The sequence below is a fragment of the Agrobacterium sp. CCNWLW32 genome (assembly GCF_037083425.1).
GTDB lineage: Bacteria > Pseudomonadota > Alphaproteobacteria > Rhizobiales > Rhizobiaceae > Agrobacterium > Agrobacterium radiobacter.
The window spans coordinates 284,268-341,938 of record NZ_JBAOJM010000005.1 but is presented as its reverse complement, the minus strand read 5'-3'; the positions used below and the strand labels follow the sequence as shown (position 1 = coordinate 341,938).

Sequence of the window (57,671 nt, the reverse complement as noted above, 5' to 3'; positions counted from 1 at the left end):
TGGGCCGGAACTGGCCAGACGTTTCGATATTCCCTACGTCACCGCCGAGGCATCCTATTCGCCCAAGCGCAACGGGATGGGCTGGCAGGTGGTTCAAGACCGGTTGCTGGCCGCATTGAATGTCGCATCGATCAATATCTGCCTCACTGCGCGGGATCGCGAGGGGCTTGTGCGGGCCTCGCCCGCCCTTCGATGGGCCATGTTACCGCCCTTTATCGATGCCGAGGCCTTTCTCAAAAACACACCCAATCCGACCCCGGCAAAGTTGATTGCCGTCGCCATGATGCGGGCGGGTGACAAGCTCGACAGCTATCGCGCCCTTGCCGAAGCGCTCGCCCTTTTGCCGCAGGATATCAACTGGACGCTGGATATCGTCGGCGATGGGCCGGAACGCGCGGCCGTACAAGCCATGTTCAGCGCTTTTCCGGATCAGCGCCTTGTCTGGCACGGGGAAAAAACCGCGTCCGAGATCGCCATGCTTCTTTCGAAAGCGTCACTCTATGTCTGGCCGGGCCATGGCGAGGCCTATGGTCTCGCCTATCTCGAAGCGCAGGCCGCCGGCCTGCCCATCGTGGCCGAAAAGGTGGCGGGTGTTCCCGAAGTGGTAAAATCCGGCACCACAGGATTACTGACACCGGAGAATGATACAGCCGCCTATGCCGACGCGATTAAAACCCTGATCGGTGATGACAACAGGCGTGAAGAACTGGCAAGGGCGGCCCGGCAATTCGTCAGGAACGAACGGTCTTTGGAAAACGTCGCAAAAGAGCTGAACCATATCCTGCTGCAAGCAAAGGCGCGAAGATCATGAGTCTGGAAACACTCGTTGCGGCACTGGACGAATGTGAGCGGCGCGGCATAAAGGCCGATCTCTGGCTCAGGGACGACGATGCGGTGGAGCCGACACCGGCCCTCGACACGCTACTCGATCTTTGCGCCGGCTTTTCCGCTCCGGTCACGCTCGCGGTCATTCCCGAGATGACGACAGATAGGCTCGCACAGCATCTGGATACGTCTGATATCGCCCAGGTCGCCGTCCATGGCTGGTCCCATGCGAATTATGCCGGGGAGAAAGAAAAGAAGCAGGAGCTCGGATCACATCGCGATCCGGCCATCGTTCTCGATGAGTTGCAATCCGGGCTGGATAAACTCCACGACCTGCATGGTGGGCGCTTGGTACCTATGCTCGTGCCGCCATGGAACCGCATAGATGCCGGTATCGTGAAGGAGTTGGCCGGCCTCGGATATCGCGCCTTGTCCGTTTTCGGCCCGGAGAAAAGCACCCTGCCGCCCTGCCTGAACACCCATGTCGACGTGATCGACTGGCACGGCAGCCGCGGTGGCCGTGACGACGATGTTCTTTTCGCCGAGACCGCCGCCCGCATCCTGTACACCGCCGAGAACGGCGGCGCGACCGGCATCCTCACCCATCATCTCGTGCATGATGACAATGTATGGCGCTTCCTGAGACGGCTTTTCGAAGTGACCGCCGAACATCCCGCCGCCCGCTGGCGTTCTTCCAAGGACCTTGTCGACGAAATCTCACCATGATTTCCAGGCGATCAGCAACCCGCCCGCCTCAGTGGAAAGTTTCCGCCTGACCGCTTCCACCTCATCGAAAGCTGCGCGGTTGGGAAGAGACGCGGCGACGAACGACGCCGGCGCGAGGCTGATGCTTCCGGCCCGGGCGATAACGGTGAATATCAAAGGACCGGTCGACCACCAGGCAGGCGCGCGCGGCATGTCTTCGATGATCCCGGGAAAGGCCTCCAGCATCTTGCCAAAGACCGGATGTCCGGCAGGCGCAGCGATGAAGGAATTGGCAAGTAGCATGCTGCCCTGCCCCGTGTCACGCGGCGTTTTTTCGTCAAACACTGTCAGCCCCGCCAAGGGCAGGAATGTATCGAAGCTCACATCGTCCCGCGCCGGATACCAGTCACAATCGAGATAGATGCCGCCAAATCGCTCCAGCAGGATATAACGGGCCACATCCACCGCGCCCGGATAATCGCCTTTGTCCAGCATGGTTTTGAAGATGCCGTTCGAAAACACGCCTTCCCGCTCAAGATCAGCCTCCCGCCAGAGGCGATAGTCGTAACGATGGTTCGAAGCGTGGGCGGCCCATGCCTCAACCGATACCGGCGGGGCTTTTTCCCCGATCCATATCTGGTGGATAAGCCTTGGCACGTCTTCACGGCTTTTGAGACTGATGATGCGACGTTCTTCCGTGGAAAACCGCGCATATTTCTGCAGCACCTGTGGCGGCGGAACCAGCGTATATTGATAGCCGATCCTGGCGACCATATCGCCCTCGGCCTTGGCGAGACGCAGCCGCGCGGCATGCAGTCTGCGCGGCAGACCGAGCACCGTCCGTTCGCCCATCAGATGTCCGTCTTTTGCTGCAACCAGCGATAAGAGAAGCGCGTCGGCTTCCACATATCGGCCGTCATTTTGCAACTGCCGGGCTTTATCGAGCTCAGCGTCATAATATTTCTTGTCGGACATGGATCCTCATTCAAAAGCACCCGTTAACATATCACGAAACAGGAGCTGTCAGGCAAGCCGCCCTATTTCGGAAGCCGGCTTTGAATTTGCTAAACAATTCGATGTTTCAGAGGCATAGACAGACAACAAACCCTGCGATAACGTGGATTTAAGCCCTCCTGAGCAATTGTCACAACGTAACAATAAAGAGACGGCAAGGAACCCTTTGGCATGAGCGCAGGCGCAGATTTGCTCCGTATTGAAAATCTGCGGGTTTCGTTTTCTCTGATGGGCGGCACCATCGATGCCGTCAGGGGTACCAGCCTTCGCATTCTTCCGGGAAAAGTCACTGCTCTCGTTGGCGAGTCCGGCTCGGGAAAGTCCGTCATCGGCCAGACCATCATGGGCATTCATCCCAAGACGGCGCGCGTGAACGGCCGGGTGCTGTTCACCGATCCGGAAAATGCTGCAGCCGGCCCTATCGATCTGCTGCAATTGCCGAAGGACGGGCGGGAAATCCGTTCAATACGCGGAAACCGCATCGGCCTGATTTTTCAGGAGCCTATGACGTCCTTCTCGCCGCTGCATACGATCGGCAACCAGATCGATGAGGCGCTCAGAATCCACAGCATCCTGTCGCCGGCCGAACGTGCGGAAAAAATGTATGAAACGCTCGATCTCGTTGGGTTTTCCAAACCCAAGAAGGTCGTGAACATGTATCCCTTCGAATTGTCGGGCGGCATGCGCCAGCGTGCCATGATCGCCATGGCGCTGATCTGTCGCCCCGCGCTCCTGATCGCCGACGAGCCGACGACGGCGCTTGATGTGACGATACAGGCGCAGATCCTGAAGCTCCTGCGCGATCTCCAGAGCCGGCTGAACATGAGCATGCTGCTCATCACCCACGATCTCGGTGTAGTGGCCAATATCGCCGACGAGGTCGCCGTGATCTATCAGGGCGAGATCATGGAGGCGGGCACGGTCGATGACATTTTCAAGTCGCCAAGCCATCCCTATCTCAAGGGCCTGATGGCCGCCGTGCCGCATTTCGACATGAAGCCCGGCGAAAGGCTGAAGGCGCTGCGTGAAATCAACATTGACCACGAAAGCCTTGTCGGCAAAAAGACCGCCGCGGTCAATAAAACTCCCGGCCCGCTTCTGACCGTGGACAATATCAGCAAGACCTTCACAACCCGCAAATCCAGCTGGTTCCGCAAGGGTGACGCCAACGCCACAAAAGCGGTCAACAGCGTCAGTTTTGAAATCCGCCGCGGAGAATGCCTCGGCCTGGTCGGCGAAAGCGGCAGCGGCAAAACCACCGTCAGCAAAATCCTCATGCGCGCCGTGCGCCCGGATGAAGGCTCGGTGACCTTTCATCGCCCGCAGGGCGATATCGATGTCCTCAATGCGAAGGACGGCGACCTCAAGGAGCTGCGGTCGAAGATACAGATGGTCTTCCAGGACCCGATATCGTCGCTGTCTCCACGTATGACGGTGGGCAATATTCTGAGCGAGCCGCTCGAAATCCACGGACGGGGCGATGCGAAGTACCGCGCGGAGAAAGTCCGCAATCTCGTCAGGGCTATCGGGCTTGGAGAAAGCGCGCTTAATCGTTATCCGCACAGTTTTTCGGGCGGCCAAAGGCAGCGTATCGGTATCGCCAGAGCCCTGGCGCTCGGACCCGAACTGCTGATCTGCGATGAACCCGTTTCCGCCCTCGATGTCTCCGTGCAGGCGCAAATCCTCAATCTGCTCAAGGATTTGCAAAAAGACCTCGGGCTTACCTATCTCTTCATCTCGCACAATCTGGCGGTGGTGGATTACATGGCCGACCGCGTGGCCGTGATGTGCGAGGGCCGCATCGTCGAGCTGGCGCCGCGGGAAATCATGATGCGCTCTCCGGTTCACCCCTATACCAAATCGCTGCTGGCAGCCGTGCCTTTCCCCGATCTCGACCGTCCGCTTGATTTCCGCACCATCGGCAAGATCAGCGCGACGGGCAAATTCGACTGGGGCAAGCAGTTCCGCGATGAGGGTGATGGCGACATGATCTCCGCCGATCTGGGCGACGGCCATTTCGTTCTCGCAAACGGCAATGCCGACATCCGGGAGCTTCGCCCTTGATCACGCGCCGCACCACCCTTGCCCTGTTGGCCTCCGTTTTCCTGCCGGCCTATGCGCGAGCCGCCTATACCGACCCCGCCTATTTCAAGGAAAAACGGGAAAAGGGCGAATTGCCCGACGTAGCCGAACGGCTGCCGAAAAACCCGCGTGTCATCGACATGAAAGCGCTTGGCCGTGAGCCAGGAAAACATGGCGGCTCGGTGCGCATGCTCATTGGCGGCCAGCGTGATATCAGGCTGATGCCGATCAGCAGCTATGCCCGCCTCGTCGGTTATGACGAAAAATTCGAGCTTCATCCGGATATTCTGGAAAGCTACGACGTTCAGGACGAACGCATCTTCACCTTCAAGCTGCGCGAGGGCCACAAATGGTCCGATGGCAGCGACTTCACCTCTGAGGATTTCCGCTATTTCTGGGAGGATGTCGCCCTCAACAAGGAAATCCACAAGGGCGGTCCTCCGATCGAACTTCTGGTCAACAACAAACCACCCCTGATCGAGGTCATTGACCTGCTGACGGTACGTTACAGCTGGGACGGCCCCAACTCGGATTTTCTGGCGAAGCTCGCAGCCGCCTCACCGGCGCGGCTGTTCCTTCCCGCCGCCTACATGAAGCAGTTCCACGTCAAATATCAGACTGCGGAAAATCTCGCCAAACTCATCAAGAAAAACAAGGCGGATGACTGGAGCGGGCTGCATATCAAGATGTCGCGGCAGGTGCGCCCGGAAAATCCTGCTTTGCCGACACTGGATGCCTGGCGCAACACAACCGCGCCGCCAGCCGAACAGTTCGTGTTCGAACGCAACCCCTATTATCATCGCGTCGATGAAAACGGCCTGCAACTGCCCTATCTCGACCGGTTCCTGCTGAACGTCACCTCGTCCGATATCATCTCGGCCAAGACGGCCTCCGGCGACAGCGATCTGCAATATTTTGGCCTCGATTTCGCCGACTACACCTTTTTGAAGGATGCGGAAAAGCGTTTTCCTCTGAAGGTGAACCTCTACAAGCGCTCCCAGGGTTCACGCATCGCGCTTCTGCCCAACCTGAATTGCGCCGATCCGGTCTGGCGCAGCGCTTTTCAGGACGTACGCGTGCGCCGTGCTTTGTCCCTTGCGATCAACCGGCACGAAATCAACATGGTCTGTTTTTACGGGCTGGCGAAGGAGAGCGCCGATACCGTTCTGCCGGAAAGCCCGCTTTACCGGCAGGAATTTGCGGACGCCTGGAGCGCCTTCGACCGCGCAACCGCCAACAGGCTGCTCGATGAAGCCGGTCTCGACAGGCGCGACAGCGCTGGCCTCCGGCTCCTGCCGGATGGGCGTCCGGCCTATATCATCGTCGAGACGACAGGCGAAAGCACGCTCGAAACCGACGTGATGGAGCTAGTGACGGATCACTGGCGGCATATCGGCATTGCTGTTTCCGTGCGCCCCACCCAGCGCGATGTCTTCCGCAAACGCGCCATGGGCGGCGAGGTGCTGATGTCGGTATGGATGGGCATGGACAATGGTGTGCCGACGCCGGACATGCTGCCATCCGGCCTTGCGCCCACCGGTGACGACCAGCTGCAATGGCCAGTCTGGGGCATCCATTATCTTTCCGGCGGCCGCGAGGGCAAGGAACCTGACCTGCCGGAAGCGGCGCACCTGCTCGATCTCCTGAAAAAATGGCGCAGAAGCGTCACCGAGGAAGAACGTCAGGCCATCTGGCTGGAGATGCTCGGGATTTATACGCAGCAGGTGTTTTCCATCGGTATCGTCAACGGCGCGCTGCAACCTGTCGTCCATGTCAAACGCATGCGAAACGTGCCGGACAAAGCGCTCTTCGGTTACGAACCCACATCTTATCTCGGCGTCTACATGCCGGATGCCTTCTGGTATGACGGAGACGCCTGATATGCTGCGGTATATTTTAAAGCGCATCCTCGTCATGATCCCCACGCTGATCCTGATCTCGATGCTGGTCTTCACCATCATCGAACTACCGCCGGGCGATTATTTCGAAAGCTACGTCGCAGAGCTGCGTGCCATGGGCGAAACGGCGAACCTTGCCGAAATCGAGGAGTTGCGCGTCCGCTATGGCTTCGATCAACCGGCACCGATCCGCTATTTCCGCTGGGCGACCGGCATGCTCGTCGGTGATTTCGGTTATTCCTTCGAATATCAGCTGCCGGTCAGCGATGTGGTTGGAGACCGCCTGTGGCTGACGGTTCTGGTGTCCTTCGTCACCATCATCGTCACCTGGATCCTCGCTTTTCCAATCGGCATCTATTCCGCCACGCACAAATACAGCTGGGGTGACTACGGGCTCACCTTCCTCGGCCTGCTCGGCATCGCCATTCCCAATTTCATGCTGGCGTTGATCCTGATGTATTTCGCCAATATCTGGTTCGGCATCTCCATCGGCCACCTGATGGACCGGGAATATCTGAGCCAGGCGATGAGCTGGGCGAAGCTCAAATCGATCCTCGAACATATCTGGATTCCCGTCCTCATCATCGGAACGGCGGGTACGGCCGGCATGATACGCCGCCTGCGCGCCAATCTGCTCGACGAATTGCAGAAGCAGTATGTGGTGACGGCCCGGGCCAAGGGGCTTCATCCCTTCAAGGTGCTGACCAAATATCCGCTGCGCATGGCGCTGAATTTCTTCATCTCGGATATCGGCTCGATCCTGCCTGCGATCATATCAGGCGCGGAAATCACCGCCGTCGTCCTGTCGCTCGAAACCACCGGCCCCATGCTCATCAGGGCGCTGCAGAGCCAGGACATGTATCTGGCCGGTTCGTTCCTGATGTTCCTTGCTTTCCTGACGGTGATCGGCGTTCTGGTGTCGGATATCGCCCTTGCCATACTCGACCCGCGAATCCGCTTCGGAGGTGGTAACGTCAAATGACTTCATCCATTCCGAACCCCGGCGAAGCGCTGCCCCACTATGTCTCGACCGCGCCCTTCGACCCGTCGCTGATCGAACCCAACACATCAGGAATGGCGGCCTTCAGCAAGGCCTCGCAGCTGCGTCTCATGTGGTGGCAGTTCCGTCAGCACAAGATCGCGGTCTGGTCCGGCGCTTTTCTGGTGGTGCTTTACCTTTCGATCCTGATCAGCGAATTCCTCGCGCCCTATAACCTCCATACCCGCAATATCGAGCACATCTACGCGCCACCGCAGGCCATTCACCTGTTCAATGACGGAAAATTTGTCGGCCCCTTCGTTTACGGCCGGGAAATGACGCTCGACATGGACAATCTGAGACGGGTCTATCGGGACGTGCCGACGGATATCCAGCCGCTGCGTTTCTTCTGCAAGGGCGATACCTATCACTTCTGGGGCCTGTTCGAGGGCAGAACCCATCTCGTTTGCCCGGCCGAAGGCGGTGAAATGTTCCTGCTCGGCACGGATCGTCTCGGCCGTGACGTACTCTCCCGTATCATCTATGGCGCCCGTATTTCGCTGACCATCGGCCTTCTCGGCGTCGCCATGAGCTTCGTTCTCGGCATTGTGATCGGTGGTCTCGCGGGTTATCGCGGCGGCACCTTTGATCTGATTGTCCAGCGTGTGATTGAAGTCCTGCAATCCATCCCGAGCATTCCGCTGTGGCTGGCGCTTGCGGCCATCATGCCGGTGACGTGGAGCCCCATCCTCGTCTATCTCGGCATCACCATCATTCTCGGCATGCTGGACTGGACGGGGCTGGCGCGCGCCGTGCGCTCAAAACTGCTGGCGCTTCGCGAAGAAGACTATGTTTTGTCTGCACAATTGATGGGCGCGGGCACGCCGCGCATCATCGGCAGACACCTTATTCCCGGCTTTATGTCACACCTGATCGCCTCTGCCACATTGACAATTCCAGGCATGATCCTGGGCGAGACCGCACTGAGCTTTCTCGGGCTTGGTCTCAGACCACCGATCACAAGTTGGGGAATTCTGCTCACAGAGGCGCGCAGCGTCAGCGTCATTGCGCTATATCCGTGGCTTCTAATACCGACGATCCCGGTCGTTCTCGTCATTCTGGCCTTTAATTTCTTCGGTGACGGACTACGTGATGCTGCGGACCCCTTCAAATAAAATGGAATACGTCTTGATACACTGCCCTTCCGACGCCGCCTTCATCGTGAAAGGCAAAAAGAGGTCTGGCCCATGAGCTCCCGTTTGAACGACGCGCGCATTCTCATGTACAGCCATGATTCCTTCGGCCTCGGCCATCTGCGGCGGTGTCGCACGATTGCGCATGCTCTGGTGGAGGATTATCGCGGCCTCAACGTCCTCATCATTTCAGGTGCGACGATTGCCGGCGCCTTCGATTATCGCGCCCGCGTCGATTTCGTGAAAATCCCGAGCGTCATCAAACTGCGCAACGGTGAATATACCTCGATGGACAGGCATATCGATCTTCAGGAAACGCTGAAGATGCGCCGCTCCATCATCTATCACACCGCTGAAAGCTTCCAGCCGGATATCTTCATCGTCGACAAGGAGCCCATGGGCCTGCGTGGCGAGGTGGAGGAAACGCTCGCCTATCTCAAGGGACAGGGCACCAAGCTCGTCATCGGCCTGCGCGACGTCATGGATGCGCCGCAGCTGCTCGAAGCGGAGTGGAAGCGCAACAATGTCATGACAAAGATCGGCCAGTTCTATGACCACGTCTGGATTTATGGCCCGCCCGATTTCCACGATCCGCTGACGGGGCTCGATGTTCCGCACACCGTTCGAGACAAGATGGATTTCGTCGGTTTCCTGCAAAGGTCCAAGACGCAGGCCGAAACCGTATCGCATCGGCCGGAAGGCGATTACCTTCTCGTCACCACCGGCGGCGGCGGTGATGGCAGCGAATTGATCGATGACGTCATCAACGCCTATCGCCATGACAGCGAACTGACGCATAAGGCGCTGGTGGTGCTCGGCCCCTATATGCCGGCGGATCAGCGCCAGCGCTTCATGAACAGCGTCGCCGATATTCCGCATATCGAGATCATCGAGTTCGACAATCGCATGGAAGATCTCGTCGCCGGCGCGCAGGCCGTTGTTTCGATGGGCGGATACAACACCGTCTGCGAGATATTGTCTTTCGACAAACCCGCCCTCGTCGTGCCGCGCACGGTGCCGCGCGAAGAGCAGCTTATCCGCGCCAGCCGCGCCTCGGAGCTTGGCCTTTTCGACATGCTTCTACCGGAAGATGCCGAGAACCCCGCAAAAATGGCGGCGGCACTGAAAGCGCTGCCAAACCGCGCGCCCCCTTCCGTCAATGCGCGCGGGCTGAAACTGGATGGTCTGGAAAACATATCGCGCCGGATCGCCGAATGGCTGCCGCCCGAGGGCGACAAGGCGCCGATCACGCTAACCGCGTGACCGGTTCCCCGACAAACACCACTTCAAAAGAGACACGCGCAACGTGACCGATACAAAAAAAATCGTGGTGCTCCTCAAGGGCTATCCGCGCCTGTCCGAGACATTCATAGCTCAGGAGCTTCTCGGGCTGGAAAAGGCCGGCCTGAAGCTCGAACTCATGTCGATGCGCCGGCCCACGGACAAGAAGCGCCATCCCGTTCACGATGAAATCCGCGCGCCCGTTACCTATTTGCCGGAGTATCTGCACGAGGAACCGCTGCGCGTTCTGAGGGCGCTATGGGCCTGCCGCAAAAAGCCGGGCTTCACCAAAGCGCTTCGCCGCTTTTTCAGCGACCTGCCGCATGATCTCAGCCGCAACCGCTTCCGCCGTTTCGGGCAGGCCGCGGTGCTCGCGCATGAATGGCCGGAAGATGCCGAATGGCTGCACGTTCACTTCATCCACACGCCCGCCTCGGTCGCCGCCTATACCCATCTGATGACAGGCACGCCCTGGACGATCTCGGCGCACGCGAAGGACATCTGGACCTCGAACGACCGCGACCTTGCCGCCAAGCTGCAAAGCGCCCGCTGGGCCGTGACCTGCACCGCCGGCGGTTTTCAGCATCTGCAGACACTTTCCGGGGCCAAGAAGAATGTGCATCTGAGCTATCATGGCCTCGATCTCACCCGCTTCCCGCATTTCGAGACACCGCGCCCGGTAAGGGACGGATCGGACGCCGATGATCCTGTCAGGATTTTAAGCGTCGGCCGAGCCGTCAAGAAAAAGGGCATCGATATTCTGCTGCGCGCGCTCGCCTCGCTTCCCCAGAATATCCATTGGCGTTTCACCCATATCGGCGGCGGCGATGAACTGGCCGCACTGAAGAAACTTGCCGACGAACTCGGCATTGCCGACAGGATCGTCTGGACCGGCGCCATGGACCAGAAGCAGGTGCTGGAGAATTACCGGGAAGCAGACCTCTTCGCTCTTGCCTGCCGCATCACCAGCGATGGCGACCGCGATGGCCTTCCCAATGTGCTGGTCGAGGCTGCGAGCCAGGCTTTGACCTGCATCTCCACCAACATATCAGGCATTCCGGAGTTCTTCGTCAGTGGTGAAAACGGCCTATTGACGGAACCGGAAAATCCGGCCGCCTTCGCAGAGGCTCTGCGCATGGCCATCACCGATCCGCAATTGCGCCAGCGTCTTGGCAGTGCAGCCGAAAACCGTGTGCGCACCGCCTTCGACCATCGCACCAGCATTGCCGAACTGAAGGCCCTGTTCGAGACCGAGTGGGAAAAAACGCCATGACCGATACGGAAAAACGCCCCTGCGTCTTCTTTTACGTCCAGCACCTTCTCGGCATCGGCCATATCGCCCGCGCCAGCCGCATTGCCAAAGCCCTTCAGGCGGACGGTTTTGATGTGGTTCTGGTGACGGGCGGCACTCCGGTCCCGGGCTTTCCGGGCGAGGGCATCCGCCATGTCGAATTGCCGCCCATCGCCGTTAGCGACGGCAACTTTGCCGGCCTAGTCGACAGTTCCGGCAAACCGGTGGATGACAACTTCAAGAGGCTTAGAACCGATATGCTGATCGGGGCCTATCACGGCGCCAAACCCGATATCGTTATCATCGAGGCTTTCCCTTTCGGTCGCAGGCAGGTGCGATTTGAATTGCTGCCGCTGCTGGACGAGATTGAGGACAGCGAACCGCGCCCCCTCGTCATGGCGTCGCTGCGCGATATTCTTCAGGAAAAAACCAAACCGGGACGGGACGAAGAGACCGTGTCGCTGGTGAAGAAACATTTCGATGCAGTGCTCGTCCATGGCGATCCGGATTTCGCCCGGCTGGAAGACACCTTTCCCCTCACCGGCGAAATCAGCCAGCGCATCGTCTATACCGGGCTCGTCGCCCCCCTTCCGCCGCCGGAACCGGAGGAGAAATTCGACATCGTGGTTTCCGCAGGCGGCGGCGCCGTAGGGGCAACACTCATACGGGCTGCTATCGAGGCCGCCCCTCTGCTTGGTGGCATCAAGAACTGGTGCCTCGTAACCGGTCCAAACATGCCGCAAGCGGATTTCGATGCGATCTCGGCGCAGGCGGCCGAGAATGTGTCCGTCTTCCGTTTCCGCAAGGATTTCGCAAGTTTGCTCGCCGGGGCACGGCTTTCGGTTTCACAGGCCGGTTATAATACCGTCTGCGATATTCTTCAGGCAAAATGCCGCTCGCTTCTGATCCCCTTCGCGGCCGGGGGCGAAACCGAACAGAGCGCCCGTGCCGAACGACTGGCGCGACTGGGGCTGGCGCATGTGCTGGAGGAGAAGGATATTTCGGCGCAACCGATGGCCGATGCCATCAAGGCAGCACTGGCCTTGCCAGCACCCGGCACGATCACGCTCGACCTCGATGGCGCGGCCGGAACGGCTAGAGCGCTGCGCCGCCTTTATGATGAGCGGTGAGGATCGTCTTCAACTCGCGAACCGCCGCCTCATCTGTAACCTTGCGCCCTGCGCCGGTGAAACCGAGCTTCGCCACCCTGCTTTCCGGATCAAAGGATGGAACGGCGGAACAGGATGCGTGGATTTCCGTGATCGGAAAGCGATCCAGCAATGTCTGAACGCTCTGCGGACGCACGCCGGCACCGGGCATGATGACGATCCGGCCTGCGGCCATCTCGGATAGGTGCGCCAGAGCCTCCATCCCCTCAAGCGCCGAACGCGCGCCGCCGGAAGTGAGAATTCTTGGAAACCCCAACGTGATGGCAGCTTCCAGGGCCTCTTCCATATCAGGCACGACATCAAAGGCCCGGTGCAGCGTCACATCCAGCCCGTCCGCGTGACGGCGCAATTCCTCGAGCAGAACGATATCGAGCGAACCATCGTCACGCGAGGCGCCGAGCACCACGCCGGAAAGGCCTGCAGCACGCGCCGCATCGATGTCGCGTTTCATGACATCCGCTTCATCGCGTGTGAACACGAAATCACCGGCGCGCGGCCTGATCATGACGCTCACCGGCAGCCCACAGGACGCCGCGCGTTGCATGAAACCCGCCGATGGCGTCACACCGCCGCCCGACAGCGCCGCACAGAGCTCAATGCGATCGGCCCCACCGCTGACCGCCGCTTCCAGACCGGCGACATCGTCCACACAAATCTCGAGAATCATCGTAACCTCTTTCATTTGGGTGGCCGTTACCTGCGGCGGCCCTTTCCATCAAGCGCGTAAAGCATATAAACGCCGCCGAGCCCCACGATTGCTCCCAATATGGAAGTTCCCGAATAGCTGGAGACCAGGGTTCCAACGGCAAAAATCAGCGCACCCAGACCAGCACCGAGAAAGATATTGACGGCAATCAGCGAGCTTCCGAGCCCCGGCCGATCAGCGATCAGTTCCTGCAGGTAGGTAATGGGAATGCTGATGATCGCGGCGGCACCCAGCGCACTGATAACCGTCTGCGCGTAGATATGCCACGGCGCGGAAGCAAGCCCCTGCAGGATGAGATAGATGGCATAAAGCCCCGCTCCCGCCGCAAGTGTCAGTGTTTGCGGAACCTTCTTCTCGATCCAGCCCCAGAGGAGAATGAAGACGATTTCCAGCGCAGCGACGATACCCGCAACAATACCGATATCCGCCACCGTGCCCTTGGCCTGTCCGGTTATGATGAGCGAGCGCACGGAATCGTTGAGATGCAGCATCGAGCAGATGAGCGCGATGGCGATGATCCGGAGCAGCACCCGCCGTGACCCGATTTCCGCAAGCGAGGCGCGCAGGCCGAACCGCGCTTCGGTATTTGCCGATGCCGGTGTGGCGGCCCGCGGCAGGCAGAAGGCGACAAGCAGAAAACAGACAAGCGCGCAGATGCCCGAAAACAGGAAAGCCATCAGCATATTGCCGGAATTCACCAGAAAAACACCGACAATACCAGGCACCAGCACCCAGGAAAGCGAGATGGTTGCCCGCATGATCGAGTTCACCGCGATCATTTCACCTGTCGAAAGGTTGCGCGCATCCGCACGCACATGCGCGAAGATCAGCGAATTCATCGCCCCGAAAATCGGCAGAAGCACCAGCTTTGCAGCCACGAAGGCAGTGGCGTTGCCGGCCAGATAAACCAGCAGATAACCGCTGACACCGAAGAGCGCGATATAGAGCATTGGCTTGCGATATTCGCCCAGCCTGTCGGCGACGATGCCCATCAACACGCTGGCGCTGACATTGATGACAGCGGCAAACAGCATCAACAGCGAATAGACGCTGTTGCTCAGCCCGATTTCGCGAATGCCGATGACCGCCTGATAGGGGGCGGTCGCCGCATTCGAAAACCCGAAGAACAGGATGGCGAGCGCCCCGATGCGGATCGACGGGTTGTTGATGACGATGGAAAGAGCCGACGGCATGGAGATTCGCCTGAGATGATCCGGCACCGCCGGATCGCTGGGTAAAAGCTACCGGACCGCTGTCATCGCCAGCGGGCCGAAAGGATGGGTTTGGGGGTATAGTCGAAATGCGGCTTCCATGGGTAGAAATCGCCATCCCGGCGGCGATTGGGAAGGTTTTCGATATCCTGATTGATAACCCCTTCCGTCAGCGCCATGAGGTTGGGATTGGCGATCGGTGCAAGTTCCGGCGAAAGATAACCTGACTTGACGACCAGCAGCCGCACGCCCTTTGGATCGAAGCCGAGACGGGTGAAATCGGAAATCATGTGATAAGGCCTGCGCCGCGCCGCCAGAATGACCGTGATGCCACCGATGGCGACCACCGCCTGCCGCTGGTCCGCAGCACCAGAATCGTCCAATTTCAGGACCTCGGCTTCGACAGTGACCGATGGGCTTTGCGGATCGAGACTGCCGCCAATCTTCAGGGAAAGTGTTGCACCTTCGCCGGCCGCAAAACAGGCTTCGACCGCCGGCCTGTCGGTGATGCCGCCCAGCAGCGCACCCTGCCAGTTGCGCGCAATCAGTGCGGCCAGAACATCGGCGCGATCGCCAACCCCACCACCGGTCGGATTGTCTCCCGAGTCGGCCAGGATGATCGGTCGCGTTGCGGTGTTTTCGGCAATATCCACAATGGCCTCAAGCGGCTCGGTCACGGGGCCGAAACGAAAGTCCTGCCGGGCATTCCAGTAGGATTGCGCGATCTCGCTCGCGACCGCCTGTGCAGCCGCTTTGTCCGTTCCCGTCACCACGGCGCAGGCCGTTGCACGGGGTTCGTCCGCCCAGACGTAGCCGATCATGAAATTCGCATCCCAAATGCCGGGCCGCACATCATGATCCGGCAGAACCGCATAAAGGCTTTTGGCAGGCTCATCTTCTGTGGAGGTCTTCTCACCTGGCAGTAGAACCGGAATTTTCGCCCATGCCACGCCGGGCTTTTCGCCGGTCTTCAGGGCCTTCAGCAGCATCGTCCAGGCCCGCACCATCGTCTCGCGCACGTCGATATGCGGCGCCGTTCGGTAGCCGGCAAATATGTCGAGCTGATCGATGATCGTCTGGCTGACATTGCCATGCAGATCATAGCTCGCGGAAACGATCACATCCGGTCCCACCACGGCGCGGGCGCTGGAAATCCAGTCACCTTCCGCATCCTCCATACCCTCGACATTCATCGCTCCATGCATGGCGAGATAAAGCCCGTCGAGCGGCAGCGCGGCCTTCAGGCGCTCGAGGAATTCCCGCTTGAACGCGTCATAGGTCGCGCGCGACACAGGGCCGCCCGGCACCGCCCGCGCATGCAGAAGCGGCAGTACGTCCACCCTGCCCTCACCGAGGAAATTGAAATACTCGGCCTCCAGCAGTTCGACGCCGCGAAAGACGCGAAAATCTTCCTGCCCCATCAGCACCGGCGAATAGGTGCTGCATTCGGTATGAATTCCACCAACGGCAATACGCATGTCGGTTTCCCCTCAATAAACCGGGCTCAAGGGGACGATGGCGGAAAAACGCAACCAGTCCTTCTGCGCTTTTGGTGTCCACGCCGCCTCGGCAATGGCCGGCAGCCTCGGGAAAACCAGATGGTTGAAATAGGCACGGTTGAGGAAGTGTTCTGACCAGATGCAGGCCTGAACGCCCTTCATCCGCTCCTTCAACTCCTCGGGAAATTCGCCGACGGCTTCATAGGCATAGGTATGCGAAGGCGGAACGGTGCCGGCCCAGCTTGCGCCCGGCTCCTGCCAGGCTTCATCCTGCACCATGTCCAGATAATAGGCCTGACCCGGCGTCATCACCACGTCGTAGCCCTGGCGCGCAAGCTCAAGTCCGACTTCCGGCTTCTGCCATGCCATCAGCAACGTTCCGGCCGGATCGACGCCGCCGCCATGGGAAACCTCATCCCAGCCGGCAAGCTGGCGGCCGCGCTCGTGCAACATCCCCTGAATACGTTTCATGAAATAGGACTGGATGCCGAAGGTGCCATCCAGCCCCTCCTTTTCCATCAGCGCCTTGGCAAGAGGCGAGGCGAGCCAAGACCCATCCGCAACCTCGTCGCCGCCAATATGGATCAGCCGCGACGGAAAGAGCTCAACCATCTCGTCGAATATCTTGCCGAGGAATTCATAGGTCGGCTCGATGGCCGGGTTGAGCGCGTTGTTCGGATATCCCTGCACAGAGCGATAGCTGTCCGGTGCCTCCTGCCCATCCGTCAGTTCCGGATAGGCGACAAGAGCCGCCGTGCTGTGGCCGGGAATATCGACTTCCGGCACGATTTCGACATTCAACGCGGCCGCATGCACAACGACCATGCGCACCTCATCCTGCGTGTAATAGCCGGACACCGGTTCGGCCCCGTTACCGAGCTGCGGCAGAAGTGGCGCATCCGGACCGCGTGTCGCGCCGACTGTGGTCAGCAGCGGATAGGCCTTGATTTCAAGACGCCACGCCTCATCATCCGTCAGGTGCCAGTGGAACCGGTTCATGCGCAGCCATGCGAGAATATCGATCAGCCGCACGACATCATCAGTCGGATAGAATTGCCGCGAGACATCCAGATGGCAGCCACGCCAGCTATAACGCGGCGCATCGCTGATGGTGCCGGCAACAGGGAAACGGAACTTGGGATCGATGCGCGCGCCATGCAGCAGCTGCGCCAGAACCGTCAAGCCATATTGCAGACCGGCAGCGGCCGAATATTCCACAACGACCGCGTCTTTCGAAAAGGTGATGCGATAGCCTTCGGCTTCCAGACCGCTATGCTGCTTGAAACGAAGCGGTTTTCCCTCATGAACCGGCGCGAGGCTGAAGGGCACGTGCCCGACGGCAAAAAGCCTGCGGAACAACGAAAGCACGGTTTCCACCGCAAGCACCTCTTCCGCGCCTGCATCTTCCGTGGGGAAGAGCGCGACGGGGAAGCCTTCGCCCGGTTCCGCATCGATTTCGGCAGGCCAGGGCTGGATGGAAAAGGGCAGATCGAGCTTGCCTTCAGGAAGCAGCACCGGTGCCGGCTCGCTGTGACGCCCATCCAGCATCAGGTCACCGACATCGACAGCGCGATGCGTTCCGTCGGCAAGGCTGACATAGGCGGATTTCGCGCCATCCGTGCGATGCCTTGCGGGCCGCAGCAGGCCATCGACGGTGAAGCGCCAGGATTTGCCGGGCTCCAGCACGAAGCCCGCCGGCGGTGCAAATTCATGGAAATTGGCGTTGCGGCGCAGGTAAACGGCATTGCCGCACACCGGCTTGTCCACCGTCCGCGTCAGCGACGTGTAAACGATACGGAAATCCTTCAGCGGTGCGCCGGAAAGATTGACGAGAGTGAAGGTAAAGCCGCCGGATGCGGACTCTGCGAGCGGATGCCAAGAATTTTCAAGACGATATTGTGCGAGCGCCATGATGCTCCCCTTTATTGCGCATTGGAACCGGTGAGACGGTTTTAATCAGTAGTGTTCGGATTGCGAGAAAGTCCGGGCAAGCGGTGCCTGCCCCGCCGTGAGACCACAATCAACCGGCAAGCACACGCCGCTGATGGCGGCGGCCTGCGGGCCGGCCAAGAAAGCAACCGCATTGGCCACATCTTCAGGTCGCACGATCCGCTGCAGCGGATACCAGTGCTTCGCCTCCTCGAAGACCTGAGGATTGACGGCGGCCCGCGCCTCCCATGCCTGCGTGCGCACAGTGCCCGGCGCAACGGCGTTGGAGCGGATGCCGAATTTGCCGTATTCGACGGCGATCAGCTTGGTCAGATGGATCAGCCCGGCCTTTGCCGCGCTATATGCAGGGTGGCCGAATACCGCCATGCCGTTGACGGAGGTGATGTTGACCACCGACCCCTGGGTACGCTTCAACGCCCCCTCGAAAGCCCTGAAGCAGAGAAACGGGGCTTCCAGATTGAGGATATTGTCCTTGCGCCATATGTCGGCGGTCGTGTCATGCAGGCTGACCGCCCTTGCGGCACCCGCATTGTTGACGAGGGTCGCGACATCACCCAGTTCCGCAACCTCGGCGGCCAGCCTCTCAAGGTCCTGCGGATCGGTGACATCGCAGGTTTTCGCAACGAAGCGGGGACCGGAAAGCAGGGATAGCGCGCCCGAAAGAGCGTCGGGATCGATATCGACCAACACTACCTTTGCATGGCTTTCAGCGAGCGCCGCAGCAATTGCCCGACCAATATCACCTGCCGCGCCGGTAACGACGGCGAGCTGGTCTTTCCTGTCCTTCATCTCCTACAACTCCCTTGAAGCTTTACGACCCGCCACAAAGCGAGGTCTCCGGCAAAGCAGCCTGTGTTTTTCGGCATACCGCCCTCAATCACCGAGCAATTGCTTGTCATCCGGGTCACGATGTTCCACGAGCTGCTGCTTGATATGACGCAACGTCACCATCGACCGTTGCCGTTGGTGATAGGCAGCAAGCGTCGCCAGAACATCGACGGCGGCCAGATAGGCGTAGCGCGATGAGGTGGGGCGGAAGATATTGTTTCCCTCGGGTACATTAACGGCCACCACCATATCCGCAGCCGCGGCAACAGGCGTGTCGCTCTGGGTGAGTGCAATGGTGGTAACCCCCATTTCCCGCGCCAGCCTGAAACATTTCACCAGTTCCATGTTGCGGCCGGAAAAGGACGAACCGATGATGACGTCTTCCTTGCGCGCAGCGGCGGTCATCATCAGCTGCATGCTGTGATCGGCGCTGGTCGAAACGCGCAGACCCAGGCGGAACAGCCGGTTCTGGATTTCCGAAGCGATCATCGAGGAATTGCCGCCCGCGCCGAAGGCGTAGATCATGCCGCTATTGGCGATCCTGATCGCGGCCTCATCGGCCAGAGCGGGATCGAGCGTCCTGTGCAGCAGGAAAAGCGCTTCCTGCGCCTTGGCAAGCACCTCCTCCGCGACATCGGAAGGGCCGGTGCTGGAGGGCTCGGAGGTAAGATATCGGATACCCACATAGGCCGTCTTGGCGAGGCTGACCTTGAAATCCGAAAAGCTCTGGCAGCCGAGACGCCGGCAGAACCGCGTCACCGTCGGCGGAGATACTTCGGCGCGGGCCGCAAGCTCGATGATCGAGGCATTGACGGCGAATTCGAAGTCCGAAACCAGAATATCGGCGATCCGCCGTTCCGATTGCGAGAACTGCCCCCTGTCTTCCTGTATCCTTGCGAAAATATCCATGTTCACCGGTCTCCGTTCCGCCAAAACTTAAGCCTTGGCTCCGTTACCGATGCACCCTAATAAAGCGCGCCCGTCAACCGCATAGCCCCCTGAATCGATCCTGTTTCGTCCCATTGACGACACGACGGACACCTCTGATTTGAAAATTATTTTCTCTGTTGATTGATAGATGAGCATATGCCAACAATCTTCACCAGAGAAAACTCCAAATCTTGAAAATAATTTCAAAAACGGACCCAAACCATGCGTGACCCCTTCAAAAACCCCTTTCCCGCAACGGACGTCGCCCGCCATTCTATCTGGGAGATGCTGGTGACGCGGGACATCGACGCATTCCTTACTGCCGACTGGTCGAAGGTCGCGGATGATTTCGTCGAGGACGGCTTTCTCGGCATCAACGCCAACCGGGATGCAAACCCGGACAATTGGCGCCTGTCCTTCCCATCGCTTGAGGCCTATCGCGACGAGTGGTTGCGGCAGGCGCAGGATTTCCAGACACAGCAATTCGCCGAAGACCCGCGGGGTGCGATCTTCACGACCACCACGCTGGAAGAAATCGAAGTGGAAGGCGAGACCGCGCTGGTCCGCAAGAAGTTCGACGGCGGGCTTCGCAAGGCCGATGGCAGCTTCGACGTGATGAAATGGCAGACGCTCTATTATTGCCGGCTGCATGAGGGCCGCTGGAAGATCAGCGGTTTCACCGGCTACATGCCCAATCCTATGCCCTGATCCAACGGACTTGGCAGACAGTTTCGAACGCCGGGCCGAAAGCCCGGCGTTATTTTTTCGTCTGGAAGACGAAGAAGAAAACCGACGAAAATGGATCTCGTCAGAGAAAACCGGGCATGGGGAGACAGATTTCATGGCCCGGTTCCTGCCCTTTATTGTATCAGCTTGAGGACGGAGAGATCGACGCGCCGTTCCAGCGCTGTGCCGCTTTCATCGAACAGATGGCAGTCCGACGCCTTAATGCCGGTGACGATGAGTTCGTCGACAACAACCGGCGCGGAACCGGAAAGAAGCGCGCAATAATTTTCACCCGTGGGCGCGACGCCATAAGCGATCGTATTTACACCCAGCCGCTCGATAACGCTGGGCGCGACCTTGATATTCAGGTCGGCCGTTTCGAGACCGGTATGTTCCGGGCGAATGCCGAGCGTCAGCTGCGTGCCTTCAAGACCGGCGCGCGGCTCCACCGGCACGGTGATTGTCTGGCCCTCATACTCCACGGTCACACCATCGGCGCTGACGGATTTGCAGGTGACCTTCAGGAAATTCATTTTCGGATTGCCAATGAAACCGGCGACGAACAGGTTTGCGGGCTTGTGGTAAAGTTCCAGCGGCGCCCCGACCTGGGAGATTTCGCCCGCATTCAGCACCACGATGCGGTCGGCCATGGTCATGGCTTCCACTTGGTCATGCGTCACGTAGATCATCGTCGCCTTCAGCGTCCGATGCAGATTGGTGAGCTCGATACGCATGTCGGCGCGAAGTGCGGCGTCAAGGTTGGAAAGCGGCTCGTCGAACAGGAATATCTTCGGCTCGCGAACGATGGCGCGGCCGATCGCTACACGCTGGCGCTGGCCGCCGGACAACATGCCGGGGCGCTGCTGCAGGCGCTGGTCAAGTTGCAGGATCTTGGCGACACCCTCGACCTTTTCCTTGATCTTGGCCTCCTCCATCTTTTCGACTCGGAGGGGAAAGGCGATGTTTTCGAAGACCGTCATATGCGGATAGAGCGCATAGGACTGGAAGACCATGGCGATGCCGCGTTTCACCGGCGGCAAGTCATTGACCTTCACACCGTTGATGACGATATCGCCGGCGGAAATATCCTCAAGGCCGGCGATCATACGCAGCAATGTGGATTTGCCACATCCCGAGGGGCCGACAAAAACGACGAACTCGCCATCCCTGATGTCGAGCTGAACGCCCTTGATGACTTCGAAATGTCCATAGTTCTTGCGGACGTTGTTGAGATAAAGCTGACCCAAAACTTGCCTCTCCCGTCACCAGCCGACATCAGGCTGCGTTCAGAGACGTTCCGCAACACGGAAAAATCGCGTCGAACCGGAACGGTTGAAAAACACGAGACGCCCCTTCCGTCATAACGGCAGGCATTCTCGCGGCGGATTATGGGGTTGCGGGCGACCTGCGCCCGCAACCGTATCAATGTGGATTACTTGTACTGCTCGAGAGCTGCAGAGGCCTTCTTTGCGGCATCTTCCGGTGTTGCCTTGCCGGTAACGACAGACTGCACCATCTCGATCATCGTGTCCTGGAAGCCCTTGTAGTCAGTGAAAAGCGGCTCGGGACCGCCATAGGCGATACCGTCGATGAGCGGCTTCCAGAAGGGGTCCTTGGCGATGAATTCATCAACCTTGGGCGACGGACGAAGCGGGGTGAGGCCAGCGCCGCCCTGCAGTTCGTATTCACCCTGCGGGCCGGGCGAGGTGATGAACTTGGCGAATTCGGTCGCCTTTTCTTCGACACCGGTTCCCTTGAAGATCGCGAGGCTGTCGGTGATGAGCAGCGTGCCGGGACCCTTGGCTTCAGGGCCGAGCGGCAGGGTTGCGATACCCCAGTTGATCTTGGTTTCCTGCAGGCGGGTTGCGGCACCCGATCCCGCCTGGATCATGCCGACCTTGCCATCGAGGAAGATGGCGCGGATTTCGTTCTGCTCGTAGGCCGTCGGACCTTCGACGGAGTAAGGCGTGATGTCCTTGTAGGCCTTCAGAGCTGCAAGAACCTGCGGGCTGTCGACGGTGATCTTGTCGCCGTCGATGACCTTGCCGTTATTGGTGTAAACCCAGTGCATGAACTGGTGCATGGTGTTGTCGAAGGTCTTTGCGGGCAGACCATAACCGGCGACGCCGGTCTTTTCCTTGATCTGCTTCGCAAAGGCGATCTCTTCAGCCCAGGTCTTCGGCGGCACTTCCGGATCGAGACCGGCCTGCTTGAAGAGGTCCTTGTTCCAATAGAGCGCCTTGGTCGAGAAGGCGACGGGCACGCCCCACTGCGTATCCTCGAAGGTAACCGTGTCGACGATGTTAGGATAATAGGTCTTCTTTTCGTCTTCGGTCATCGGCACCGGAACGATGAGGTCGTTCTGTGCGAACTGCTTCAGCGTGCGCGAACCGACATAGGCCATGGCGACCGGAGTGCCGGCGGCAGCGAGCGTGGTTGCCTTGTCCTGGCACTGCGCCCAGCCGACGACTTCCGGAACGACCTTCCAGCCGGCATTCTTGCCTTCCCATTCCTTGATGTATTTTTCATGGATGGGGTCCATCTTGTCGCCGCAATAGATCCAGCTGATCTCCTTGTCGGCGGCGTGTGCCGCCACCGTGCCAAGGGCAGTGGAACCGGCAAATGCGAAGGCGCAAAGCGCCAATCCGTAATGTTTCAGTGCCATAGATAGTCTCCCGTTTTCTGGTGGTCGTTCCTATTGTTGATTATTTCACCGCGCCTGCGGTAAGCCCGCTGACGAGATAGCGTTGCATGAAGAAGATGACGACCATGGCCGGCGCAATGCCGACGAAGCTGGCCGCCATCAACTCATTCCAGACGACTTCCTGACGACCGAAATAGGCAAACAGGCCGATGGGCAGCGGCATATATTCGGTCTTGGAATTGAAGGTGAGCGCGAAGATGAACTGCTGCGCATAAGCACCGATGAAGGTGGTGATGGACACGACGGCGATGCCAGGCATCGCAAGCGGCAGGATCACCCGGCGGAAGGTATAGAAATAGCTCGCGCCGTCCACATAGGCCGCCTCTTCCAGTTCGCGCGGAATACGCAGCATGTAGGTTCGCAAAAGCCAGATGGCAGTGGGGATCAAAAAGGCGGCGCCGGGAATGATCATCGCCAGATAGGTGTTCAGGACGCCCATATTGCGCATCAGCCGGTAAAGCGGGATCAAAAGCACCGCACCGGAGAACATGTTGATCGCCAGAAACGCGCCGAGCAATTGCCCGCGACCGCGAAACTGGAACCGCGCGAAAGCATAGGACGCCGGCACCACCAGAAGCAGAACGATGATCGTCGATATCGTCGAGATGAAGAAGGAGTTGAAGACATAGCGGGCAAAGCCGGGAACGCTGACCCACATGGTCCGGTAAGCCTCGAAGGAGCCGTTTTCCGGCCAAAACTTATACGGTGACGAAAAAAGCAGGCTGAGCGGTTTCAGCGAAACCAGAAACCCTTCGACAAACGGCGCCAGCACGAAGGTCAGGAATACGGCGATGCCGCAATAAATCCCGACGATCTCATACCATCTGTAACGGTTGATCATCGCATTTTTGTCGGTCATCGGCTGGTCTCCTGCGAGATACGGCTGGTGATGCGGAAGTAGAAATAGGTGAAGATCGACAGGAAGATGCAGATCAGCACGGCGCGTGCAGCACCCTCACCGTATTTGTAGGAACCGATCGCCGTTTTATAGGTGTCGATGATCATGGTCGTAGTCTGGCCGGTCGGGCCGCCCTGCGTCAGGATCCAGATGATATCGAACGAGTTGAAGGTCGAAATCAGCGATATCATCGACATGGTGATCATGGCAGGCAGCATCAGCGGCAACGTGATGCGGCGGAAGCGATAGGCGCGGCTGGCGCCATCCGTCCAGGCTGCCTCGTAGAGATCCTGCGGAATGGCCTGTATCGCCGCTAGCAGATAAAGCGTCACCATCGGCACGCCGATCCACACATCGGTAATGATCGTCGCCCAGAAAGCCGTGCTGCCATAGGCGAGGAAGGCGACCGGACCGTCCACCAGACCCACGTTCTGAAGGACACCGGAAATCATGCCGAACTGGCCGTTATACATCCAGCCCCACATGAAGATGCCGATAGCCATAGGCACGATCCATGGCGGCATGGTCAAAAGGCGAAACAGCGCCCGGCCGGGAACGGCCGAATTCAGAAGGACTGCACCAAATGTGCCGATGATCATCTTTATCGAGACGGAAAAGAACGTCCAGATAAAGGTCCGCGTGATGACCTCGGCAAAAGTCGCGTTGAAAATCTTCTCGTAGTTGATGAATCCCACCCAGTTCGTCGTTTTTCTAAGCGACGCATCGGTGAAGGACAGGATGAAGGTATCGACGAGCGGATAAGCAACGATAACCGTGATGTATAAAAGCGCCGGCAGAAGAAGAAGCCAGGCGAAGACGACCGCGCTGCGTTTCGCATCCATCGCCGCGCCCCTCAAGCCGATTTCACGGCGGGGGATTTAGGCTGGCCGTGTAGCGCCAGATCATACTCCTCCCACACCGGCTTGAGATCGATCACTTTACGGCCATGGCGCGCTTCATCCATGGCAAGCGCCAGAATTCCGGCCTCTATCGCATCGAGTGCGGAAACCGGCAGCGGCGTACCCTTGACAATATGGGCGATGACGTCCTCCGCCATTTGCTCATCCGCACCATAATGCTGCGAGAGCGTGGTCGCCGCCGAATAGGTCTTGGCAACGGTCTTTTCATTGGTCCGGGCATTGTGCACGTTCAGGAAGCCGCGAACAAAATCACCCTCGGCCATGCCCTTGGCGCCGATCACGCAGAAGCGGCGGAAATCATCGGGAACGTTGAGATTGGTATGGAAGGCCAGCGACGCGCCGTTCTCATATTCGACGATCGCCGTCTGGTAATCGATGATGTCGCCGTCGCTGTCGAAGACCTTGTCGGAGCCCATCCAGCCGCTCGGCTTGCGATGGTAAACCTCCATGTCGTTGATACCGTCATTCTGCGGCGCGTTCGCCGGCGTGAAGCTCTTGCGCCCGCCGAAACTCGATACGAAACGCGGCCGCGCACCGACCACGCCATTATAAAGATCGAGGTCGTGGCAGCATTTTTCCAGCATGAAGGAGCCGGAATAATTCTCGTAACGCCGCCAGTCACGCATGAAGAATGCGCCGTGATAGGGCGGAATATGCTCCGAGGCCTCGATGGAAACGACATCACCCAGCTTGCCTTCGGCCTGCGCGGCGCGCAGATCGCGGTAGAGCGGGGAATAACGCAGGACCAGACCAACGAGCAGCCGCTCGTGACCGTGCTTGTTGAGCAACCGGGCGAGTTCGAGGCTTTCCTCGATGCTGACGACGATGGGTTTTTCAGAGAAGATGGTGCAGCCGGCCTCAAGCCCGATGCGGATATGTTCAAGATGCATATGGTTCGGCGAGCCGATCATCAACAGATCGAATTTTTCGTTTGCGATCAGCGCCTCGGGACTATCGTAAGCCTTGCCGGCCGAAATGCCCTTTTCCTGCAGACCCGGCAGGCCTGCCGGCACCGGATCGACATAACCGACGATCTCGAAATCCTTGTCGATCTCATGAAAAACGTAGCCCAGATAACCGAGACGGAATCCGAGTCCGATAATTCCCACCTTCATGAACTTTGTTCCCTGTTCATTCGTAATTCATTTTCGCAGAAGCGACCATTTCTGTGCTGGCCGTCCAGTTATCTGCGATAATTTTCCGTCACGATGAAATTAATTTTCACGACGGTCAAGTTAAATTCGATTTCACTAACGCTGCCGCCAGCTGGAAACCGATTTTTTCGTCGAGACAGGTGCGAAACAGATCGCCGCCGGCCACCAACGCACAAAACAATACCAAAAAAATGCCAATCGTCCAGAGCATTTCCGTTATCGGGAAATTTTTTTTGGTTAATGCGAAAATATCAAGCACATAGCCTTATTATCAGGCAAAATATCGAAAAAATAACCGATTAATCGTACAAATCCGACAATGGTTTTATTTTGGTATTGCTGATTATGCGGCATATGATATAGCCAGAGCCGGCCATATCGCCGACCACATGGATCGTGACAGAGGTTATGGATGAACGGGGCAGCGCTTAATCTGGATGACCTGCAATCAGGCGGCGGCCCGCTTTACCTGAAACTGCGCCAGACGATTGAAGACGCCATCAATGGCGGCCGCCTGAAGCATGGCGACGCCTTGCCGCCGGAGCGCGATATTGCCGAAAGCGCCTGCGTCAGTCGCGTCACAGTGCGCAAGGCGGTGGATGATCTCGTCCGCGATGGTCTTCTGGTCCGCCGGCACGGTTCGGGCACTTTTGTCGTCAAGCCCATCACCCGCATGCAGCAGCCCCTGACCAAGCTCACCTCGTTTACCGAGGACATGCGCCGGCGCGGAATGACGGCGAGCACACGCTGGCTGGACAGAGGCTTGTTCCACCCGACCGGCGACGAGATGATGGCGCTCGGCCTTTCCCAATCCGCCATGGTGGCGCGGCTCACACGTCTGCGTCTCGCCAACGACCAGCCGATCGCACTCGAAGTCACGAGCCTGCCGGGCGATATTCTGCCCGACCCGCAACTGGTTGAAAACTCGCTTTATCTGGAGCTCGAGAAAAGCGGCATTCGCCCCGTGCGCGCCATTCAGCGCATCTCCGCCCGCAACCTCACCGATGAGGAAACATTGCTGCTTGGGGTCCCGCCAGGCTCGGCAGCCCTTTCCGTTCAGCGAATGGCCTATCTGGAAAGCGGACGCCTCATGGAAATATCCCGCGCACTGTACCGCAGTGACGCCTATGACCTCGTCGCCGAACTGACGATGGGTCCCGAGTGACAAACCTTGATCAAGGACATGAAACGATGACAACCCTGATGCGCCAGGAAATCGATGAGATTCCCGATGCAGTCGCCCGCCTGCTGGACAATGCCAATGCCGACTTCCGGGAAGCCGGCGCTCACCTGAGGGCCCGTGACCCGGCCGTTATCGTCACCATTGCACGCGGTTCCTCCGACCACGCCGCGCATTTCCTGAAATATGCGATCGAATTGCAGACCGGGCTGCCGGTCGCTTCGCTCGGCCCCTCGCTCGCCTCGATCTACCAGACGAAACTGCGGCTGGACCGGGCGGCGGCCTTCGCCGTCTCGCAATCCGGTAAAAGCCCAGATATCGTCGCTCTGGCGGAAAGCGCCCGTAGGGGTGGCGCGCTTACCTTCTCGCTCGTCAACACCCTGCCCTCCGCGCTCGGCGAAGCGGCAAATCACGCCATCAACATCCAGGCCGGTCCTGAAAAAGCGGTGGCGGCAACCAAATCTTTCGTCAACTCCATCGTCGCTGGCCTCGCGATCCTTGCCGAATGGACGGAAGACAGCCTGCTTGCCAAGGCCGTCAGCGCCCTGCCGCAGAATTTCGCCAAGGCCATCGCGCTCGACTGGAGCCAGATCGGCGAAGCAGTCAAGGGCGAGGAATCGCTTTATATGCTAGGCCGCGGTCCGGCTCTCGCCATTGCCGCGGAAGCCGCCCTGAAATGCAAGGAAACCTGCGAACTCCACGCGGAGGCCTATTCTTCGGCGGAAGTCATGCACGGCCCCGTTTCGCTGGTCGCGCCGAAATTTCCCATCATCGCCTTTGCCGCGCGTGACCGCGCGGAAACCTCCGTGACTGACATAGCGGCCGGTCTCGCCGGCAAGGGCGCAAGCGTTTTCGTCACCTCCGCAAAAGGCAGCCCGGCCAAGCCCTTGCCCTTCGTGGAAACCAATCACCCGCTGACCGACGCCCTGTTGCTGATCGCGCCGTTTTACGGCTTCATCGAGCAATTGTCGCGCGCACGCGGCTTCAATCCGGATGCGCCCGTGGCGTTGAAGAAGGTGACGGAAACCCAATGAGCAGCAAGGCATTTGTCGGCGCCCGCATTTTCGATGGCGCCGGGTGGCACGATGGCAAGGTGCTGGTGACCGGTGACGGCCGTGTTGGCGACATAGCCGACCGCATGTCCGTACCCCCAGACGCCGACATTATCGATGCGGAAGGACTGCTCATTGCGCCGGGCTTCATCGACCTCCAGGTCAATGGCGGCGGCGGCGTGATGTTCAACAATGAGCCGGATGTGGAAGGCATTGCCCGCATCTGCTCGGCCCATGCACAATTCGGCACCACGGCGCTGATGGTCACACTCATCACCGACCGGCCGGACATTACCTCCAGAGCCGCCGAAGCCGGCATCGTCGCCCACAAGGCTGGGGTGCCCGGCTTTCTCGGCCTGCATTTCGAAGGGCCGCATCTTTCCGTCGCACGCAAGGGCACCCATGATCCGGCGCTGATCCGAAAGATGGAAACGGCCGATCTTGCGATTCTGACGGGCTGCAAGGCGAAGCTTCCATTCGTGCTGACAACCATCGCCCCGGAAAACGTAACCGAGGAGCAGGTTACGGCGCTGCGCAAGGCCGGCATCGTCGTCAGTCTCGGCCATACCGATGCGGGCCTCAGCGTGGCGACGGCCTATGCCGAGGCCGGTGCATCCATGGTGACACATCTCTTCAACGCCATGAGCCCGCTCGGCCACCGCGAGCCGGGGCTGGTGGGAGCGGCACTTTCTAACGGGAAGCTGGATTGCGGGCTGATCGCCGACGGTTTCCATGTCGATCCCGCCGCGATCAGCATAGCGCTTCGCGCCAAGAATAGTCCTGGCCGCATTTTCCTCGTTACCGACGCCATGTCCACCATCGGCACGGACGATGACGGTTTTGAACTGAATGGCAGGCGCGTCTATCGCAACGGCGGCCGGCTGACGCTTGAAGACGGCACGCTGGCGGGGGCGGATATCGATATGCTCTCCTGCGTCCGCTTCATGCATGAAAAGCTGGACACACCGCTGGAAGAGGCCTTGAGAATGGCTTCTGCCTATCCCGCCGAGGCGGTCGGCGCCTCCGGCAAAGGTAAACTCCTGCCCGGTTTCGATGCGGATTTCGTCATGCTGACACCCGACCTTCAGATGCATTCGACATGGATATCAGGAGAAAAAATCCACGATGCCGCACGTTCCGGAGCCTGAATCATGATCGTTTGTTTCGATATAGGCGGAACGACCATTAAGGGCGCGATTGCCTACGCTCCCGACGATATTCGCCCCGTGCCGCGCATCCCGACGCCCAAGACCAGTTTTGAAGACTTCGCCGCCGGCCTGAAATCCATCATCGATAATAGCGGCGGCACACCCGCCTGCGTGTCGCTGTCGATTGCCGGCGTCATCGACGCCGACACCGGCAAGGCCACTGTCGCCAATATTCAGAGCATCCATGGCAGGGTATTGAAGGACGAGCTGGAAAAGGCGCTGCACCTTCCCGTCATCGTGTCGAACGATGCGGATTGTTTCGTGATCGCCGAATCGGAAATCGGTTCCGGGCGAGGCCATCGCGTGGTCTTCGGCGTCATCCTCGGAACGGGTGTCGGCGGTGGCCTTGTCATCGACGGCAAGCTCATCAACAGCGACGGCGGTTTCGCCGGCGAATGGGGACACGGGCCGGTGGCCGCGACATTGGCCGGAAACCCGCCGGTTTCACTGCCGCGTTTCGAATGCGGTTGCGGCCTTTCCGGCTGCGTCGACGCAATCGGCAGCGCCCGTGGCATGGAAAAACTGCATTCGCATCTTCACCGGCAGGAGATGACCAGCGAGGACATTATTGCGGCCTGGCAGGCGGGCGATGCGAAGGCCGCGAGAACCATCGATGTCCTCATCGATATTCTCGCCTCGCCTCTGGCGATGGTGATCAACGTTACCGGCGCAACCATCGTGCCGGTCGGCGGCGGACTTTCCAATTCGAAGGCGCTTCTCGCGGCTCTGGACGAGGTGGTCAGGAGCCGCATTCTCAGACGCTTCGATCGCCCTCTGGTCGTGCCCGCCATCTGCCGCATTGAGCCGGGGCTGATCGGTTCCGCCGTTATCGGGCTGAAATATGAGAAAGAAGCCGCCGGCACTGCCTGAGCGGCGTCACACCGTCTCGATCTTTTCCCGGCGGAAACCCAGCCCCACCAGCCGGCCGGTGAGATGGGAAAGAAGCGGAAACCGCATGATGGCCAGCACAAAGGCTGGCGGTCCTTTCGGTTTTTCCGCCTCGGCCCGGCCCTTCTTGCCGCCGATACGCATCATCCGCTGCAGAAATTGCGTGGCCTTGGTCGGGAAGGACCGCCGCTTTTCAATTGCGGCAAGATCGTCGTCGGTAACGGCGCGACCGGATACGAGCACCGGCACCAATATATTCGCCGCCGCAACCGCATCCTGAATGGCCAGATTAATGCCGACACCACCGACAGGCGACATGGCATGGGCCGCGTCACCAATGCAGATCAGGCCCGGTTTCCACCAGCGCTTCAGCCGGTCGATACGGACGGTCAGGAGATGCACATCGTCCCAGTTCTTGAGCTCATCCAGCCTTTCGCGTGGGAAAGGGCAGATTTCCGCAACCCTGTCCCTGAAGGCTTCAATTCCCTGCAGCTTTATGTCCGCGAAAAATCCCTTTCGCACCACGTAACCGCATTGCCAGTAATCGCCCCGGTTGATCATGACGAAACCCTGACGCGAGCCGGCATGCCCCATGGTTTCCGTTGGATCACCGGGCTGTTTCGAAAGACGCAACCACAGCACCTCGGTCGGAATGCCGAAACGCTGCACCTCCAGCCCCGCCGCCTCGCGGACGGTGGAGTTACGGCCATCCGCCCCCACCACCAGATCGGCCTCGATCTCGATGATGCCTTCCGGTGTGCTGACCGTGAGACCACCAACATGCCCGCCACGCTCGATCAGGCCGGTCACCGGCGCATTCATCAGCAATCGGAAATTTTCGTATTGTCCCGCCTTGCCGACGATGAAATTGAGAAAATCCCATTGCGGCATAAAGGCGATGAAGCGGTGGCGGACCGGCAGGCGGGAAAAATCCGCTATCGTGACACGCTCGCCGCCGATGACCGCATTCAGCCTTGGCGCACGCGTATGCGGCAGGCTCAGGAACTCATCGACAAAACCGAGTTGCTCCATCAATTCAAGCGTCGAGGGATGGATGGTGTCGCCACGAAAATCGCGGAGAAAATCCCCGTGTTTCTCGACAACGACGACATCGATACCGCTGCGCGCGAGCAGCAGGCCAAGCATCATGCCCGCCGGCCCGCCGCCGGCCACGGCGACGGACGTGCGGATACGCTGAACGGACCTGCCGTCATTTTCCGGAGCGTTTGTCGCCTCTTCCATCACCTTCCCCCTATGTCCCGCTGAAAGTCTCTATCGTGTATCCGCCGCCGGAAGATTTGCATTTTTCGGCTGCGGCCAGCCCTGCGCGTCAAACCGGAACAGCATTTCGGACCGGGCAAAGATAAAGGCGAAGGCCATGGCCGTCCACATGCCGAGCAACAGCCCGGCGGCGACATCGCTTGGATAATGTGCGCCGACAATGACACGCGAAACACCGATGACAAGGGCAAGCAAAAGAAACGCCCAGCGGAAGCGCGGCATCAACATGGCGAAAACGCCGAAAAACGCCCCGGCGGCTGTCGAATGGCCGGAGGGAAAACTTTCATAGAGATTGTCGCCCGTAAATGGAGTGAGGCTATAGGCGCCCATTTCAAGGAGAAGCTCCGGCCTTGCCCGCCCGATCAGGAATTTCAGCGTATGGACGAGAATGCTCGCCGTTCCGATCGTCAGAAAGAAATAAGCCAGAAGCCGCCATGCCGTCCTCAGCCGTCCATTGTAGGTCTGCGCCGTTAAAACCCGTGCCGCGACATAGGCCAATATCGCCAGAAGGCCGGTGGAATAGAGCATCCAGCTGAAGGTTCCGAAATCGGTAATCGCGCGGTTAAAGGAAACCACCCCACCCGGCAGGGCCTGCGCACTTTCGGAAAGACGCGGATCAAAAGGAATGAAGACCAGGACCAGCACAAGGCTTGCCGCAAAAATCCACCCGCTGGAAACCAGGAAACGTCGCATCAATATCCTCTCATTGTTTTTCTTGCATATGGCTTTGCCCTCCGCAAAAACAATAGCCCGGGCTTTGTCCTTGTTATGGCTGGTTTTCGCGAGTAGAGGCTAATGCATGTTGCCCGAAAGTGCGTAACGATTTCGGGAGAATGACAGGCACCAAGAGGTGCGAACCGGAAACGACCGACGGACTGAAAATGACGGATGCCAGTGAAATGCCACGCAAGCTGACAATATTGGGTTCGACAGGTTCGATCGGCACCAGCACGCTGGATGTGGTCCGTCAGCTGGGTGGCCGCGACGCGTTCGAGATCACGGCGTTGACCGGCGCGGGCAACATTGCTCTCCTTGCGGAACAAGCGCGGGAATTCGGCGCGCGGCTGGCAGTCACGGCTGAAGATGACAAATACGAAGCGCTGAAATCGGCCCTTGCCGGCACCGGCATAGAGGTTGCGGCAGGCAAATCCGGCCTCGAAGAAGCGGCATCGATGGATGCCGGCTGGGTGATGGCGGCGATTGCCGGAACCCCCGGTCTCGCGCCGACGCTGACAGCCGCGCGGCGCGGCGCAGATATAGCCCTCGCCAACAAGGAATGCCTGGTTTCGGCTGGTGATGTTTTTCTGCGCACGGTCAAGCAGGGCGGCGGCAGGCTGATCCCCGTCGACAGCGAGCACAGCGCAATCTTCCAGTGCCTGACGGGCGAACATAAACAGGCCGTGGAGCGCATCGTGCTGACGGCCTCCGGCGGGCCGTTCCGCACCTGGTCGCGCGACGAGATGGCCAATGTCACGGCGGATATCGCCCGCGCCCATCCCAACTGGTCGATGGGGCTGAAGGTCTCCATCGGCAGCGCCTCGATGTTCAACAAGGGGCTGGAAATGATCGAGGCGAAATATCTCTTCGATCTCAGGCCCGATCAGGTGGAGGTGATCGTCCACCCGCAGTCGATCATCCATTCGATGGTGGGTTATACCGATGGTTCCTATATCGCCCAACTCGGCTCTCCCGACATGCGCACCGCTATTTCTTATGCCCTCACCTATCCGCAACGCGGCAATCTGAATGTCGAGCGGCTGGATTTCGCAAAACTGGCGCGGCTCGATTTCGAAGCGCCGGATGAAGCCCGTTTCCCGGCGATCCGTCTGGCCCGCACGGCGCTGGAGCGCGGCGGCTTGCAGGGCGCAGCCCTAAATGCCGCCGAAGAGACCGCCTTTCACGCCTTCGTCGCGGGCGGCATCGGTTTTCTCGATATGGCCGAGATCGTCGAAACGGTCATGGACCGCATGCATGACGGCCGATCTGCCGCGACCATCGAAGACGTCTTCGCAGCGGATGAGGAAGCCCGTCGTCACGCCCGTGAATTGATCGCCACAAAAGAAAAGGCCGCGTAAACGCGGCCCGGTCTTCTTTTATCTTAACTGCGGCCTCACGCCACCGCACGCGCCAGTGCACAATGTGACCAGAGCTGGTGCAGCGCGCCGACGAGATGCTCGATGTCGGCATCGCTATGCAGCGGCGTCGGGGTAATGCGCAGGCGCTCGGTCTTGCGCGGCACAGTCGGATAGTTGATCGGCTGCACGTAAACGCCGTGACTGTCGAGCAGGATATCCGAAATCCATTTACACTTGGCGGCATCACCCACCATGACAGGCACGATGTGGCTGGGATTGTCCATATGCGGAATGCCGCGTGCATCGAGAAGACCGCGCAGCTTGCGCACCCGGTCCTGATGGCGGGCGCGCTCGAAGGGGCTTGCCTTCAGATGCTGGATCGAAGCGATCGCGCCGGCGGCAAGCGACGGCGGCAGGGCCGTCGTGAAGATGAAGCCGGAGGCGAAAGAACGGATGAAGTCGCAGACCGCCGTGGACCCGGTAATATAGCCGCCCATAACGCCGAAGGCCTTGCCGAGCGTTCCTTCGATGATCGTCAGGCGATCCATGAGACCTTCGCGCTCGGCAATGCCGCCGCCGCGCGGGCCATACATGCCGACGGCATGAACTTCATCGAGATAGGTCATGGCGCCATAACGGTCGGCCAGATCGCAGATTTCCTTGATCGGCGCGATATCGCCATCCATGGAATAAACGGATTCGAAAGCGATCAGCTTCGGCGCGTTCGGATCGGCAGCCTTGAGCTTGGCTTCGAGATCTTCGAGATCGTTGTGTTTCCAGATCACCCGCTCGCAACGGCCATAACGGATGCCTTCGATCATCGATGCATGGTTGAGCGCATCCGAGAAAATGATCAGGCCCGGAATTTTCTGACCGAGCGTGCCGAGTGTGGCCCAGTTGGACACATAACCCGAGGTGAAGATCAGCGCCGATTCCTTGCCATGGAGGTCGGCAAGTTCCTGTTCAAGCAGGACGTGATAATGGTTGGTACCAGAAATATTCCGGGTGCCTCCCGCACCCGCGCCACAGTGATCGATAGCGGCTTTCATGGCTTCGATGACTTTCGGGTTCTGGCCCATGCCCAGATAGTCGTTGGAGCACCAGACGGTTACGTCCTTGCGTTCGCCATTGGCGTTGTACCGTGTCGCGCGGGGAAAATTGCCCTGCTGGCGTTCGATATCCGCAAAAACGCGATAGCGTCCCTCAGAATGCAGGCTTTGCAGTTCCGTTGTGAAAAATGCCTCGAAGTCCATGCCATGCTCCAGAATTGACCAGATCGTTTTTCTGCCTCGACACCGGGACCGTCAACCCTTGCGAGCTGCTTTAACCACGTCTGCGTCAATTCGCCGTTGTTTTGAACCATTCCAATAAACCGTTTATAGACGCTGATGAAAAGTACAAAATTGATTCACATCAAAAAACCGCGAGATTTGGAACCTTTTTCGCACCGCGCCGTTGTCTGGCACACAATCGATTTACGCTCGCAGGAATGCCTGGAAGATGAGGCTTCCCTAAACGACATCGAATTGTTAGTTATCTGTGGCGGTCGGAGGTAGCAGTCGCCGCAGATAAATATGGGACGCCTACCGAGCCGAAGAGCTCATTGTAACGTTGGAGAGAGTTTCATGAAAAAGGCAATCATATTTGCGCTCGTCGGCCTGTCGCTTGCAAGCTGCACGCAGACGGAAAAGGGCGCTTCGATCGGTGCCGTTTCCGGCGCTGTTATTGGTGGAGCCATCACGGGTAATGTTCGCGGCGCGGCAGTTGGCGCAGCGATCGGCGGTGTCGGCGGTGCTTTGATCGGCAATGCTTCCGAGCCGGGCTATTGCTATTATCGCGACCAGTACGGTCAGCGTTACACGGCACGTTGCCGCTAATCGCTTCGCGAAATACCGTTGCACAGAAGCCCCGGTCATCCGGGGCTTTTTGCGTTATGGCGGGCAAAAGACAGGGCGGAGGGTCCTCAAAGCCGTTTATTTATGATTAAATTGCAATGTTAACGGACAGGAAACGGGTTAGGGCGACAATAAAGGCTCAACCATAAAGCAGCTTATGCGAAGAACACGAACTAACCCGAAGACAGGTATTGCGTATCGGAAAGCCGGCACCGCTCTCGCGGTTGCTGTGACGTTCGCCCTGTATCCGGCGTTTACCCGTGACGCGTTCGCCTTCAAACTGTTCGGCATGCGCCTCTGGGGTTCGGAAGAACCGGAGGTCGAGGTTATCAATCCGGTCAAATACGCCGTCACGCTTGATGCCCAGGACGCCGACAAATCCCTGAAAGACAGCCTGGAAAACAGCTCGCTTCTCCTGGCGGACAAGGAAAAACCGGCCTCAGGCGATCTTGGCCTTCTGATAAAGGCAAGAGACGACAGGGACAGGCTGATTGCGGCGCTTTATGAAAACGCCCGTTATGGCGGCATCGTCAAGGTCACCGTCGCCGGCAAGGATGTGGATAGCCTGCCGCCAAATCCGGTGTTCGATCATTCCGCTCCGGTGCCCGTGGTGATCACGGTAACGCCCGGCCCGGTCTTCAAACTTGGCAATGTCAGGCTTGAAGGCGATGTGACCGGCCGCAACCTTGAGGAATATGGCCTGACGACCGGGGGCGACGCCGGTTCTCTGGCCATCATCCGCGCCAGCAACAAGCTGATCGATGATCTGAAGGCCGAAGGCCGGCCGCTTGCGAAGCTGACGAAACGAGAGGCTGTCGCCAACCACGCGACGAACACGGTCGATATCACCATGGGGGCCGAAGGCGGTCCCGTGGCGCCCCTTGGCACGGTGACGGTAACAGGTGAAAAAACCGTCGATGGCGATTTCATCCGCCGTTATTCGCGCCTCAATGGCGGCGAGCCCTATTCGCCGGAAAAATTGCGCAAGGCCGCCGACCGGCTGCGCCAGCTGGGCGTCTTTTCCAGCCTGACGATCAAGGAAGCGGGAACGCTGGCGCGCGACGGCACCATTCCGCTCACCATCGAGGTTTCTGAAGGCAAACACCGCTATTTCGGCGTCGGCGCACAATACTCCACCACGGAAGGCATCGGCCTTCAGGGTTATTGGGGCCACCGGAACCTGTTCGGACAGGCAGAATCGCTGCGTATCGAAGGTTCTGTCTCGCGCATCGCCGAAGCATCGAGCGTCGAAGGCATGGATTATTCGGCGGGTATTACTTTCACCAAGCCCGGCATGTTCAATCCGCGCACCACCTTCAAGACCAGCCTGATTGCCAAGACCGAACACCCCGATACATACGACGCCAAGACAGTGACGGGCACAGCCGGTTTCGCCTACGAGCTGAACGACACTGACACTGCGGCAGCCGGTCTCGAGGTGCAATGGGCCGATACCGAAGACGCATTCGGCAAGAACGAATACCTCACCACCTCCATACCGCTGGAATTCGTTCGTGATACACGCGACGACAAGCTCAACCCCACCGAAGGCTTCCGCGCATCGCTGGCCGCCAAGCCTAGCTATGAAGCGCTGAACGGCACCTTCTTTTCCTCTTTTGAAGGCTCCATCTCGGGCTACAAAGGGATTGGCGCCGAAGACCGGCTGATCATGGCCGGAAAGCTTTCCGGCGGCGTGCTCGTCGGCGGCAGCGATCTGCAGGACATTCCCACCACAAGGCGCTTTTATGCGGGTGGCGGCGGATCGGTGCGTGGCTATAGCTATCAGGAAATATCGCCGTATAATGCCGCTGGCGACGCAACGGGCGGCCGTTCTTATGTGGTCGGCTCCATCGAAGCCCGCATCAAGGTCACCGATACAATCGGCATCGTGCCCTTCATCGATGCGGGTGTTGTTTCGGATGAAGTGACACCCGATTTTTCCGATATCCGGGCTGGCGCCGGTATCGGCCTGCGTTACGCGACGCCCTTCGGGCCTCTGCGTCTCGATGTCGCCATGCCGCTTGAAAAATACGATGGTGGCAACAGTTTCGGCATTTATGCTGGCATCGGCCAGTCTTTTTAAACGCCGCAGTCGAACACCCTTGCAACAGAGTGTAGATTACCCTTTATGAAAATGTTGATTCGATTGCTGAAATGGCTGGGCTACGCTGCTTTGTTCGGCGTGGTGTTGGTGCTGCTCGCGGTTCTGTTCGTCGGTCTTACGCCGATGGGCGCAAGGATCGCCGCAACGCAGATTTCATCACTCGTTTCCACGCCCGATCAGGTGATCGAGATTTCTCCCCCGAGCGGCCTTTTGACCGGTCGCCTGCGGCTTGACAATGTCACCCTTTCAGACCGGCAGGGCCCCTATGCCCGCGTGAACCAGATCGCCGTCGACTGGTCGCCGCTTTCGTTGCTTGCCGGTACCTTCCACGCCGACCGCGTCTCGGCCGGATCGATCGATGTCGAGCGTAAACCGCTTGCGTCAGAGCAGACGCCGACCAAGAGCTCCAGCAATTCCTCGCTGCCGATCGAAGTCGCCGTCGACAATTTCAGCTTTCCCGATATCAGCCTTGGGCAATCACTTCTCGGCCGCCCTTTCGACCTGACCGCTGAAGGCAGCCTCAAGGCCGCCCGGGACGACATCAGGCTGTCGCTCACGGCCCACCGGCTGAATGCGCCGGATGCGGAGGTTAACGCCGACGTTGCTTTCCTTCCGAATGAGAACGTCCTGAAGCTGAAAGCGGAGATGAAGGAGCCCGAGGGCGGGCTTCTCGCCACGCTGCTTTCGCTTCCCGGCACACCTGCGGTGGCGATAGACCTCAATGGTGAAGGCCCGCTTTCAGACTGGACGGGCACCCTGCGCGGCAATGTCGCCGGTAACCCCGTCGTCAATGTGACCGGTCGCCACCTTCTTGGCGATGATGGCACACGCCGTATCGAAATTACGGGCGGTGGCCAGCCGGACCTGATTCTGCCCCCGGCCTTCCGCCAGCTTTTTGCCGGCGAGACGAAGCTCGATGCAAATGCAACCCTTTCGCCGCAGGGCCGCATCGAAATCGGTAGCAGCACGCTGGAGACCGGCACGTTGCTGCTGACGGCATCAGGCTCCGTCGATCCGAACGGTGAAAATGATCTTGCCGCCAATCTCATCGGCACCGCCGGCCCCGTGGATTTTCGCTGGCCGCTGGAGAATGGCGAGGTTCAGGCTCTCATCAACGGCCTCGATCTTTCCCTCAAGGGTGGAGCGGAGGCCGCGCATCTCAACACGACCGTATCGCTGCGCAGCCTTTCCCTGCCGCAAGGCCGGCTTGACGATGTCAAGCTGACGGCCGAAAGCGCCGATCTCAACGTCGCCAACCGCAGTGGCACGATCGCGACGGTCCTGTCCGTGGCGCAATCGTCCTTCGTCAGCCCGGATATCGACCGGCTGGTGCGTGCGCCACTCACCATCAAGGCCCCGCTCCGCCTCACCTCTTCCGCCATCGGTTTCGACGGCGCGACGCTGGAAAGCGCCAGTGTCGGCGGCACGCTGAACGGCAGTTTCGATCTCGCCGGCAATCGCCTCACCTCCGGCATTCAGCTCTTCGCACTGCCCGCTACCCTTCCACCGGCGCTCGCGGAAAAGTTCGATACGACTATCGCCCTCCAGGGCGATATCGACCTGACGATCGGTGGACGCACCAGCGTTGAAAACCTTATCGTCAAATCGGGAACGATCGAAGCCACGGGCAATGTCAGCCTCGAAAACGAGGCATTGAGCGCCAGCTTGACGGGTAAATTTCCGGCGCTCGAGAAACTGACGCCGCAGGCAAAGGGCGTCGCCGATTTTGCAATCGAGGCCAGCGGCGCGCTTGCCGCACCGGATTTCAACGTCACCCTGAGTTCCGAAAGCGCCATCCTTGCCGGGCGAACGCTGGAAGCGCTGAAGGTCAATGCAACAGGCAAGGCCGACCCGGCTGCGCCTCAGGCAAAAATCACCGCCAGCGGCAGTCTCGACCGGCAGAAGATCGACGCCAATGCCGATGTAGTGCAGACCGAAAACGGCACGGCGATGCCCGAGCTGCACGTGGCGGTGGGCCGGAATATCCTGAATGGGCAGCTGCAATTCTCGCAGCAGTTCCTGCCATCGGGCAGTCTTTCCTTCAATTTCCCCGACCTTGCGCTGCTCGCCGCACTCGCCGCGCAGCAGGCGGATGGCGATATCGCCGGCGACATCGCCCTGAGCAACGCCAATGGCCGGATCGCCGCGACGATAAAGGCCAATGGCGGCAGCATCCGCCAGGGCACAACAACGATCTCCAAGCTCGCCGCCGATATTTCCATCGATGACCTTCAGGCTCTCGCCATCAATGGCAAGGTCAGCGCCGATAGCGTCAATGCCGGCGCCGCCGCGATATCAGGCCTGAATGCCACCATCGGACATTCCGGCACAACGACGCAGTTTGACGTCAACGGCCGTTACGACAACGCGCCGCTGGTGGTAAAGGGCAGCGCTGAGACCGGCGGATCGCCGATGACGGTGCGCGTCGATGCTTTTTCCGCCGCCCCCAAGGGCATTGCAGTACGACTTGAAAAACCAAGCACCATCGCCATCCAGAACGGCACGGCCCGCATCTCAGATCTGACCATCATCACGGGTGAAGGGCGCGTTGAGGTCAACGGCAGCGCCGGGTCGACGCTCGACATCAATGCCGATATCCGTTCGCTGCCCGCCAGTCTCGCAAATGCCTTCGCCACCGGGCTGGATGCGGCAGGCAGTATCTCCGGCACGGTGAGCGCCAAGGGTGCTGCGTCGAATCCGGCAGTCGATTACAATCTGAACTGGACAAATGCCGAGATTGCGCAGACACGCGTGGCGGGGCTCGCCGCCCTCGGCATCAAGGCGAATGGCCGTTTTGCCGGCGGCACCTTGCAGATCGACACCAATGTGTCCGGCCAGGGCGGCATGTCGCTTTCCGGCGGCGGCTCGCTCGGCATCGCCGGCAATCGTCCGCTTTCCATGGCATTTTCCGGCAGGCTGCCCTTCTCCGCCGTCGCGGCGCAAACCGCAGCGCAGGGTCTCGATGTGGATGGCACCGCCGCCATCGATGTGAAGATTTCCGGCAGCGCTTCCGCGCCTATCGTGACCGGCAGCATCACCACATATGGTACGCGCCTGACCGACGTGCGCAGGAACCTGACCATCAACGATCTCGGCGCCACCATCACCTTCGACCGCGACCGCGCCGTCATTTCCCGATTGATGGGCAAGCTGGCGGGCGGTGGAACGATCTCGGGAACCGGCAGCGTCGGCATATCAGGCGGTTCGGGTTTCCCCGCCGATATATCGATCACGCTTAATCGCGCCGGTTATAATGACGGCACGCTGGTGACGACGGTGGTAAGCGGCACGCTGACGCTGAAAGGCCCGCTGCTGAATTCCCCCGTGCTGGGTGGCAATCTGACGCTGGACAGAAGCGCCATCACCATTCCGGAAAAGCTTCCGGCCTCGCTGACGGAGATCGATGTCAAGCACAAGAACGCCCCACCAAAGGTGCGCGCGCAGGCCAAAGCGCTCGGGGCTGACCAAGGCGGAAGCGGCAGCTCGTCCACCATCAATCTCGATCTGCAGGTGAATGCACCAAGCGGTATCTTCGTGCGCGGCCGCGGCATCGATGCGGAACTCACGGGTAATCTGACGATCCGTGGCACGGCAGCCGTTCCCGTCATTTCCGGTGGCTTTGAAATGCGCCGTGGCCGGCTCGAAATCCTCACTCGCCGCCTCGATTTCACGACAGGCAATATCAGTTTTGGTGGCGGCCTCGTTCCGGTCCTCGATATGAAGGCGGACTCGACGGTCGGCTCAACGACTATCACCGTGTCCGTTTCCGGCACTGCCAACGATCCGACCTTTGCTTTCTCCTCGGCGCCCGCCCTGCCGCAGGACGAGGTGATGGCACAGTTGATCTTCGGCCAGTCCATGTCGAAACTCTCGGCTCTGCAGATCGCGAGGCTCGCCGATGCCGCCGCCCAGCTGGCAGGCGGACGCTCCACCTCGCTGTTCGACAAGCTCAGAAGCAATCTCGGCGTCGACGATCTCGATATTTCGACCGACTCCGAGGGGCAGGCCCGCGTTTCCGCCGGTAAATATCTGAACGAAAGAACCTATCTCGAACTGCAGCAAAGCGGCGAGTCCGGCGCAAAAGCCATCATCAACCTCGATGTCGGGCGGGGCGTGAAATTGCGCGGGGAAGCGGGCGGCGATGGCGAAGGCGCAGCCGGCATATTTTACGAGAAGGAATATTAGTATTTCCAGTAAAAGTGCGTAGCGGTTTTACGTCCGGACAATGCGTAAAATCAAAGAGAGTATTTTCGCAATTCGAAGAAAAGCGAAAACACTCCAGAGCCGCTTCGCATTTAGGTTTGCGAAACCATCTCATGCTACGAATCTTCCATTGAAGACGGAAATATTGTTTTCCGGCTGTTCAGGCACCAGGCAGAACGCCAAATCCGCATATGCAAGTGTCGGTGCACTTGCGCCGGCCTCCACAGCGAGCATTGGGAAGAATTCTGATGGCAATGATTAACTCTACCAATTTTGGCGGTGAGACGCTCGAAATCATCGCGTTCCGCCTGCATGATCAGGAATTCTGCGTGAAGACGACGACCATCCGCGAAATTCGCGGCTGGGCGCCTTCGACGCCTATTCCCCACGCGCCGAAAGACGTTATCGGCGTCATGAACCTGCGCGGCTCTGTCATCCCGATCATCGATCTGGCCCACAAGCTCGGCATGAAAAGCACCGTCGCCAATGAGAGAAGCGCCATCGTGGTGGCGGAAGTGCACAACATGGTCATCGGCATGCTGGTCGATCGCGTTTCTGACATTCTGACGATCCCGGCAAACCAGGTTCAGCCGGTTCCGGAGATCTCGGCCTCCTTCGACAAGTCGTATTCGGAAGGCATCATTGCCAACGAACACGGCATGATCTGCTTCCTGAACCTCGCAAAAATGTTCAAGGGAACCGAAGCGGAAGACCTCGCCGCCTAATCAGGCCTTTTCCGCTGGCCTTGCCAGACGAAAACTATCAATCAATCCAGACCGCCGGAGCACCCGCCCGGCGGTTTTGTTTTTCCTTTTCGCTGTTTTATTAAATAAGAACATTTTAATATTATAGATATCTAATATTAAAAGCCATAGATCATTATCGCGCCGGCACGACTATCACGCGGGCCGATACCTGACCAAGGCGAAGAGACAAAAGTGCCTGCATTGCTGCCTTCGGCGGCAAAACCTGTTCGTTATTCAACATGATACGACGTGGACCGCATGTCCTGTGCGGCTCGCCGCGCCGTGGGCTGATTTTGGGGGACGTGGAATGCTGGGGTTAGGAAAAAGCGCAGATAACAAAAATATGCTCGACGCCATATCGAGATCACAGGCGGTCATAGAATTCGATCTCAAAGGTAACATTCTCACTGCAAATAAGAATTTCTGCGCGGCGCTGGGTTATGATCTCGCCGAGATCGTCGGCAAGCATCATCGCATCTTCTGCGACGGCGAACTCGCCGCATCGCGGGCCTATCAGGAATTCTGGGCCTCTCTCGCCCGTGGCGAGTTCCAGGCCAAGGAATATCGCCGTATCCGCAAGGACGGCTCCGTTATCTGGATCGAGGCCTCTTACAACCCGGTTTTCCGTTCGGGCAAACCCTATAAGGTCGTGAAGATCGCCACCGACATCACCGCCAAGAAGATCAAGGCTGTAGACGATGCCGGCAAGCTGGAGGCGCTCTCCCGTTCCCAGGCAACCATCGAGTTTTTGCCCGATGGCACCATCATCACCGCCAATCCGAATTTCTGCGCCACGGTGAATTACGACGTCAAGGAAATCGAGGGCAGGCACCACCGTATGTTCTGCGATCCGGCCTATGCCGCCTCGCCTGCCTATGGCAATTTCTGGCCGCGACTGGCGGCGGGGGAATTCATCTCGGATGAATTTGTTCGCTATGGAAAGAACGGCAAGGAAATATGGATCCAGGCCGCCTATAATCCGGTGCTGGACGAAGCCGGCAAGGTGGTGAAAGTGGTGAAATTCGCCACGGACGTCACGCCGCGCATGAGCGCCATCAGCGTGCTTGCCGATGCCCTGCGGGCACTGGCCGAGGGTGATCTTGTGCAGCGCCTCGACAACAGCTTCGTGCCCAGCATGGAAAAGCTGCGTGCGGACTTCAACGAGGTCGTCGCCAAGCTGCAGACCACCATGCAGACCATTGCCCACAATGCCTCGACAATCGCCTCCGGCTCAGGCGAAATCCGCATAGCCGCCGATCAACTCTCGCAACGCACCGAACAGCAGGCGGCCTCGCTGGAAGAAACCGCAGCCGCACTGGAGGAAATCACCACCACCGTGTCCGATGCCAGCCAGCGCGCCGGCGAGGCCGGCAAACTGGTGCTGCGAACGAGAGAACATGCCGAACATTCCGGCGACATCGTCCAGCAGGCAATTTCCGCCATGGACGCGATTTCTCGGTCCTCGGGTGAAATCACCAACATCATCGGCGTCATTGACGACATTGCTTTCCAGACCAATCTTCTGGCCCTGAATGCGGGCGTCGAAGCTGCCCGGGCCGGGGAAGCGGGCAAGGGTTTCGCCGTTGTGGCACAGGAGGTCCGGGAACTCGCCCAACGGTCCGCCGTTGCGGCCAAGGAAATCAAATCCCTCATCAACACCTCTCGCGAGCAGGTCGCCAATGGCGTGGATCTGGTTGGCAGAACCGGCGGCGCCCTGCGGGATATCCAGTCACAGATGAGCGAGATCGACACCAATGTCTCGGCCATCGTTGAAGCTTCGCGCGAACAGGCGAATGGTCTGCGGGAAATCAATCAGGCCGTCAACGTCATGGATCAGGCCACCCAGAAAAACGCCGCCATGGTGGAGGAAACCACTGCCGCCAGCCACGGCCTCGCCACCGAGGCGGAAAATCTGCACGAGTTGCTGCGGCAGTTCAGAATATCACACGAAGCATCAGCATCACCCGCCCGCCCGGCGGACAAAAAGCCTGCCGTCGTCACCAGACTTCCCGCGCCGCAGCCTCGATATGCCGCCGCGCCAAGGTCTCACGGAAACGCAGCAGCGGAATGGGCGGAATTCTAGGCCCGTTCAGAAGCCGGAAGGTCGCCGGGAAACGGCGGCCTCAACGTTATAGAATGATACGATCCGCCCGGGTGAAGATTTCAAAATCCTCACCCCGCACCAGCGCCACAAGCGTGATACCCGAGCTCTCAGCCGTTTCAATGGCGAGCGCGGTGGGCGCGGAGATCGCTGCCAGAATGGGGCAGCCAAGGATGGCCGTCTTCTGGACCATTTCCACCGACAGGCGGCTCGTGACCACCACAATGCCCGCATCGGGAGATAGGTTCGCGTTGATAACCGCACCTGCGAGCTTGTCGAGTGCATTATGGCGGCCGACATCTTCTCGGGCGGCAAGCAGCCCTCCTTGAGGATTGTAAAAACCCGCGCCGTGCACTGCCCTCGTTTCGCGGTTGAGGCTTTGCGCCCCGTTCAGCGCTTTCACCGCCGCAACGATGTCATTGCCATCAACGGAGACTTCCGCGCCGCTCAGATCCGGTACCACGCGGACTGCCTGTTCAATGGATTCGATGCCACAAAGACCGCATCCGACCGGGCCCGCCATATGCCGTCGTCTTGCCCTCAGCGCATCGGCGTTGGCATCCTGCAAATCCACCTGAACATCGAAACCCTGCCCGGCCTCAATCACTTCAATGGAACGGATTTCCGCCCTGGTGGATATGATGCCCTCCGTGAGACTGAAACCGATTGCGAAATCGACAAGATCGGCGGGGCTGGCCATCATCACGGCATGGGTGCTGCCGCCATAAGAAAAGGCAACCGGCACCTCCTCGGGCACCGCCCGCTCGCCCTCGACTATGGCCCCTTCCCGCAGAGCGGTTCTTGCGACCCTTCGGTAACTTGCCTCTGCCGACACGCTGATCACTCCTCCATGACGAAAATCTGCCTCGTCTCGCTAAGGATCCCAAAGCAGCACTTCTTCCGGCCACCACATTTAACCTATAGCCACGAAAATCGGAATCGGTTTCCGAGTGCATCTATTGAAGGCGCTTTACTATCCCTGCTTTACCCATTGTCTGCCCGTGAATCGCCGGCGTAATTCGCTAGCAACATTCCGAAGCCCGAGCCGAGCTGACGGACGGGCTCATGCGCGGAAACGGGAATTTTTCGCTTGGATAAAGTGGCAGACACTAGCCCAAAACAAAAAAGCGACCGAAACGGCCGCTTTCTGTTTTGAATTTTTTGTGGGCAGTCATTCTTTCGAACCCGCCCGGTGCTTTCAAGCAGCGACGAGAACCTCATGCAGGTTCGTCAGTTCGTAAAGGTGCTTTTCAAGCTTGGTCAGATGCTCGTGGTGATGATTGCCCTCTTCGATTTCGGCCTTGGCCGCATCGATACGCTTCTGCAGCGTGTCGGGAGACATGTCATCGGCCGAAACTGCGGATTCGGCGAGAAGCGTGCAGCCGGTCGGCAGAATATCGGCAAAACCACCGAAAACCACGTATTTATGGGTCTCACCGGAAGCGAACTTCACCGTTACCAGACCCGGCTTGATCGTGGTCATCGTCGGCGCGTGATTGGCCAGAACGGTCATTTCACCCAGCGTAGCCGGGATGACGACTTCCGTAACCGTTTCGGAAACGAGCAGACGCTCCGGGGAAACGAGATCGAATTTGAAACTGTCAGCCATGGCTATTCACTTCTTTTCAATTACGCGGGCGTCACGGACTTGTCTTTTCCAACGTAGGCAAAGCCGTTCCGGTTTCGCCACCATTGTCGGCAAGGCGCGCGGTAGAACCACGCGCCCGCCAATTCATGATCAGGCAGCCTCGGCAGCCAGCTTCTTCGCCTTTTCGATGGCTTCTTCCATCGAACCGACCATGTAGAAGGCAGCTTCCGGCAGGTTGTCGTATTCGCCGTTGACCAGGCCCTTGAAGCCCTTGATCGTGTCTTCGAGCGCGACGAGCTTGCCCGGCGAGCCGGTGAAGACTTCAGCGACGAAGAACGGCTGCGACAGGAAGCGCTCGATCTTGCGGGCGCGGGCAACCGTCAGCTTGTCTTCTTCCGAAAGTTCGTCCATGCCGAGGATGGCGATGATATCCTGAAGAGACTTGTAGCGCTGCAGGGTCGACTGAACCTTACGGGCAACCTCGTAGTGTTCTTCACCGACAATCATCGGGTCGAGCATACGCGAGGTGGAGTCGAGCGGGTCAACAGCCGGGTAAATACCCTTTTCAGCGATCGAACGCGACAGAACCGTCGTTGCGTCAAGGTGCGCGAACGAGGTGGCCGGAGCCGGGTCGGTCAAGTCGTCGGCGGGAACGTAAATCGCCTGAACCGAGGTGATCGAACCCTTGTTCGTGGTGGTGATGCGTTCCTGCATCTGGCCCATGTCCGTGGCGAGCGTCGGCTGATAGCCCACGGCCGAAGGAATACGGCCGAGCAGAGCCGACACTTCCGAACCAGCCTGCGTGAAGCGGAAGATGTTGTCCACGAAGAACAGAACGTCCTGGCCTTCGTCACGGAAGTTTTCAGCGATCGTCAGACCGGTCAGAGCGACGCGGGCGCGGGCACCCGGCGGTTCGTTCATCTGGCCGTAAACGAGCGCAGCCTTGGAACCTTCACCGCCGCCAAGCTTGTTGACGTTGGACTCGATCATTTCGTGGTAGAGGTCGTTACCTTCGCGGGTACGCTCACCCACGCCGGCGAATACCGAGTAACCGCCGTGCGCCTTGGCGACGTTGTTGATCAGTTCCATGATGAGAACCGTCTTGCCAACGCCGGCGCCGCCGAACAGGCCGATCTTGCCGCCCTTGGCGTAAGGAGCCAGAAGGTCGACGACCTTGATGCCGGTGACGAGGATCTGTGCTTCGGTCGACTGCTCGACGTAAGACGGCGCATCCTGGTGGATGGCGCGCTTCTTGGCCGTAACGATCGGGCCTGCTTCGTCAACCGGCTCGCCGATGACGTTCATGATGCGGCCGAGCGTTTCCGGACCGACCGGAACCTCGATCGGAGCGCCCGTGTTGCTGACCGGCTGACCGCGGACGAGACCTTCGGTCGAGTCCATGGCGATCGTGCGGACGACGTTTTCGCCGAGATGCTGCGCGACTTCCAGAACGAGGCGGTTGCCGTTGTTCTCGGTTTCGAGCGCGTTCAGGATCGGAGGCAGTTCGCCTTCGAACGCCACGTCGACAACAGCGCCGATAACCTGGGTAACCTTGCCCGCGCCGTTCACCGCTGCGGTTTTCTTGGGGGTAGCTGCCTTAGCCATTATCCTTACCCTCTTTCCTTACCTCAGAGCGCTTCCGCGCCCGAAATGATTTCAATGAGTTCCTTGGTGATCTGAGCCTGACGCTGACGGTTGTAGGAAAGCGTCAGCTTGTTGATCATCTCACCGGCATTGCGCGTTGCATTGTCCATCGCGCTCATCTTGGCGCCCATTTCACCGGCAACGTTTTCGAGCAGAGCCCGGAAAACCTGAACCGAAATGTTGCGCGGAATAAGGTCTTCCAGAATAGAAGCCGCATCCGGCTCATATTCGTAGACGGCGCTCTGCGTCGCGGCATCCTCTTCCACAACAGGCGTTGCGGCGGGAATAAGCTGCAGGCCGGTCGGGATCTGGCTGATGACGGACTTGAATTCCGAATAGATCAGCGTGCAGACATCGAACTCACCCGCGTTGAAGAGCGAGATCACCTTCTTGGCGATCTGGTCGGCGTTTTCAAAACCGACCTTCTTCACTTCGCGCAGTTCGATGCGCTCGATGATGTTGGCTGCAAATTCGCGGCGAAGGCTGTCGTAACCCTTCTTGCCGACCGTGATGATCTTGACCGTCTTGCCTTCCGAAATCAGCTTGCGGGCGTGATCGCGGGCAAAACGGGCGATTTGCGAGTTGAAACCGCCGCAAAGACCACGTTCAGCCGTGCAGACGACGAGCAGGTGCACGTCGTCCTTGCCGGTGCCGGTCATCAGCGCCGGAGCAACGTCCGCCTCGACCGCCTTGGCGATGTTGGCAAGAACGGCGCTCATGCGCTGAGAATAAGGCCGGGCGGCCTCCGCAGCTTCCTGGGCGCGCCGAAGCTTCGCCGCGGCGACCATTTTCATCGCCTTGGTAATCTTCTGCGTCGCCTTTACGGAGGCAATGCGGTTTTTCAGATCCTTTAGTGAAGGCATCCGTTATCCGTCCGAGTAAAAGAGCCCTGATTACGAGAAAGACTTGGCGAAGCTATCAAGAGCGCCCTTAAGCTTGCCCTTGGTATCGTCGCTGATAGCCTTTTCCGTGCGGATGGTGTCGAGGATCGCCTTGCCTTCCGACCGGAGGTAGGAGAGCAGACCCTGCTCGAACTTGCCGACCTGCGCGACCGGAACCTTGTCGAGGTAACCGTTGACGCCGGCGAAGATCACCGCAACCTGTTCTTCCGTCTTGAGCGGAGAGAACTGCGGCTGCTTCAGAAGCTCGGTCAGGCGGGCGCCGCGGTTGAGCAGGCGCTGCGTGGAAGCGTCGAGGTCCGAACCGAACTGGGCGAAGGCGGCCATTTCGCGATACTGGGCAAGTTCACCCTTGATCGAGCCGGCAACCTGCTTCATCGCCTTGATCTGGGCGGCGGAGCCAACGCGCGAAACCGACAGACCGACGTTAACGGCCGGACGAATGCCCTGATAGAACAGGTCGGTTTCAAGGAAGATCTGGCCGTCGGTGATCGAGATCACGTTGGTCGGAATGAAGGCCGAAACGTCGTTACCCTGGGTTTCGATAACAGGCAGAGCCGTCAGCGAACCTGCGCCCATTTCGTCGGAGAGCTTTGCAGCGCGCTCGAGAAGACGGGAGTGAAGGTAGAAAACGTCGCCCGGATAAGCTTCGCGGCCCGGAGGACGACGCAGCAGAAGCGACATCTGACGATAGGCAACAGCCTGCTTGGAAAGGTCGTCGTAACCGATGAGAGCGTGCTTGCCGTTGTCACGGAAGTACTCGCCCATGGCGCAACCGGCAAACGGAGCAAGGTACTGCATCGGAGCCGGATCGGAAGCGGTCGCAGCAACGATGATCGAATACTGCAGTGCGCCGCGCTCTTCCAGAACCTTCACGAACTGGGCAACAGTCGAACGCTTCTGACCGATAGCAACGTAGACGCAATAAAGCTTGTCGCCGTCAGGACCATTGTCGTGAATGGCCTTCTGGTTCAGGATCGTGTCGAGAATGATCGCAGTCTTGCCGGTCTGGCGGTCGCCGATGACGAGCTCGCGCTGGCCGCGGCCAACCGGGATGAGCGCGTCGATAGCCTTGAGGCCGGTCGACATCGGCTCATGGACCGACTTGCGCGGAATGATGCCGGGAGCCTTGACGTCCACGCGCGAACGCTTGGCGGCATTGATCGGGCCCTTGCCGTCGATCGGGTTACCGAGCGCGTCAACGACGCGGCCGAGCAGTTCCGGGCCGACGGGAACGTCAACGATAGCGCCAGTCCGCTTTACGGTGTCGCCTTCCTTGATGTCACGGTCCGAACCGAAGATAACCACACCGACATTGTCGGCTTCGAGGTTGAGCGCCATGCCGCGAATGCCGCCGGGAAACTCGACCATTTCGCCGGCCTGAACATTGTCGAGGCCATAGACGCGGGCGATACCGTCACCGACGGACAGCACCTGACCGACTTCGGAGACTTCCGCCTCGTTGCCGAAATTTTTGATTTGATCTTTCAGAATTGCGGAAATTTCCGCGGCGCGGATATCCATCAGCCAACCTCTTTCAGTGCAAGCTTAAGGGTGGAAAGTTTGGTGCGAAGAGACGTATCGATCTGGCGAGAGCCGACCTTGACGATCAGGCCGCCGAGGATCGACGGGTCGACGGTAACGGAAATCGTCACATCCTTGCCGGTAACGCTCTTCAGCGCCGCTTTCAGTTCAGTTTCCTGCGCCTCGTCGAGCGCATGTGCCGAGGTAACCTCGGCGGTGATTTCGCCGCGGTGGGCGGCAGCGATGGTGCGGTAGGCGCGGATCATGCCGGGAACGGCAAAGAGACGGCGGTTATTCGCAACAACCTTGAGGAAATTCAGAGCGAGACCGGAGATACCGGCCTTTTCGCAGATCGCGGTGATTGCCTTGAACTGATCCTCGGCGGAAAACACCGGGCTCGCAACCAGACGCTTCAAATCGTCGCTTTCGTCGAGAAGTGCGCCAAACTTGTCCAGTTCGGCCTGAACCGCTTCGACCGCACCCGCTTCCAAAGCAAGCTCGAAAAGCGACGACGCATACCTTTCCGCTACACCGGATGTTCCCTGGGAGGTCTCTGCCACGGGCACTTTTTCCCTGCTAATCGTCCAAGACCATCAGCGATGGGGCTCCACCGCATCAAATTCTTGAAATCGTTTCAATTTCCCCGAAAAAGACCGGAATTCCCCCCTGCCTTTTCCCAATTTCGCGGTCCGTCTAGCATAGGACGCCGGGACTCGCAACACGCGTAATAGCGGAAAGCGCCGTTTGGGCAAGGGGGAATGCGTTTAAATTTTCCGATTTCGCTCAGGATGCGGCTCTGGTGCGGCACAAAAGCCAAAAAGCCCGCCTCAGACCAGCCCGAAGACGTAGCTCAACGCGAGTGCGGACAGCAGAAAGTGTACAACCAGAAGTAAGAAATTCCGCATGGTTGCGCCACCATCTGACAGTATGGAGAGAATGCCGCCGAACACGCTGAGGCCGAATGCCGCACCAAAGGCGAGATAGACCATGGGCTGCGCCAGAAGCAGGGCGGCGGCACCCAGACCGAGATAGAACCCCGCGAGCGACGAACGCACGAGCGCATAACCGTCCCTGCGCTCACCGGCCGGCTGCAGACCGAAGGCACGCAGCGTAATGCCCGGCGCAAACATGAAAAAAAGGCCCATCACGGCCGATACTACCGCCGCGCCAAAGGCCAGCTGCTCGCCGAACTCGGCGGGAAAATAAAACTCCATCTCGTTCCCCAAATCATTTTGATTGCCTGCTGCGTTATGACACGGTCATGACAGCGGGAAAACGCCTCGTCGGCGAAGTTCAAAGGAAACTTTGCGGATCGATATCGAGCTGCACATGCACGCTGCCCCGCTCCTTCGGACCATTGGCCAGCAATGTACGAAGAAAAGACTGCATGTCGGAATTGCGCCGCCCGTGCACCAGGAGGCGGAAACGGTGGCGGCCGCGGATGAGCGCGAGCGGCGCTTCCGCCGGGCCGAGCAGCATGATGCCGGTAACCTGGGGGGCCGCGGCCCTCAAGCCACGTGCATGGGTTTCCGCTTCCCCGCGCGTATCGGCGGAAACGATGATCGAGGCAAGGCGCCCGAACGGCGGCAGAACAGCCTTTTCCCGCTCCACGATCTCCCGTTCGTAGAAGGCCGAGGCATCGCCAGAAACGATGGCCTGCATGACGGGATGCTGCGGTTGATAGGTCTGCAACAGGCCGTGGCTTTTCAAACCCGTACGTCCGGCGCGGCCGGTGACCTGTGAAAGCAGCTGGAAGGTTCGCTCCGCCGCACGCGGATCGCCATTGGCAAGGCCAAGATCGGCGTCGACAATGCCGACGAGCGTCATAAGGGGAAAGTTGTGCCCCTTGGCGACGAGCTGCGTGCCGATGACAATATCCGCCTCGCCCTTGACGATGGCCTCCAGCTCCAGACGCAACCTCTTGACGCCCATGAGATCGGACGAGAGCACGATTGTGCGAGCCTCGGGGAAATGTTTCTCCACCTCCTCGGCAATGCGCTCCACGCCGGGACCGCAGGCCACCAGATGATCGAAGGTGCCGCATTCCGGGCAATGATCGGGCGTCGGCTCGCTATGGCCGCACTGGTGGCACTGCAATTGATTGCGGAAGCGGTGCTCCACCAGCCAGCTGGAACATTGCGGGCACTGGAAACGGTGGCCGCAGACGCGGCAGAGCGTCAGCGGCGCATAACCACGGCGATTGAGGAACAGCAACGCCTGCTCGCCCTTTTCGATCGTCTTGCCGATACCACGCAGCAGGACGGGTGAGAGAAACCCTCCCCTTTCCGGCGGATGGCGGCGCATATCGACAAGATGCAGGTCCGGCATCGCCGCATCGCCGAAACGCGTATGCAGGTGAATGGTGTTATAACGTCCCGAACTGCCGTTGACCTGACTTTCCACCGAAGGCGTGGCCGAGACCAGCACGACCGGGAACTCGGCGATCCGCGCCCTGACGACGGCCATATCGCGTGCATTATAAAAGACGCGGTCTTCCTGCTTGTAGGCCGGGTCGTGCTCTTCATCGACAATGATGAGACCGAGATTGTCGAAAGGCAGGAAAAGCGCCGAACGCGCACCGGCCACCACCTTCACTTCACCAGTGACGGCCTGCCGCCAGACCTTTTCACGCATGCGCGGTGACAGGTCCGAATGCCATTCCGCCGGTTTTGCGCCGAAGCGGTCCTGAAAACGCTCGAGAAAGGCTGCCGTCAGAGCAATTTCCGGCAACAGGATAAGAACCTGCTTGCCTTGCTTCAGCGTCTCGGCCACCGCCTCGAAATAGACCTCGGTCTTGCCTGAACCGGTCACGCCATCGATGAGCGAGACGTGAAAACCACCCTTGCGCACATCTTCAAGTATCTCCGAAGCGGCCTGTTTCTGCGGGCCTTCCAGGCGCGGCTCCACATAATCAGGGTCGGGCTCGGCGACGACAGGCGGCGCCGGCAGAAAAACCGTCTCGAACACGCCCTGTTTCACAAGACCATCGATGACACTGGTCGAGACGCCGGCGGCATGGGCAAGCCCGCTCTTCGTCCATCCGTGCCCTTCGGCTGCCAGCTCCATCGCCCGCTCGCGGGCGGGGGTAAGGCGCTCCGGCCTGCCTTCGGTCAGCCGCAGCCCCTCGATCATCGGTTCGGGATCGAAAGCGGCGGGCGCACGCAGCGCCATACGTGCCACAAGACCGGGCGGAGAAAGCGTGTAGGCGGCAACCCAATCGATGAAGCGGCGCATCTCCGCCTTCAGCGGCGGGCATTCAAAACTCTTGGTGATGGGCCGCAGCTTCTTCGGATCGACACCCTTTTCGCCGGCATCGTCCCACACCACACCGAAGACTTGCCGGGGACCAAGCGGCACCTGAACGACGGAACCGGTTTCCACCACCATATCTTCAGGCACGGCGTAGCTGTAGGGCCCGGGCGCCGGCATGGGCACAAGAACGGGCACCGTGCGCGTGGGCGACGGCGGGTCGAACAGAGCCCCAAACAGATCGGACGAATCTTTTGCCATGATGTGGCGACCATGCCCCGGCGACAGGAAAAAGGAAACCGCCCGGATGTAGTGGGCACGCCTTGCAAAGTCCACCTCTTAACCAAATGCTGATCATAAGCGCATAGTTTCGGGACATGGAATGGAGCGCCACGTGACCGAAATCCTGACATTTGCTGAACCTGATCTCCTGAACGAGCGTCAGTCCTGGCTCACCGCCCTTGCCGGCGAACGACGGCTTTCGGACAATACCGTCGAAGCCTATGAGCGCGACACCCGCCAGTTCCTGACTTTCCTCACCGGTTACATCGGCAAGCCCGCGGCTATAAGCGACATAGCCGATCTGCGTCCGGTGGACCTTCGCGCCTTTCTGGCCAACAGGCGCAAGGAGGGTGCGGGCGCGCGATCGCTCGGCCGGCATCTGGCCGGCTTGCGCTCCCTGCTGCACCACCTGCAGAAAAATGGCCTCGTCAACGCGGCTGGCGCGACTGCCATGCGCGCGCCAAAACAGCCGAAATCCCTGCCGAAACCGCTGACCGACCGGCAGGCGCTGAAAATCACCACTGCCGAGGCGCAATTGAACGAAGAGCCCTGGATCGCCGCCCGCAACGCGGCAGTCCTCTCACTGCTTTATGGCTGCGGCCTGCGCATTTCCGAGGCGCTGGGTCTTACGCCATCTGATTTCCCACCCGGTGCCCGCAGCCTGCGCATTACCGGCAAGGGCAACAAGACGCGGATCGTGCCCCTGCTGGCGGTGGTGACGGAAGCGGTCGACGCCTACAAGAAGCTCTGCCCCTATACCCTGTCGGCGAATGAGCCCCTCTTCCTTGGCGCACGCGGCGGCAAGCTGCAACCCGCCATCATCCAGCGGGAAATGCAGAAGCTGCGCGGCGCTTTCGGCCTGCCGGAGAACGCCACGCCACATGCGCTGCGCCATTCCTTCGCCACCCATCTTCTGGCCGGCGGTGGGGATTTGCGCACCATTCAGGAACTGCTCGGCCACGCCAGCCTTTCCACCACACAGGTCTATACCGGTGTCGATACCGCAAGATTGCTGGAAATCTACGACAATGCCCACCCGCGCGCATGAAGCAGGAAATGGTTAACCATAATCATTAACCAGACGTCCAAGCCGCCGTTCTATAAGCGAAGGACAACCGGATTGGACCGATGCACAGCCTGATAAGACCACAAAATCTCACCGCCACCCTGATGGGCAAGACCGGCGATGCCCTGCTCTGGCTGCTTGCGGCCCTGCATGTCACAGCCGTTGCAATCCTGCTCATGACCCTGTTTTCGCTGGGGCAAGCGGAAGCCGCAGAGCAGCAGCAGATCACGTGCACGGGCAATGACATTCTCGTGGAAATGCGCAAGACCGATCCTGAAGGCTTCGCAAAGATCGAACAGGAAGCGGCCGCGATCCCGAACGGCAAGGGTAATTTCTGGCGTATCGAAAAGGCAGGCACGGCGCCGTCCTATCTTCTCGGTACCATGCATGTCACCGATCCGCGTGTTCTGGAAATGCCGGCCGCCGCCAGCCCCGCCTTTGAAAAAGCCGCGATTGTCATCGTGGAATCGGACGAAATCGTTGACGACAAGAAGGTCGCGACTTCGCTGCTGAGCAAGCCTGAGCTCACCATGTTTCTGGATGGCAAATCGATCACCGACATTCTGTCGCCCGATAATGTCGCCCGCCTCGAAAAAGGCCTCAAGGAACGCGGCATCCCGCTGAATGCCGTTTCGCGGATGAAGCCGTGGATGCTTTCGAGCTTCGTCGCCCTTCCCGCCTGCGAATTCGCCCGCAAGGCGACCGGCCTTTCCTTTCTGGACAAGAAGCTGGCCGAAGATGCGATTGCGGACGGCAAACGCCTTGTCGGGCTGGAGACCATGGTCGAGCAGCTGACGGCCATGTCCGAACTGCCGATGGAATTTCATCTTCAGGCGCTGATCGAGACGCTGGAACTCGGTGAGCGTATGGATGACGTGATGACGACCATGACCGATCTTTACGTCGCCGGCGATATCGGCATGACCATGCCGATGCTGAAAAGCCTCGATCCCAAGAAGGCCGCGGCTGAAAACAAACAGGGCTACGCCGCCTTTGAACAGCGCATCATTACCGACCGCAACCACGTCATGGCGGAACGGGCAGCCCCCGAGCTTGCCACGGGCAATGTTTTCATGGCCGTCGGCGCGCTGCATCTGCCCGGCGAGGAAGGCGTTATCGAACTTCTGCGCGCCCAGGGTTTCACCCTCACGCGGGTTGACTGACCCGCTCACGCCCGATGCTGACGGGCCGGACATTGGAGCAGAAGGGCCGCATCGTCGCTGGTACGATGCGGCGGTGAAACGGCTCGACGACAAGAAGATAGAGCCGCCCAAACAGGTTCTTGCGCCTGACGATGGTGGTGACAATCACCATCTGGCCGTTCCCCTTTTCTTCAAGATCGACAACGATCCGGAAATCGAGATGGCGGTCGTCGAAGCCAAGCACTGTCCGCTCCTGGGTGGAAGAAAGAACGGGAAAACCGCCCGCCGACGTGCCAGCCGCCAGTTCGACCGTTCTTAAACCGAAAAGCGATACGACACGGTTTCGAAGCGCCATAAGGCTGCTGATCCACGCCGGAGGATGATCGAGAAGGAGCCTGCTCGCATCGAGAGAGGACGGCTCCGGCGCCACCATCTCTCCCTGATAGCGATCCCGCCAGTCTGCGCCCGGCAATATGTCTTCGATATCCTGCATTCCTGAACCCCGGCCGCACCATGCGACAAGGGCCACCTTCCTCTTTTTCCAAGGAACCGGGAACGCGACAAACCGCCGCTTAGCCGTGCGTCATGCGTTTCAGGACATTGGTGCGCCAGTAGAACTGGTGAACCAGAACGGCGCCAATGTGACCGGCGATCAACACCCACATCAGCGCCTTGAAGGGACCGGAATGCAACTGTCCGGCCGGCTGAGCACCGAAATAATAAGCAGCGATACCGGACAGGGGCAGGACGATGAACAGGGCATAGAAGGTGAAATGCGCAACCTTCGCGGCGATCTGAAACGGTCGCGGTTCTTCGGCGGGATGCGGCGGCACGCCTTGGAAGAAGCGCAGACAGAGGCGCAGAACCGCAAGAAACAGCACGGCAAAACCGACATAGGCGTGGATATTGGCTGAAGAAATCTGCTCCGGCGTCAGTGTCTCGCCCCGCCGCATCAGCCGATAGGCATGTTCCATACCATCGGGAAACAACAGGTTGAAGAAGATCAGAAGCGCCATCGCCCAGTGAATGACGCGCTGTGGAACCGAAAAGGAAACTTGAGTTGAAAATGCCATTTTATTGCCTTTTATCAAAAGGTTAGACAGGCTATGGCGCAAGTATGGAAAACCCCGGCCTGCATGGCAAGCCGGGGTTTGGCAGATAACTGAAATTTAATGTTGGAGCAGCGGGCTCCAGAACCGATCACATATGGATCGGCTTGAAGAAGGTCGCCAGCGCTGCTTCCTTCACCGCTTCCGACATGGTCGGATGCGCATGGCAAGTGCGGCCGAGATCTTCCGAAGAACCACCGAATTCCATCAGCACGGTGATCTCGTGGATCATTTCGCCAGCGCCGAAACCGACGATATGGCCGCCGAGAACCCGGTCGGTTTCCTTGTCAGCTAGGATCTTCACGAAACCATCCGTCACCTGCATGGCGCGGGCGCGGCCATTGGCGGTGAAGGGGAACTTGCCGACCTTGTAAGCGACGCCAGCGGCCTTCAGTTCTTCTTCGGTCTTGCCGACGGAAGCGATTTCGGGCTGCGTATAGACGACTGCCGGAATGACGTCGTAGTTCACATG

At 59.3% G+C, this 57,671-nt stretch carries 49 protein-coding genes (2 of these 49 cut by a window edge); 22 read left to right on the top strand and 27 right to left on the bottom strand.

Features of this window, described 5'->3' with window-relative positions:
• Both V6R85_RS14340 and V6R85_RS14335 read left to right on the top strand, forming a co-directional pair.
• Positions 1-811: the 3' portion of a glycosyltransferase gene (locus tag V6R85_RS14340; protein WP_111834669.1), read on the top strand. It extends 287 nt beyond the left edge of the window; only the last 811 of its 1,098 coding nucleotides appear in the window; its start codon lies off the left edge, out of view; the stop codon is at positions 809-811.
• The gene (locus V6R85_RS14335; protein ID WP_003504880.1) at positions 808-1,551 is read left to right on the top strand and encodes a polysaccharide deacetylase family protein; all 744 of its coding nucleotides are present in this window, start codon (positions 808-810) and stop codon (positions 1,549-1,551) included. The genes V6R85_RS14340 and V6R85_RS14335 overlap by 4 nt, the downstream gene beginning before the upstream one ends.
• On the opposite strand, the gene V6R85_RS14330 is transcribed toward V6R85_RS14335, so the two are convergent.
• Positions 1,543-2,505, bottom strand: a complete 963-nt coding sequence (locus tag V6R85_RS14330; RefSeq protein ID WP_162695552.1) for a glycosyltransferase family 32 protein — start codon at positions 2,503-2,505, stop codon at positions 1,543-1,545. The two genes, V6R85_RS14335 and V6R85_RS14330, sit on opposite strands and share 9 nt — an antisense overlap.
• A 210-nt stretch (positions 2,506-2,715) precedes the next feature.
• Between V6R85_RS14330 and V6R85_RS14325 the strand changes: the two genes are divergently transcribed.
• The 7 genes from V6R85_RS14325 to V6R85_RS14295 all read left to right on the top strand — a co-directional run bounded on the left by V6R85_RS14325 (position 2,716) and on the right by V6R85_RS14295 (position 12,398).
• Positions 2,716-4,608, top strand: coding sequence for an ABC transporter ATP-binding protein (locus V6R85_RS14325; protein ID WP_099085853.1), 1,893 nt, complete (start codon positions 2,716-2,718; stop codon positions 4,606-4,608).
• The gene (locus V6R85_RS14320; protein ID WP_336377073.1) at positions 4,605-6,506 is read left to right on the top strand and encodes an ABC transporter substrate-binding protein; all 1,902 of its coding nucleotides are present in this window, start codon (positions 4,605-4,607) and stop codon (positions 6,504-6,506) included. Before V6R85_RS14325 ends, V6R85_RS14320 begins: the two co-directional genes overlap by 4 nt.
• A 1-nt stretch (position 6,507) precedes the next feature.
• Complete coding sequence (locus V6R85_RS14315; protein WP_003504887.1) at positions 6,508-7,506, top strand: ABC transporter permease; 999 nt, start codon at positions 6,508-6,510, stop codon at positions 7,504-7,506.
• Positions 7,503-8,678, top strand: coding sequence for an ABC transporter permease (locus tag V6R85_RS14310; RefSeq protein ID WP_111793058.1), 1,176 nt, complete (start codon positions 7,503-7,505; stop codon positions 8,676-8,678). Before V6R85_RS14315 ends, V6R85_RS14310 begins: the two co-directional genes overlap by 4 nt.
• Positions 8,679-8,750: 72 nt before the next feature.
• Positions 8,751-9,959 carry a glycosyltransferase family protein gene (locus V6R85_RS14305; protein ID WP_003504889.1) on the top strand — a complete coding sequence of 403 codons (1,209 nt, stop codon included), beginning with the start codon at positions 8,751-8,753 and terminating at the stop codon, positions 9,957-9,959.
• A gap of 43 nt (positions 9,960-10,002) precedes the next feature.
• Positions 10,003-11,250: a glycosyltransferase gene (locus tag V6R85_RS14300; protein ID WP_020808533.1), complete on the top strand. Its 1,248-nt coding sequence runs from the start codon at positions 10,003-10,005 to the stop codon at positions 11,248-11,250.
• Positions 11,247-12,398, top strand: a complete 1,152-nt coding sequence (locus tag V6R85_RS14295) for a glycosyltransferase family protein (protein ID WP_020808534.1) — start codon at positions 11,247-11,249, stop codon at positions 12,396-12,398. Before V6R85_RS14300 ends, V6R85_RS14295 begins: the two co-directional genes overlap by 4 nt.
• On the opposite strand, the gene V6R85_RS14290 is transcribed toward V6R85_RS14295, so the two are convergent.
• The 6 genes from V6R85_RS14290 to V6R85_RS14265 all read right to left on the bottom strand — a co-directional run bounded on the left by V6R85_RS14290 (position 12,364) and on the right by V6R85_RS14265 (position 19,540).
• Complete coding sequence (locus V6R85_RS14290) at positions 12,364-13,104, bottom strand: copper homeostasis protein CutC (RefSeq protein ID WP_107677601.1); 741 nt, start codon at positions 13,102-13,104, stop codon at positions 12,364-12,366. The two genes, V6R85_RS14295 and V6R85_RS14290, sit on opposite strands and share 35 nt — an antisense overlap.
• 26 nt (positions 13,105-13,130) lie before the next feature.
• Positions 13,131-14,336 (bottom strand): MFS transporter, encoded by a 1,206-nt coding sequence (locus V6R85_RS14285; RefSeq protein WP_020808536.1) that lies wholly within the window; start codon positions 14,334-14,336, stop codon positions 13,131-13,133.
• A gap of 62 nt (positions 14,337-14,398) precedes the next feature.
• A complete protein-coding gene (locus V6R85_RS14280) occupies positions 14,399-15,832 on the bottom strand; it encodes a M81 family metallopeptidase (RefSeq protein ID WP_111834668.1) in 1,434 nt (477 codons plus the stop codon).
• A gap of 12 nt (positions 15,833-15,844) precedes the next feature.
• On the bottom strand, positions 15,845-17,764 hold the full coding sequence (locus V6R85_RS14275; protein ID WP_099085849.1) for a beta-N-acetylhexosaminidase: 1,920 nt from the start codon (positions 17,762-17,764) through the stop codon (positions 15,845-15,847).
• A 45-nt stretch (positions 17,765-17,809) separates the two neighbouring features.
• Complete coding sequence (locus V6R85_RS14270; protein ID WP_035264434.1) at positions 17,810-18,592, bottom strand: SDR family oxidoreductase; 783 nt, start codon at positions 18,590-18,592, stop codon at positions 17,810-17,812.
• Positions 18,593-18,676: 84 nt separating this feature from the next.
• Positions 18,677-19,540 carry a MurR/RpiR family transcriptional regulator gene (locus V6R85_RS14265; protein ID WP_003504906.1) on the bottom strand — a complete coding sequence of 288 codons (864 nt, stop codon included), beginning with the start codon at positions 19,538-19,540 and terminating at the stop codon, positions 18,677-18,679.
• Between the two features lie 243 nt (positions 19,541-19,783).
• Between V6R85_RS14265 and V6R85_RS14260 the strand changes: the two genes are divergently transcribed.
• Positions 19,784-20,269 carry a hypothetical protein gene (locus V6R85_RS14260; protein WP_060725424.1) on the top strand — a complete coding sequence of 162 codons (486 nt, stop codon included), beginning with the start codon at positions 19,784-19,786 and terminating at the stop codon, positions 20,267-20,269.
• A 152-nt stretch (positions 20,270-20,421) separates the two neighbouring features.
• Here the strand turns inward: V6R85_RS14260 and V6R85_RS14255 are convergent, their stop codons facing one another.
• The 6 genes from V6R85_RS14255 to V6R85_RS14230 form a co-directional block, all read right to left on the bottom strand.
• Positions 20,422-21,534: an ABC transporter ATP-binding protein gene (locus V6R85_RS14255; RefSeq protein WP_111834667.1), complete on the bottom strand. Its 1,113-nt coding sequence runs from the start codon at positions 21,532-21,534 to the stop codon at positions 20,422-20,424.
• 185 nt (positions 21,535-21,719) lie between these two features.
• Entirely contained in the window at positions 21,720-22,952 is a 1,233-nt protein-coding gene (locus V6R85_RS14250) for an extracellular solute-binding protein (protein WP_003516773.1), read from the bottom strand.
• Between the two features lie 40 nt (positions 22,953-22,992).
• Complete coding sequence (locus V6R85_RS14245; RefSeq protein WP_003516772.1) at positions 22,993-23,850, bottom strand: carbohydrate ABC transporter permease; 858 nt, start codon at positions 23,848-23,850, stop codon at positions 22,993-22,995.
• Complete coding sequence (locus tag V6R85_RS14240) at positions 23,847-24,731, bottom strand: carbohydrate ABC transporter permease (protein ID WP_060725421.1); 885 nt, start codon at positions 24,729-24,731, stop codon at positions 23,847-23,849. The genes V6R85_RS14245 and V6R85_RS14240 overlap by 4 nt, the downstream gene beginning before the upstream one ends.
• 11 nt (positions 24,732-24,742) lie before the next feature.
• Positions 24,743-25,924, bottom strand: a complete 1,182-nt coding sequence (locus V6R85_RS14235) for a Gfo/Idh/MocA family protein (protein ID WP_111834666.1) — start codon at positions 25,922-25,924, stop codon at positions 24,743-24,745.
• A 115-nt stretch (positions 25,925-26,039) separates the two neighbouring features.
• Entirely contained in the window at positions 26,040-26,222 is a 183-nt protein-coding gene (locus V6R85_RS14230) for a hypothetical protein (protein ID WP_035212808.1), read from the bottom strand.
• A gap of 153 nt (positions 26,223-26,375) precedes the next feature.
• Here V6R85_RS14230 and V6R85_RS14225 point away from each other — a divergent pair, with 153 nt between their 5' ends.
• The 4 genes from V6R85_RS14225 to V6R85_RS14210 are packed head-to-tail and all read left to right on the top strand — an operon-like array spanning position 26,376 to position 30,273.
• Positions 26,376-27,128: a GntR family transcriptional regulator gene (locus V6R85_RS14225; protein ID WP_003504923.1), complete on the top strand. Its 753-nt coding sequence runs from the start codon at positions 26,376-26,378 to the stop codon at positions 27,126-27,128.
• A gap of 26 nt (positions 27,129-27,154) precedes the next feature.
• Complete coding sequence (locus V6R85_RS14220) at positions 27,155-28,177, top strand: SIS domain-containing protein (protein WP_080866459.1); 1,023 nt, start codon at positions 27,155-27,157, stop codon at positions 28,175-28,177.
• Entirely contained in the window at positions 28,174-29,343 is a 1,170-nt protein-coding gene (gene nagA, locus V6R85_RS14215; protein ID WP_099085844.1) for an N-acetylglucosamine-6-phosphate deacetylase, read from the top strand. The genes V6R85_RS14220 and nagA overlap by 4 nt, the downstream gene beginning before the upstream one ends.
• A 3-nt stretch (positions 29,344-29,346) precedes the next feature.
• On the top strand, positions 29,347-30,273 hold the full coding sequence (locus tag V6R85_RS14210; RefSeq protein WP_003504929.1) for an ROK family protein: 927 nt from the start codon (positions 29,347-29,349) through the stop codon (positions 30,271-30,273).
• Between the two features lie 6 nt (positions 30,274-30,279).
• On the opposite strand, the gene V6R85_RS14205 is transcribed toward V6R85_RS14210, so the two are convergent.
• Both V6R85_RS14205 and V6R85_RS14200 read right to left on the bottom strand, forming a co-directional pair.
• Complete coding sequence (locus V6R85_RS14205) at positions 30,280-31,533, bottom strand: FAD-dependent oxidoreductase (protein WP_111834665.1); 1,254 nt, start codon at positions 31,531-31,533, stop codon at positions 30,280-30,282.
• Positions 31,534-31,563: 30 nt separating this feature from the next.
• Entirely contained in the window at positions 31,564-32,265 is a 702-nt protein-coding gene (locus V6R85_RS14200) for a phosphatase PAP2 family protein (RefSeq protein WP_020812884.1), read from the bottom strand.
• Between the two features lie 188 nt (positions 32,266-32,453).
• Between V6R85_RS14200 and dxr the strand changes: the two genes are divergently transcribed.
• Positions 32,454-33,647 carry a 1-deoxy-D-xylulose-5-phosphate reductoisomerase gene (gene dxr / locus V6R85_RS14195; RefSeq protein ID WP_111793065.1) on the top strand — a complete coding sequence of 398 codons (1,194 nt, stop codon included), beginning with the start codon at positions 32,454-32,456 and terminating at the stop codon, positions 33,645-33,647.
• 35 nt (positions 33,648-33,682) lie between these two features.
• Here the strand turns inward: dxr and hemA are convergent, their stop codons facing one another.
• Positions 33,683-34,900 carry a 5-aminolevulinate synthase gene (gene hemA, locus V6R85_RS14190; RefSeq protein ID WP_003504938.1) on the bottom strand — a complete coding sequence of 406 codons (1,218 nt, stop codon included), beginning with the start codon at positions 34,898-34,900 and terminating at the stop codon, positions 33,683-33,685.
• A 372-nt stretch (positions 34,901-35,272) separates the two neighbouring features.
• Here hemA and V6R85_RS14185 point away from each other — a divergent pair, with 372 nt between their 5' ends.
• The 5 genes from V6R85_RS14185 (at position 35,273) to V6R85_RS14165 (ending at position 44,678) form a co-directional block, all read left to right on the top strand.
• Entirely contained in the window at positions 35,273-35,524 is a 252-nt protein-coding gene (locus tag V6R85_RS14185) for a YMGG-like glycine zipper-containing protein (RefSeq protein WP_003504940.1), read from the top strand.
• Between the two features lie 175 nt (positions 35,525-35,699).
• On the top strand, positions 35,700-37,625 hold the full coding sequence (locus V6R85_RS14180) for an autotransporter assembly complex protein TamA (protein WP_107677573.1): 1,926 nt from the start codon (positions 35,700-35,702) through the stop codon (positions 37,623-37,625).
• Between the two features lie 45 nt (positions 37,626-37,670).
• Positions 37,671-41,831: a translocation/assembly module TamB domain-containing protein gene (locus V6R85_RS14175; protein WP_111834664.1), complete on the top strand. Its 4,161-nt coding sequence runs from the start codon at positions 37,671-37,673 to the stop codon at positions 41,829-41,831.
• A gap of 266 nt (positions 41,832-42,097) precedes the next feature.
• Positions 42,098-42,574, top strand: coding sequence for a chemotaxis protein CheW (locus V6R85_RS14170; RefSeq protein ID WP_003504949.1), 477 nt, complete (start codon positions 42,098-42,100; stop codon positions 42,572-42,574).
• Positions 42,575-42,902: 328 nt separating this feature from the next.
• A complete protein-coding gene (locus tag V6R85_RS14165; RefSeq protein ID WP_035212813.1) occupies positions 42,903-44,678 on the top strand; it encodes a methyl-accepting chemotaxis protein in 1,776 nt (591 codons plus the stop codon).
• A gap of 46 nt (positions 44,679-44,724) precedes the next feature.
• Here the strand turns inward: V6R85_RS14165 and fdhD are convergent, their stop codons facing one another.
• The 8 genes from fdhD to V6R85_RS14125 form a co-directional block, all read right to left on the bottom strand.
• The gene (gene fdhD, locus V6R85_RS14160) at positions 44,725-45,540 is read right to left on the bottom strand and encodes a formate dehydrogenase accessory sulfurtransferase FdhD (RefSeq protein WP_080868362.1); all 816 of its coding nucleotides are present in this window, start codon (positions 45,538-45,540) and stop codon (positions 44,725-44,727) included.
• A gap of 354 nt (positions 45,541-45,894) precedes the next feature.
• The gene (locus tag V6R85_RS14155; protein WP_003492358.1) at positions 45,895-46,305 is read right to left on the bottom strand and encodes a F0F1 ATP synthase subunit epsilon; all 411 of its coding nucleotides are present in this window, start codon (positions 46,303-46,305) and stop codon (positions 45,895-45,897) included.
• A gap of 129 nt (positions 46,306-46,434) precedes the next feature.
• Positions 46,435-47,889: a F0F1 ATP synthase subunit beta gene (gene atpD / locus V6R85_RS14150; protein WP_003504956.1), complete on the bottom strand. Its 1,455-nt coding sequence runs from the start codon at positions 47,887-47,889 to the stop codon at positions 46,435-46,437.
• Positions 47,890-47,912: 23 nt separating this feature from the next.
• Positions 47,913-48,791: a F0F1 ATP synthase subunit gamma gene (locus tag V6R85_RS14145; protein WP_003504958.1), complete on the bottom strand. Its 879-nt coding sequence runs from the start codon at positions 48,789-48,791 to the stop codon at positions 47,913-47,915.
• A 30-nt stretch (positions 48,792-48,821) separates the two neighbouring features.
• On the bottom strand, positions 48,822-50,351 hold the full coding sequence (gene atpA, locus V6R85_RS14140) for a F0F1 ATP synthase subunit alpha (protein WP_004443771.1): 1,530 nt from the start codon (positions 50,349-50,351) through the stop codon (positions 48,822-48,824).
• Positions 50,351-50,917, bottom strand: coding sequence for a F0F1 ATP synthase subunit delta (locus V6R85_RS14135; RefSeq protein ID WP_026363766.1), 567 nt, complete (start codon positions 50,915-50,917; stop codon positions 50,351-50,353). Before V6R85_RS14135 ends, atpA begins: the two co-directional genes overlap by 1 nt.
• Positions 50,918-51,178: 261 nt before the next feature.
• Positions 51,179-51,565 (bottom strand): AGROH133_08824 family phage infection protein, encoded by a 387-nt coding sequence (locus V6R85_RS14130; protein ID WP_003504963.1) that lies wholly within the window; start codon positions 51,563-51,565, stop codon positions 51,179-51,181.
• 79 nt (positions 51,566-51,644) lie between these two features.
• Entirely contained in the window at positions 51,645-53,861 is a 2,217-nt protein-coding gene (locus V6R85_RS14125) for a primosomal protein N' (protein ID WP_060727392.1), read from the bottom strand.
• Between the two features lie 121 nt (positions 53,862-53,982).
• Between V6R85_RS14125 and V6R85_RS14120 the strand changes: the two genes are divergently transcribed.
• Both V6R85_RS14120 and V6R85_RS14115 read left to right on the top strand, forming a co-directional pair.
• Positions 53,983-54,930, top strand: a complete 948-nt coding sequence (locus V6R85_RS14120; protein WP_111834663.1) for a tyrosine recombinase XerC — start codon at positions 53,983-53,985, stop codon at positions 54,928-54,930.
• Positions 54,931-55,010: 80 nt separating this feature from the next.
• Positions 55,011-56,111, top strand: a complete 1,101-nt coding sequence (locus V6R85_RS14115) for a TraB/GumN family protein (RefSeq protein ID WP_111834662.1) — start codon at positions 55,011-55,013, stop codon at positions 56,109-56,111.
• Here V6R85_RS14115 and V6R85_RS14110 read toward each other — a convergent pair.
• The 3 genes from V6R85_RS14110 to lpdA form a co-directional block, all read right to left on the bottom strand.
• Positions 56,095-56,583 carry a DUF2867 domain-containing protein gene (locus tag V6R85_RS14110; RefSeq protein WP_111834661.1) on the bottom strand — a complete coding sequence of 163 codons (489 nt, stop codon included), beginning with the start codon at positions 56,581-56,583 and terminating at the stop codon, positions 56,095-56,097. The genes V6R85_RS14115 and V6R85_RS14110 overlap by 17 nt on opposite strands.
• A gap of 79 nt (positions 56,584-56,662) precedes the next feature.
• A complete protein-coding gene (locus tag V6R85_RS14105) occupies positions 56,663-57,163 on the bottom strand; it encodes a cytochrome b (RefSeq protein WP_111834660.1) in 501 nt (166 codons plus the stop codon).
• A gap of 127 nt (positions 57,164-57,290) precedes the next feature.
• Positions 57,291-57,671, bottom strand: partial view of a dihydrolipoyl dehydrogenase gene (gene lpdA / locus V6R85_RS14100; protein ID WP_060727375.1) — the final stretch only. It continues 1,026 nt past the right edge of the window; the window shows 381 of its 1,407 coding nt (coding positions 1,027-1,407); its start codon lies beyond the right edge, outside the window — the gene reads right to left on this strand; the stop codon is at positions 57,291-57,293.

Bases quoted from the DNA above. Each gene is read 5' to 3' on its own strand.
- V6R85_RS14260 (WP_060725424.1), top strand. From the start codon at position 19,784: ATGCGTGACCCCTTCAAAAACCCCTTTCCCGCAACGGACGTCGCCCGC.
- V6R85_RS14210 (WP_003504929.1), top strand. From the start codon at position 29,347: ATGATCGTTTGTTTCGATATAGGCGGAACGACCATTAAGGGCGCGATT.
- hemA (WP_003504938.1), bottom strand. From the start codon at position 34,900: ATGGACTTCGAGGCATTTTTCACAACGGAACTGCAAAGCCTGCATTCT.
- V6R85_RS14270 (WP_035264434.1), bottom strand. From the start codon at position 18,592: ATGAAGGACAGGAAAGACCAGCTCGCCGTCGTTACCGGCGCGGCAGGT.
- V6R85_RS14175 (WP_111834664.1), top strand. From the start codon at position 37,671: ATGAAAATGTTGATTCGATTGCTGAAATGGCTGGGCTACGCTGCTTTG.
- V6R85_RS14240 (WP_060725421.1), bottom strand. From the start codon at position 24,731: ATGGATGCGAAACGCAGCGCGGTCGTCTTCGCCTGGCTTCTTCTTCTG.
- V6R85_RS14280 (WP_111834668.1), bottom strand. From the start codon at position 15,832: ATGCGTATTGCCGTTGGTGGAATTCATACCGAATGCAGCACCTATTCG.
- V6R85_RS14145 (WP_003504958.1), bottom strand. From the start codon at position 48,791: ATGCCTTCACTAAAGGATCTGAAAAACCGCATTGCCTCCGTAAAGGCG.
- V6R85_RS14295 (WP_020808534.1), top strand. From the start codon at position 11,247: ATGACCGATACGGAAAAACGCCCCTGCGTCTTCTTTTACGTCCAGCAC.
- V6R85_RS14290 (WP_107677601.1), bottom strand. From the start codon at position 13,104: ATGATTCTCGAGATTTGTGTGGACGATGTCGCCGGTCTGGAAGCGGCG.
- V6R85_RS14165 (WP_035212813.1), top strand. From the start codon at position 42,903: ATGCTGGGGTTAGGAAAAAGCGCAGATAACAAAAATATGCTCGACGCC.
- V6R85_RS14330 (WP_162695552.1), bottom strand. From the start codon at position 2,505: ATGTCCGACAAGAAATATTATGACGCTGAGCTCGATAAAGCCCGGCAG.
- nagA (WP_099085844.1), top strand. From the start codon at position 28,174: ATGAGCAGCAAGGCATTTGTCGGCGCCCGCATTTTCGATGGCGCCGGG.
- V6R85_RS14200 (WP_020812884.1), bottom strand. From the start codon at position 32,265: ATGCGACGTTTCCTGGTTTCCAGCGGGTGGATTTTTGCGGCAAGCCTT.
- V6R85_RS14120 (WP_111834663.1), top strand. From the start codon at position 53,983: ATGGAGCGCCACGTGACCGAAATCCTGACATTTGCTGAACCTGATCTC.
- V6R85_RS14325 (WP_099085853.1), top strand. From the start codon at position 2,716: ATGAGCGCAGGCGCAGATTTGCTCCGTATTGAAAATCTGCGGGTTTCG.
- V6R85_RS14305 (WP_003504889.1), top strand. From the start codon at position 8,751: ATGAGCTCCCGTTTGAACGACGCGCGCATTCTCATGTACAGCCATGAT.
- V6R85_RS14170 (WP_003504949.1), top strand. From the start codon at position 42,098: ATGGCAATGATTAACTCTACCAATTTTGGCGGTGAGACGCTCGAAATC.
- V6R85_RS14315 (WP_003504887.1), top strand. From the start codon at position 6,508: ATGCTGCGGTATATTTTAAAGCGCATCCTCGTCATGATCCCCACGCTG.
- V6R85_RS14220 (WP_080866459.1), top strand. From the start codon at position 27,155: ATGACAACCCTGATGCGCCAGGAAATCGATGAGATTCCCGATGCAGTC.
- V6R85_RS14125 (WP_060727392.1), bottom strand. From the start codon at position 53,861: ATGGCAAAAGATTCGTCCGATCTGTTTGGGGCTCTGTTCGACCCGCCG.
- V6R85_RS14225 (WP_003504923.1), top strand. From the start codon at position 26,376: ATGAACGGGGCAGCGCTTAATCTGGATGACCTGCAATCAGGCGGCGGC.
- V6R85_RS14285 (WP_020808536.1), bottom strand. From the start codon at position 14,336: ATGCCGTCGGCTCTTTCCATCGTCATCAACAACCCGTCGATCCGCATC.
- atpA (WP_004443771.1), bottom strand. From the start codon at position 50,351: ATGGATATCCGCGCCGCGGAAATTTCCGCAATTCTGAAAGATCAAATC.
- V6R85_RS14275 (WP_099085849.1), bottom strand. From the start codon at position 17,764: ATGGCGCTCGCACAATATCGTCTTGAAAATTCTTGGCATCCGCTCGCA.
- V6R85_RS14335 (WP_003504880.1), top strand. From the start codon at position 808: ATGAGTCTGGAAACACTCGTTGCGGCACTGGACGAATGTGAGCGGCGC.
- V6R85_RS14250 (WP_003516773.1), bottom strand. From the start codon at position 22,952: ATGGCACTGAAACATTACGGATTGGCGCTTTGCGCCTTCGCATTTGCC.
- V6R85_RS14245 (WP_003516772.1), bottom strand. From the start codon at position 23,850: ATGACCGACAAAAATGCGATGATCAACCGTTACAGATGGTATGAGATC.
- V6R85_RS14205 (WP_111834665.1), bottom strand. From the start codon at position 31,533: ATGGAAGAGGCGACAAACGCTCCGGAAAATGACGGCAGGTCCGTTCAG.
- V6R85_RS14235 (WP_111834666.1), bottom strand. From the start codon at position 25,924: ATGAAGGTGGGAATTATCGGACTCGGATTCCGTCTCGGTTATCTGGGC.
- dxr (WP_111793065.1), top strand. From the start codon at position 32,454: ATGACGGATGCCAGTGAAATGCCACGCAAGCTGACAATATTGGGTTCG.
- V6R85_RS14180 (WP_107677573.1), top strand. From the start codon at position 35,700: ATGCGAAGAACACGAACTAACCCGAAGACAGGTATTGCGTATCGGAAA.
- V6R85_RS14265 (WP_003504906.1), bottom strand. From the start codon at position 19,540: ATGGATATTTTCGCAAGGATACAGGAAGACAGGGGGCAGTTCTCGCAA.
- V6R85_RS14105 (WP_111834660.1), bottom strand. From the start codon at position 57,163: ATGGCATTTTCAACTCAAGTTTCCTTTTCGGTTCCACAGCGCGTCATT.
- V6R85_RS14310 (WP_111793058.1), top strand. From the start codon at position 7,503: ATGACTTCATCCATTCCGAACCCCGGCGAAGCGCTGCCCCACTATGTC.
- V6R85_RS14110 (WP_111834661.1), bottom strand. From the start codon at position 56,583: ATGCAGGATATCGAAGACATATTGCCGGGCGCAGACTGGCGGGATCGC.
- V6R85_RS14185 (WP_003504940.1), top strand. From the start codon at position 35,273: ATGAAAAAGGCAATCATATTTGCGCTCGTCGGCCTGTCGCTTGCAAGC.
- atpD (WP_003504956.1), bottom strand. From the start codon at position 47,889: ATGGCTAAGGCAGCTACCCCCAAGAAAACCGCAGCGGTGAACGGCGCG.
- V6R85_RS14155 (WP_003492358.1), bottom strand. From the start codon at position 46,305: ATGGCTGACAGTTTCAAATTCGATCTCGTTTCCCCGGAGCGTCTGCTC.
- V6R85_RS14115 (WP_111834662.1), top strand. From the start codon at position 55,011: ATGCACAGCCTGATAAGACCACAAAATCTCACCGCCACCCTGATGGGC.
- V6R85_RS14130 (WP_003504963.1), bottom strand. From the start codon at position 51,565: ATGGAGTTTTATTTTCCCGCCGAGTTCGGCGAGCAGCTGGCCTTTGGC.